The sequence below is a fragment of the Bacteroides sp. AF39-11AC genome (assembly GCF_003474285.1).
Lineage (GTDB): Bacteria > Bacteroidota > Bacteroidia > Bacteroidales > Bacteroidaceae > Bacteroides.
This window is the reverse complement of sequence record NZ_QROH01000012.1, coordinates 115,344-173,014: the sequence shown is the minus strand read 5'-3', so window position 1 is coordinate 173,014 and position 57,671 is coordinate 115,344. Positions and strand designations below refer to the sequence as shown.

Below are 57,671 nucleotides of genomic sequence, written 5' to 3'. Positions count from 1 at the left end.
TTGAATTGCCGGAAGTTGCCAAATTCCTTCCTACCGAAACCGGAGAGCCACCGTTGGGACATGCTACCAAATGGGCTTGGGACACTGTAAACAAATGTGTGGTAGAGAATGAAAAGATAGATAACGTCACCGTATTCCCTCTTGAACTGAATACCATGCCGGGCTTTGCAGGTTCCAGCGCTTACTATCTGCGCTATATGGACCCGCATAACAACAAAGCATTGGTTGATAAGAAAATAGATGAATACTGGAGAAGCGTCGACCTCTATGTGGGTGGTACGGAACATGCTACGGGACACTTGATTTATTCACGTTTCTGGAACAAATTCCTGTACGATGTAGGAGTATCTATCGTGGAAGAACCGTTCCAGAAGTTGGTTAATCAAGGTATGATACAGGGACGGAGTAACTTCGTATACCGTATCAAAGATAGCAATAAATTCGTTTCTCTGAATCTGAAGAATCAGTACGACACTACCCCACTCCACGTGGATGTAAATATCGTATCCAATGATATTCTGGATCTTGAAGCTTTCAAAGCATGGCGTCCTGAATTTGCCAACGCTGAGTTTATCCTGGAAGATGGTAAATACATCTGCGGCTGGGCTGTGGAGAAGATGAGTAAATCCATGTTCAACGTCGTTAATCCCGATATGATTGTTGAGAAATACGGTGCGGATACATTGCGTATGTATGAGATGTTCCTCGGTCCGGTAGAGCAATCCAAGCCTTGGGATACGAACGGTATCGACGGTGTATACCGCTTCATCAAGAAGTTCTGGTCACTGTTCTACGACCGTAACGGCAATTATATGGTGACGGATGAACCTGCAACCAAGGAAGAACTGAAATCTTTGCATAAACTGATTAAGAAAGTAACGGGTGATATTGAACAGTTCTCTTACAATACTTCCGTCAGTGCTTTCATGATCTGCGTAAACGAGTTATTCAGTCTGAAATGCAGCAAGAAAGAAATATTGAATCAACTGGTTATCGTATTAGCTCCTTTCGCTCCGCACGTATGTGAAGAGTTGTGGGATACACTGGGCCATGCAGACTCAGTTTGCGATGCCGAGTGGCCTGCTTACAACGAAGAATACCTGGTGGAAGATACAATCAACTACACCATATCTTTCAATGGCAAGGCACGCTTCAATATGGAATTCCCTGCTGACGAAACTTCAGAAACCATTCAAAGCACCGTATTGGCAGATGAACGTTCGGCTAAATGGATGGAAGGCAAATCAGTAGTGAAGGTGATTGTCGTCCCGAAGAAAATCGTAAACATTGTTATTAAATAAATTAGTTACGAGCTACGGGCTACAAGAGACAAGTCAGCCTGTCTTCATTTACCTACACTTGTAGCTCGTAGCTCGTAGCTTGTAACTGATTAATATGCAAATCACAAAACCAACCAAAGCCGAAATGATGAGAGAGTTGCGAGACTATATCTTCATCACTGTCGGTCTTATCAGCTATGCCTTGGGATGGGCATTGTTTCTGATTCCTTATCAGATAACGACGGGAGGAACTACGGGTATCGGTGCAATTATTTATTACGCCACGGGGTTTCCCATCCAATGGTCATACTTCATCATCAATGCTGTCTTAATGACATTTGCCATCAAAATACTGGGTCCTAAATTCAGTATTAAAACCACGTTCGCCATCTTCGGACTGACATTCTTTTTATGGTTTTTCCAGGTACTCGTAAATGGTCCCGACAATACGCCACCGCTTATACTGGGACCGGGACAGGACTTCATGGCTTGCATGATAGGTGCCGTCATGTGCGGTGCAGGCCTTGGGGTCGTATTCAATTGCAACGGAAGCACGGGAGGAACGGATATTATCGCCGCTATCATACATAAGTATAAAGACGTCACACTGGGACGTATGGTAATGCTTTGCGATGTGATTATCATCAGTTCCTGTTACTTCGTATTCCATGACTGGAGACGCGTGATATTTGGTTTTGTAACTTTGTTTGTTATCGGTTTCGTATTAGACTATATTGTGAACAGTGCCCGCCAGTCCGTGCAATTCTTCATCTTCTCCAAAGAGTATGAAAAGATTGCCGACCGCATCACGAAGGAGACACACCGCGGCGTAACCGTGCTGGACGGTATAGGATGGTACAGTAAACACAATGTAAAAGTACTTGTTGTATTAGCTTATAAGCGCCAGTCAATCGACATTTTCCGTTTGGTGAAAGACATTGACCCGAACGCATTTATCTCTCAAAGTTCCGTTATCGGAGTATATGGAGAAGGTTTTGACCGGTTGAAAGTGAAATAAGCCCTTATTTGAATATGCTTTGTTCTTCATCCAAATAAGCAGATGTAATGGAAGAAGCATCCAAAATGCTGTGAAACATGAAGCTCGTAGTGACATGTTTCACAGCATTTCTTTTCATAGCTTCTATCTTCTGAGGAAATAATTTCTCATACTTAACCGAGTACCATACAAAAGCTGCCGGATAATGAAGCGGTTCATTATCTTCTGCATGAAGATACTTTTCATTTTCTCCCAAAGATTCTCCATGGTCGGAAAGATAAATAAGAATGGCCGCTTTATCTCTCAACTCTTCGATCAGCTGATGCAAAAAACAATCTGTATATAAGACAGTGTTATCATAAGAATTTATAATAGCCTCCCGGGTACTTGAAGAAATATTTTTTGAACGTAGAACAGGAGAGAAAACTTCTTTTTCAAAATGAGAATTATACCACCAATGTGAACCTATCGTATGAAGAACAATCAACTTCCGTGGGTTTGAATATTCTAATTCTTTCAGATAAAAAGTCAGTAAAGCTCCATCCAGCCATTTATCAAACATATACACATTCTTTCCCTCATTAGCATATATCAATGTATCGGCTTCATACATAAAATCCGAATAGGTATTTACAGGTTCCTGACTGGCAAGCCAAGATGTACGAAAACCGGCCTTTTTAAAAAGAGAAATAAAAGATCGTTCTGTTTGTGCCCTCTTATCATCAATACTGTCTGCTCTTGTTAAAATAACCGGCAGACTGGTATGCGTAAAAACCTCTTTGGTATAAACATTCGGAAAGGAACAGATCCGTACATCAGATGCAAGTAAAGGAGTAGTGTTTCTTCTATATCCATTCAGTTGCAAATGGTCGGCACGCAATGATTCCCCCAATACCACAATTACGGTCAAGGTATCTACATCACAACGCATATCTCCCTTGAAGTCGATTCGTGTACCCTGTGCCTGTCGTTGCAACATATAATCTTTTAATACATAAAAGAAAGAAGCCGGCATACGCCGTGATACGGAACCGGACAATTTTCCCACCCCATGAAACACAAACAACAGACATAAGGAAGATACTACAAAAAGTTCCCATCTATTTACTTGTATTTTACTGAAACGCCAATACACGGCAACCAAAGAATACAATAAGGCAGCCAGAATAAACAGAAACAACTTCAAAGTAATAAAGCCCGTTCCGAAACCTGCATCATTTACTGCAATCAGATCGATCAGCATCGGAGTTAGCGTAATATGAAGCGAACAACGAAAATAGGCAAAAACACCGCTAAGTAACACAATAACCGGAAAAGAAACAGAGAAAACATATCTGTTGATTCCCAACAGAAGAAATAAGGGAAAAGAAGCTAAGGTAATGATTCCCCATTGCAATACAAGTATCAGAAAATCAGTAAAACCGGAGCAAGGAATATCCCGAAATTCCCATATAACGAAGAGAAGTCCATAACCTATAGTTAAAGACAATATGAACAAAGCATATTTTATGTCCTTATTAAGAAATATTCCCTTCATCTTTTGTACTTTTGCACAAATATACAACGATAAATAATACCAATTATTATGAAAAGGAAATTTGTATTTGCCACAAACAATGCACACAAATTGGAAGAGGTAACTGCCATTTTAGGCAATAGGATAGAACTCCTTAGCCTGAAAGACATTCACTGCTATGTAGACATTCCCGAAACAGCAGATACTTTGGAAGGAAATGCCTTGCTGAAAGCTCAATACATTTTTGAAAACTACCAGATGGACTGCTTTGCCGATGACACCGGACTGGAGGTAGAAGCGCTGAACGGAGAACCTGGAGTTTACTCTGCCCGCTATGCCGGAGACGGACACAATGCAAAAGCAAATATGCTGAAACTCCTGCGCAGTATGGAAGGAATAGAAAACCGGAAAGCGCAATTCCGCACTGTATTTGCCCTGATTATTAACGGAAAAGAGCACTTGTTTGAGGGTACTATCAAAGGAGAAATTATCAAAGGCAGACGAGGGAATTCAGGTTTCGGCTACGATCCGATATTTGTCCCCGAAGGTTATTCGCAAACCTTTGCAGAGATGGGTAATGAATTGAAAAATAAAATAAGCCATCGTGCCATAGCCACAAACAAACTCTGCAAATTCCTCAATAGTATACAATAAACTCATAAATATAGAGTTATTAGTTTGTAAGTGTGTTGCTTACAAACTAATACAGCTCTGACCTTTTTATGAGATTTTTATATATACTTTTATTCAGCTTATGTATTCTACTGCCCGTTAATGCACAAAATGCAATAGGAGAGTGGCAAACGTACCTTTCTTATCATAATCCTACCCGCAGTGAAGTCATAGGAAGCAAACTCTTTGTTCTTGCCAACGGAGATTTATATGCTTATGACAAAGAGGATAACAGTATACGCACATATTCCAAATCACTCCCGCTAAGCGACACAGAAATATCCTATATAGCTTATCAGGCCACTCATAAAACATTAGTCATTGTTTATTCTAATGCAAACATTGATCTACTGGTAAATGAAGAGGATGTTTATAATCTGCCTGATTATAAAAACAAAAATATGACGCAGGATAAATCTGTCAACCATGCTTGTTTCCATAAAGAATCTGCTTATTTATCTACAGCATCAGGTATTCTGTGCATCAATCTGAAAAAACGGGAAATCAGTAATTACTATCCGCTGAACAAAAATGTCCTGGCATGTAACGTTTCAGATAATCAGCTCTATGCGGCTACTTCCGAAGGATTGTTTGCAGGATTATTAACCGAAAATCTATTAGACATTAACAACTGGAAAAAAGTTACGGATGATACATCTGAATTTCTGTCCGAATATCGGGATATTCCCTTTAAAGAAGAGATACCGGAAAATATAACACCAAACAGTCCTGTACGAAACTATCCGTATTATATGAATTTTGCCAGAGAGCGATTATTAATAACCGGAGGCGGGCATATAGCAAACAGACTGAATCGTCCCGGTACTATCATGACATTTGAAAATAATACCTGGAACAGTTTTCAGGAAGAAGGTATCAGTGAACAGACCCATCAACGGTATGATGACATAAATTGCATAGTTCAAGATCCTCAGGATAATACTCATCATTTTGTGGCATCGGCAGGAGAGGGTATATATGAATTTAGGGATGGGAAGTTCATTAATTGGTATAGTATGCACAATAGTCCGCTGGAAAGTGCATTGCCAAACAATGATTCAAAACATAATTATGTACGCGTAAACGGACTTATCTATGATAAAGAAAATAATCTTTGGATGGTAAGTTGCGGTGTTGCTAAAAATCCGGTACAGGTATTGAGAAAAGATGGAAGCTGGGTAAGTCTTCATTATCCGGAAGCCATGGAAAGAAGTAATTTCGGACGTACTATCTTTGATAAAAGAGGTTGGTTGTGGGCCACTTCTTCACGCACAGAGTCAGGAGGAGTATTTTGTCTGAACTACAATAGCACTATAGAAGACACTTCGGACGATCAACACAAATTTATAAGCCAATTTACCAATCAGGATGGAACTATTTTGGAACAGTCGGCAGTTTATTGTATTGTCGAAGATAAAGAGGGGGCTATCTGGATAGGTACCGGTAAAGGTCCTTTGGTACTAAATAATCCTTCCCGTTATTTCAATGATAACTTCTATTGCACACAGATTAAAGTTCCGCGCAATGATGGCAGCGGGTTGGCTGATTTCTTATTGGTGAACGAAGCGATTAATGCCATTGCAGTGGATGGAGCCAACCGTAAGTGGATAGGTACGGCATCCAACGGAATTTACCTGATAAGTGCGGATGGAATGGAAACGATTCATCACTTTACGGAAGAAAACAGTCCGCTGCTTTCCAATAGCATCGTATCTATTGCCATACATCCCCGTACCGGCGAAGTCTTCATCGGAACAAGCAAGGGTCTCGTTTCTTATCAAAGTGACGCTACTGAGGCTGAAAACAGCTTTAAAGAGAGTAATGTACGCGCTTATCCTAATCCGGTACGTCCGGACTACAACGGAGTGATTACTGTTACGGGAATGGTTTACGACAGTGACGTGAAGATTGTAGATACTGCGGGACATCTTATTTACCAAGGTACTTCCCTGGGAGGACAATTCACCTGGGACGGAAGAAACAAGCAAGGTAGGAGAGTAGCCACGGGAATATATATGGTACTTGCCGCAGACAGTGAAGGAAAAGAGGGGATTGTTACGAAAATTGCATTTATAAGAGGAGAATAAGGGTAGTAAAGTGATAGGGTGACACTACTCTTACCACTTTATCACCTCTATCACCTCTATCACTTTACCACTTTATCAAAGCCCCAGCTTTGCCGAAATCTCCAGCATCCTTTTGATAGGCTTCACTGCTTTCTCAGCAATTTCAGGATCTACTGTTATTTCCGGAGACTCATCTTTCAAGCAATTATAAAGCTTTTCCAGCGTATTTAATCTCATGAAGCTACATTCATTGCAGGCACAGGTACTATCGTTAGGAGGAGCCGGAATAAACGTCGTTTGCGGACATTTCTTCTGCATCTCATGAAGAATGCCCGATTCGGTAGCAACAATATACTCTTTCTCGGGATGATTCACTGCATACTTCAGCAATGCTGCGGTTGAACCTACCACATCAGCCAACTTCAGAACTACACTCTTACATTCGGGATGTGCCAAGACTACTGCATCGGGATGCTGCGCCTTTAATTCAACAATCTTTTCAACCGAGAATTGTTCGTGTACATGGCATGCGCCATCCCATAATAACATATTGCGTCCCGTAATAGAGTTAATATAATTCCCCAGGTTTCTGTCAGGACCAAAGATTATTTTCTCATCTTTGGGGAAACTTTCCACGATCTGCTTCGCATTGGTAGAAGTTACCACAACATCCGTCACTGCTTTTACGGCAGCTGTCGTATTCACGTAAGATATCACCGTATATCCGGGATGCTCTTTGACAAACTGACTGAACTTGTCCGCCGGACAACTGTCCGCCAACGAACAACCGGCTGCCATATCAGGAACCAGCACTTTCTTATTCGGACAAAGCACCTTGGCCGTTTCACCCATAAAGTGAACACCGCACATCACAATGATATCCGCTTCCGTTTTGGCTGCCCATTGAGCCAGTGCCAGACTATCGCCGACGTAATCGGCTATATCCTGTATTTCCCCCTTCTGGTAATAGTGCCCCAGAATAATCGCGTTCTTCTCCTTTTTAAGTTGCTTGATAGCTTCTATGAGATCATTCATAATTATATTTTTTATTTCTCTTTCTAATTTAAAAATCCTTTGATGGTGATGATAGGCTGTTAATAGTGTCGACAAGTAAATACGATTTTTCTTGTCTATGAAGTTATTAGTATGAGATAAAACTTTATCCGTACGTTATCAACGGGCAAATAAAAGGTATATCTCTTGATAATAAGCCATCTATAAAACTCTTTCAACACCTTGTTGATAAAGTGCAAAGTTAATAACTTTATGGTTATAAACCGGTGTAATAGGGCTGAAAAATGTGTTTATATAACCTCGGAAAGTTTCTCTTAACTTTTTTGGAATGTTCATTCTGTCGGATGCATATACGTTGTTTTGAATATTGCAAGAATTATTTTTGAATTTCTTTCCCTACTCTTTTGACAGCTTTTCAACGGTTATTAACAGGGATGTGAACGGAAAGAAGTATCTTTGCAACAGGAATAAAAAGATAGCGTATAAGTACGCTGTTTGTTCTACACTTGTGTGGCTTGTCTGTAATGCTTGTGTTGTATAAATGAAACACTTGTGTGGTGCAAATGAAACACTTGTGTTAAACAAGTCTTTGTAAATCAATCTATTAATAAAAGCCATTTAAATAGTATAATTGTCATGCGTAAACTGAAAATAACAGAACTGAATCGTATTAGTATAGAGGAGTTTAAGGAAGCTGAGAAGCTGCCCCTGGTGGTGGTATTGGATAATATCCGCAGTGTTCATAACATTGGTTCTGTATTTCGTACTTCGGATGCTTTCCGGGTAGAATGTATCTACCTGTGTGGCATTACAGCTACTCCGCCCCATCCTGAGATGCATAAAACAGCTTTAGGTGCTGAATTCACTGTTGACTGGAAGTATGTTGATAACTGTGTTGAAGTTGTTGATAACCTTAAAAAGGAAGGATATACTGTTTATTCCGTAGAGCAGGCGGAAGGCAGTATCATGCTGGATGAGGTGTCTATAGACCGTACTAAGAAGTATGCAATAGTTATGGGCAATGAGGTGAAAGGAGTTCAGCAGGAGGTTATTGACCATTCCGACGGATGTATTGAGATACCTCAATATGGCACGAAACACTCACTGAACGTATCTGTTACGGCAGGTATCGTTATCTGGGATTTATTCAAGAAACTGTAATAACAAGGTGTTGATAAGTTGTTTGAACCCTGTTCAAACAGTGGTTATCATGTCTTTATCAATAGAGATATGAACAATGGTTCATAGAAGTTTTCAACATAGGTAAGTGTTTGAAATACATGGCTTTCTATAATGACTGTTTTTCATTACCAACAATGTTCTTAACATCATATCAACAGGAGGGTTCAAACTATGAAAAAGGAAATTATTCCTTAATTTAAGGAGTAGAATATTTCTATTTTAAAGCTGTCCGCTTTCTACTAACAGAATAACCCGTTCGGTAAGCGCATCATCTCCTGTGGGATCATATTGTTTTTTCAGACTGGCACCGAACAGTGCGGCGAAAGTCTGATAGAAACCTGCTTTAAAAGGTCCCATGAAGGCTTTTACCAGTTCGTAACCCGTGGAATTGGTTTGGCGGTCCACTAACTTGATTAATAACTTTCCTTGAGAGAAAGAAAGCTTTTTCATGCGTGGAGTATATTGTTCTTTCAGGCTTTTCTCTACTGCTTTCATGTGTTTCTGACGGCTCTTCTCATCGGGTAAAGTCATCATATATTCGTAAGTTTCGATAACTGCACGGTTGATTTCTTTGGAGATAGGCAATACTTTCTTTACGTTATATACCAGTCGGTTATATTCATTCAACTGTTTCTTGTTCTTGAATTTGAGAGGTTTGAAGATATAAACAGTGGGTATCTTTATATAGGGGATAGTGTCTCCTTCGTAAACGCACATAGGAACCAGGTATCCTTCGGTTTTCGTTTCCTGTGCCTGGCATAGAGGAGTTCCGAACAGAAGGAAGACTGCTATGATTAATATGTTAAGCCGTGCGTTCACGGCCACAAAATTAAGTGTTTATCTTCATATTTGATCTGATTGTCGATGATTTCCTTGCCCTGTTAACTTATTTATGGTAATTTCGTGCCAATTAAACTTATTTACACGAATGAAATTACTCAAGTTGGGAGTTTTTCTGAGTATGCTGCTGATGACTCCTGTACTTGAAGCTCAAAATAAAAGTGTGTCTTTGTGGGAAGAAAATATAGAGCAACTCTCTATGGATGAAGAAGAAAAGAACTGGGAAGATGAACTTGAAGAGCTGTCCAATCGCCTGCAGGAACCTGTTAATATCAATGTCGCTACTAAACGCGAATTAGAGCAATTTCCTTTTCTTTCGGATATTCAGATTGAAAATATCTTGGCTTATGTGTATATACACGGGCAGATGCAAACCATTTATGAACTGCAATTGGTGGAAGAGATGGATAAGCATACCATCGACCTGCTTCTTCCTTTTGTTTGTGTACATCCTATTCCTGAGAAGATAGGTTTTCCCCGGTTGAAAAGTCTGTTGAAATATGGTAAACAGGAGGTATTAACCCGGCTGGATGTGCCTTTCTATACCCGTAAAGGTTATCAGAAGAATTATCTGGGACCTGCAATGTACCACTCTCTAAGATATGGGTATCGCTACGGAGACTATCTTCAAATGGGAATAACAGCGGAAAAGGATGCGGGAGAACCTCTTTTTGCCCTGCATAATGAAAAAGGATATGATTACTATTCTATCTACTTTCTGCTTCGTAATCTGGGTAAGTTGAAAACATTGGCACTGGGCAATTATCGGTTAAGTTTCGGACAAGGATTGGTAGTCAGCACTGATTTCCGTTTAGGGAAAACTTATTCTCTTTCGACGGTAGATAACCGTAGTGGTGGCATCCGGAAGCATAGTTCAACGGATGAATATAATTATTTCAGGGGTGCTGCGGCAACGGTAGAAGTGATTCCTGCACTTCAGTTATCCGGTTTTTATTCACATCGTTCTATGGATGGAGTAGTAGAGGGGAATGAAATTACCTCTATTTATAAGACCGGATTGCATCGTACGGAGAAGGAAGCGGAGAAAGTAAATGCTTTCACTTTACAGTTGATGGGTGGAAATATTACCTATGAAAAGAACAATCTAAAAGTAGGAATGACAGGCATTTACTACTTTTTCAACCGTAGTTATCAACCGGTGTTAAGAACCTATGCCAAGTATAATTTGCAAGGGAATTACTTCTATAATGTGGGTGTAGATTATAAATATCGCTGGAATCGATTTACTCTGACAGGTGAAGCAGCTATGGGCAAACAAGGTTATTCACTGTTGAACCAATTGAAATATAATATATTAACCGGTTATCAACTACTGATTGTTCATAGATATTATAGTCATGATTACTGGGCAATGTTTGCACGTTCGTTTGGTGAAAGTAGTGCACCGCAAAATGAAAATGGCTGGTATCTGGCTGCCGAAGCATCGCCTTTGGCAAATTGGAAATTCTTCGCTTCTCTGGATTTGTTTTCTTTTCCCTGGTGGAAATACCGCATCAGTAAACCGTCGCAAGGTGTGGATGGTATGTTCCAGTCAATCTATTCTCCTAAGCGAAATTTATCTATGTATGTTAACTATCGCTATAAGCGAAAAGAGAGAGATGTAGCGGGGACTGATGGAAAAGTTATCCTTCCTACTTATCAGCACCGCCTTCGTTACCGACTGACTTATTCACCGGATCATCTACAGTTACGAACAACGGTGGATTATAATCATTTTCATTCCCAAGGGCAGGAGGGAAGCCAGGGATATCAGTTTACACAATCTTGTTCGTATGCTTTTTCTTTTCCCATAAAGATATCTGTGCAGGGTACTTATTTCCATACGGATGATTACGACTCCCGTATTTATGCTTCCGAAAAAGGTCTGCTTTACACCTTCTATACACCTTCGTTTTATGGACAAGGATTTCGCTTTTCTGCCTGTGCCCGGTATGATGTGAACAAAGTTTTTATGTTCCTTGTTAAATTCGGGCAGACTATCTACGAAGACCGTGAGAATATTGGTTCGGGTAACGACCTGATACAAGGAAACAAAAAAGCCGACTTACAAATGCAGCTTCGTATAAAGATTTAGTTAACTTTGCCGTTATAAACGCTGAAAATACTGTATCTGGTCTTTACAGTAATTCAGTAATTTGAATCGTCAATTGTCAAATCGTAAATAAAATGACTGTAATTTATCCGTCTCCCATTTTCGGTCCTGTTCATTCCCGCCGTTTGGGAGTATCTTTAGGGATTAACTTATTGCCGGAAGATGGTAAGGTGTGTTCATTCGACTGCATTTATTGTGAATGCGGTTTCAATGCAGACCATCGTCCCAAGAAAGCATTGCCTACCCGCGAAGAGGTCCGCAATGCCCTTGAAGCCAGATTGCAGGATATGCAACAGAATGGACCTCAACCGGATGTATTGACCTTTGCCGGAAACGGTGAACCTACAGCTCATCCGCATTTCCCTGAAATCATAGAAGATACGTTGATGCTTCGTGATAAGTATTTCCCGAATGCCAAAGTCAGTGTATTGAGTAATTCCACCTTTATTCACCGCCCTGCAGTGTTTGATGCGCTGAATAAGATAGATAACAACATCTTGAAACTCGATACGGTAGACGAGGATTATATTCATACTGTGGATCGTCCTACAGGGCATTATTCTGTGGGCGAAATCACAGAGCGTATGAAAGCTTTTCAAGGTAACTGTATTATTCAGACCATGTTCATGAAAGGCAGTTATCAAGGGAAAGACGTGGATAATACTTCGGATAAGTACGTTCTTCCATGGCTGGAGGTTGTGAAAAAGATAAAACCCCGGCAGGTGATGATTTATACTATTGATCGTGAAACGCCTGACCATGATTTGTGTAAGGCTACTCATGAGGAACTGGACCGAATTGCTGCCTTAATTAAAGATGCAGGCATTCCGGTTAGTGTCTCTTATTAAGCGGTTTACAGGATCTATATATCCAATGTGTCCCATCTATATATCCAGCGCGTCCCATCTATATATCCAATACGTTGGGTATATAGATCCTACAAACGGGAAATAATGAAGTGATAAGAGCATAGTAAAGCAACTGAGTAGTTTCGATTATATATGAATTTTCTAATAAAAGTATATGAATTTTCGATTGTAATCGAAACTATTGGCTTTCAAGAGAAGGTGTACGTCACGTACAAGCATGGAATTTATCAGAAATATTAAAGTGATTAATTATATAATATGTATACAATGAAACCTATTGCAATTAAAGACCTTTCAGAGAACTTCTTTGAAGTTATCGGTAAAGAATGGATGCTGGTGACGGCAGGTAATAAAGATCATTTCAATACGATGACTGCCAGTTGGGGCGGTATAGGCTTCCTATGGAACAAACCGGTGGTCTATGTCTTTATCCGTCCGGAACGTTACACGTTTGAGTTTATTGAGAAGAGTGAATACTTCACACTCTCTTTCCTGGGAGAAGAGAATAGAGCTATCCATAAGATATGTGGAAGCAAGTCGGGTAGGGAAGTAGACAAGGTAAAAGAGACGGGACTGAAACCGGTCATTACAGAAAAAGGAAATATTCTTTTTGAACAAGGACGTCTCAGTCTGGAATGCCGCAAGCTTTATACGGATGTAATGAAAGAAGATTGTTTCATCGATCCAAGTGTTTGTAAGCAATGGTATGGTGGCGCTCATGGCGGTTTGCATCATATTTATGTGGCAGAGATTACCGGAGCATGGGTAAAGGAATAATTATCTTTTGATAAAATAAAGGAGGGAATGATTTTTTCATTCCCTCCTTTATTTTATTACTCTGTTTTACTCATTCAGTAATTCTTTTGATCTTTCCAATGCCACATTGATATTCGGGCAGATATTCCTTTCACCCAGAAGCTCATAGAAACCGGATTTTTGCAACGCTTTATGCACCTTTTCGTTCACACCGGAAAGTACGATTGTCGTCTTTTCCCGTTGTGCCATCTGGCAGAGACTGGTCAGGTTGTGAATACCTGTTGAATCAATGAAAGGTACTTTCCTCATACGTATAATGCGCACTTTGGGACGGTCTCCAAGCCTGGACATGATTTCCTCAAACTTAGTGGCGATACCGAAGAAGTACGGACCGTTTATCTCATACACTTCCACACCTTTAGGGATAGACAGGTTTTCTTCATCTTCTTTACTGTTAGATTCTTCATTCAGATTAATCTCATCTTTGATAACAGAAATTTCAGTGGTTTCCATGACACGATGCATGAAAAGTACACAAGCTATGACAAGACCCACTTCAATAGCAATGGTTAAGTCGAAAATAACTGTCAGGAAGAAGGTAATCAGCAATACGGTGACGTCTGATTTCGGATTCTTCAGTAGTGCCTTGAATGTGCGCCAGCCACTCATGTTATAGGAAACAATCACCAGCACACCTGCCAGACAAGCCATCGGAATATATTGTGCCAAAGGCATAAGGAACAGAAGGATAAGCAAAAGCACCACTGCATGTACCATACCTGCAACAGGGGTTTTACCGCCATTATTTATATTAGCCATTGTACGTGCAATGGCACCGGTGGCGGGAATACCACCAAACAGAGGTGTTATCAGGTTGGCAGCTCCTTGTGCTATCAATTCCGTATTGGAATCATGCTTGTCACCGATAACACCATCCGCTACCGTAGCAGAAAGCAGTGATTCGATGGCCCCTAATACTGCAATGGTAATGGCTACAGGAAATAAGTCTTGGATAGCTTCCCAGTTCAGTGAAGGCATTACTGCATCCGGTAGTTCTGCTTTGATGCTGAAACGGTCGCCAATGGTATCTATACAGTTGATTCCGGCATAAGTCTTCATCAGATATACCGCTACTGTTACTACAATAATGGCAATCAGCGACCCCGGTATTTTCTTTGAGAATTTCGGGGTTATGGCGATAATTGCAATACTTACAATACTGACAATCGTGTTCCACCAGTTGATGGTATCGAAATGCTGGAAATAGATCATCCATTTCCCGATAAAATCTCCGGGAACTTTTTCACCGCCGAAATTAAGCCCGAAGATATCGGCTATCTGCGTGGTGAAGATAGTGACGGCAATACCACTGGTGAATCCCACAATGATAGGATAGGGGATAAACTTGATTACAGCACCCAGCTTGAATATCCCTAACAGGATAAGAATGACTCCCGCCATCAGCGTGGCAACAATCAGTCCCGCTTCTCCGTATTGCTGGATGATGCCATAGATAATGACGATAAAAGCTCCCGTAGGACCACCGATCTGTACTTTACTACCTCCCAGCATGGAGATAATGAATCCGGCAATGATTGCCGTGATAATACCTTTTTCGGGTGATACACCGGATGCAATACCAAACGCAATGGCAAGTGGCAGGGCAACGATACCTACTATGATACCGGCCATCAGGTCTGCCATGAATAATTCTTTCGAGTAGTTTTTCAAAGCCGTGAATAGCTTTGGTCTGAATTCGAACGCTTTCATAGATAATCTGTACTTTTTGTGAAACGAGGTGCAAAATTAGACAAAATAATGCATATATTGGTCAATTGCTTTCAAATATATTATATTTGCAGGAGCTAACAGTAATATTATGAAATCACGGCTGCTTATATTCTTTCTTTTTCTTTCTATTTTTAATGTATATGCTTCGGATGTGAAGTTTTATAATATTAATGCGATGTATGGAATTTCCATGCGGGAGATGGCTTCTGTCTGCAAAGATGAGAATGGCTTTATCTGGGCTTCATCCAAAACGGGTATATTGAGAATTACGGAAAGTGATTATCGCATTTATCAGCTCCCTTATAAAACAGCCAATATCATAAATGTCAAACTGGTCTATAATGATTCGTTTTTAATAGCGTATACGAATAATGGGCAATTTTTTCATTATAATGAACTGTATGACCGGTTTGATTTATTTCTGGATCTTAGAATATCTTTCAATAATACTTTTTTAAGTGTAGGTAAAGTTGTTATTGATGATGAACAGGCTCTCTGGATTCCTACGTCCGGGGGATTGTGCAAATATAAAAATGGAATATTTACCCAAATAGGTGAGGCGCCAATTCGAACACAGTGCATAACGTCTTATGATCAGACACATCTGCTTGTAGCCAGTCAAGACAGTATTAGATTATTAAATACAAATACGTTGGAACAAAAAAGTATATGTGGAATAGAAGATATGTTTCAGATAAATACTCTTTTTTATGATCATAAAAGAGAGGTTGTATGGATAGGAACTTCCACTGATGGTCTTTTCTATCTGGACATGAAAAAGAAAACGTTATTGCCATTTTCTAATTTCCCAAAGCAACCTATCGCAGTGATAACGGAAAGTTCCGATTCAACACTGTTAGTCGGAATCGACGGGCAGGGAGTATGGGAATTGGATAAGGATAAAAAAAAGGTTCTGAACATTCTGAAAGAAGATATTGATAATCCTTTCTCTCTCCGTGGGGATGGAGTTTATGACATCTTTTGCGACGGTCAGCAGAGAGTGTGGGTCACTACCTATACTGGTGGGCTTTCTTTCTTCGACTGGAAATCTCCCTTGATTAATCAAATCACCCATCAGGTTAATAATCCGAATTCTTTAGGGAATGATAATGTAAACAAGATACTGGAAGATAGTAAAGGAGATATCTGGTTCGCTACGAATAATGGGATAAGCAGGTGGAGGGTAGCCACTAATGAATGGAATACTTATTATCAGAATAAACAGGAACAGGCACAGGTCTTTCTGGCTTTATGTGAAGATGATGAAGGAAACATTTGGGCAGGTTCGTTCTCATCCGGATTTTATGTTTTAGATCGGAATACCGGGAAAGAATTGGTTCATTATCCGCGGAATACATCGGATTTGAAATCTGACGGTAAATTAATAATGAATATATATAAGGATAGCGAGGGGGATATCTGGATTGGAGGTATACAGGACGTAATATGTTATTTAACGAAAGAAAAACGCTTTCATACGTATGGTGCACAGCCCATGCGTACGTTTATGGAATTTTTACCGGGAAAAATGCTGTTAGCCTGTACCTATTCTGTGCTTTTATTAGATAAAAAAACAGGGAAAATCACTTTTCTGCCGGAATGCCTTGCACAGGATCTTTTGGTAATGGAGGATGATATCTGGGTGGCTACTTCCGGAGACGGATTGCTGCATCATAACTACACAACTCGTGAAACTCATAAAATAACAGTGGAATCCGGATTGCCATCTAACTATGTGAATAGTGTCATGTATGATAATGGATATTTATGGTTAGGAACGGAAAATGGATTGTGCCGCTATAATCCTGCCGACAGCACGGTGCATGCTTATTATTCCACTTTAGCTCTTTCAAGTGCTTCGTTCAATGTGAATGCCAGCTGTAAATTACGCAATGGTGAATTGATGTGGGGTACAAATAATGGGGCGGTAATGTTTAACCCCAATAAATTATATCATACCCAGCTCAACGGGGAGATTTATTTCCAGAATATCACTATTTCCGGCAGTTCTATCAGAGAAAATCAGGATTTGTTGCGTGGAATTCCGGTAAATAAACAAACAGATATTTCATTCAAATATGATCAGAATACTTTGACGCTTGAGGTATTGCCTATTGGCGTTTCTTCCAAAGAAATAAAATTTTCATGGAAAATGGAAGGGCTTGATACAGAATGGTCACATCCTTCCAATCAGCAGATAATCACTTATACCAATATTCCTAATGGGAATTTCCGGCTTAAAGTAAGAATGTACAATAATTCACTTTCTCAGATAGTTGATGAACGTACATTGGACATACACGTTATTCCGCTTTACTGGCAGACGTGGTGGTTCCGTCTGGTGGTATTCATTATTATAATGAGCATTACATTCTTTGTGCTTAAATTCTATATAAACCGTTTGAAACAGCGTCATGCTGAAGATAAAATCCGTTTTTTCACAAATACGGCTCATGATCTTCGTACATCGATAACGTTGATAAACGCGCCTATTCAGGAATTGAATAAAGAGAAAGAATTATCAGACAAAGGGCATTATTATCTGAATCTGGCTACGGAACAGTCTGAACGTTTATCTAATGTTGCAACCCAACTCCTGGATTTTCAGAAAGTGGATATGGGGAAAGGACAACTGTTTCTGGTAATGGTTGATATCGTTAACTTGGTGTACAGGCGGAAAACTATGTTCAAGTCTACGGCGGGGAAAAAGAATGTTATATTGGAGTTTGTCTCTAACAGGGAATCTTATATGTCAGCTGTCGATGAATTGAAAATAGAGAAAGTCGTTGATAACTTGATATCTAATGCTATAAAGTATTCTCATACGGATGGTAGGGTAGAACTTACATTGAATTGTAATGAGTACTATTGGAGCTTGGAGGTAAGAGATTATGGATTGGGTATCTCGGATAATGCTCAGAAGAAGCTGTTCAAAGAGTTTTATAGAGGAGATAATAAGGTTAATTCACGCATGGTAGGTTCTGGGATAGGCCTGTTGTTGGTGAAGAATTACGTTTTAATGCATGAAGGGAAAGTCTCTCTTGAAAGTAAGGAGAATGAAGGTTCTTTATTCAAAATAAACATCCCTTATAAAGAAGTGGTTGAGGTTGCACCTGCTGAACATGAAGAACTGGGAAATATAACATCTGCTGATGGCTTGTCTGATCAATCGGAATATAAAAGGGAAGATGATAAATCCGAAAAGAAGAAATCTATATTAATCGTAGATGATAATAAAGATTTGCGGAACTTCCTGAAGTGTTCTTTTGAAAACCAATATAACATCTTAGAGGCTGGCAATGGCAATGAAGCATGGGAATTACTTCAAAAGGAATCTCCAGAATTGATTATTTCGGATGTGATGATGCCTGATATGGATGGCTTTGAGTTATGTAAATTGATCAAATCTACTTTTGAAACTTCGCATATTCCGGTGATCCTGCTAACTTCACTTTGTGATAAAAGTGACCAGTTGGAAGGTTTAGGTTTGGGAGCGGAGGACTATATCACGAAACCTTTCGATATATCACTTTTGGAGCAACGAATAAAGTCCCTTATGCGGAACCGGGAGATCGTCAGAGAGAAAGCTTTGAAATTGATAAAGTCGGATAATGATAATCAACAGGTTATTTTGAACAATGAGCTTAACGATCATTTTGTGAAAAAAGCAGTGGAAGTGATCCATAATAATATGCAAAATCTAGATTTTGATAAGGAAAGCTTTGCTATGGAAATGCATGTGAGCGGTTCACTGTTATATAAAAAAATAAAAGCATTGACAGGCCAATCACCTATTGAGTTTATTAAATCCATTCGTTTAAACCGGGCTTTGGAATTACTCCAATCTCATAAATACACCATCACGGAAGTTAGCGAACTTTGCGGTTATTCCAGTATCAGTTACTTTAGTACGGTATTTAAGAAATATTTTGGAAAGTCTCCTACAGAGGTGTGATTTACTTCTTTTTTCCTCTTTTTTATTATTTATTAGTTAGAATATCTAATATCTAAAATTATATATCTAATATCTAAAAGTGTATTGGGTACACTTCTGTAGCTTTGTGCATCGATGTACAGAATGTATATCGATGGAATTATTGTTATGTTAAATCTAATCAAGTTAATCTTATGAAATGTATGTATGATGATGACGGTTAAGTCAGCTATTTATGTAAAGACTGTAAAATCAGAGATGGCCGTAGCGATACACATCACTTTCGGTGATCTGCAATGAGTTTTACGTAGCTTTGACATTTAAAGGGGGGGCTGATGCCAATGGCTACTATTATTAATGAAAAACATAGAACCCCATTACTTATATATTATGAAAAACAAAAAGCTTTATTTTCTTTTTCTTTTCTTAAGTATCTTATTCGCTGGTTGTAATGGCGAAGCAGAGATTGAGAAGTGGCCTGAAATAGGTAATTACTATGACTCAAGCAAACCTATTGCTTTTGAAGCAATGGCACCTGACTGGGGAAGAATCAACGATTCTTTTATTATCAAAGGAAACTTTCCGGTTGACACGACCGGAAAAGTCAAAGTTTTCTTTGCCGACAAGGAAGCTGTTATCGTAAACAACAACGGAAATGAACTGTATGGGCTTATCCCTAAGCAATTACCTGGTTATAATGAAGTAACATTGGAAGTTGATGGTAAGAAGTACACATCTCCCGATGTACACTTCAAGTATTATCAGACACAATCGGTGACGACTATATTGGGAGCTTTCACCGATGAGGACTGGACCGATGGCGGAGGAAGCATTAAGCTGGATGAGTTTCGACTGACACAGGGCACGGGAATCGCAACTGTGGCTGGACAGAAAGGTGATAACTTCATTTTCCTTGGAGGAGGATGGGGTGACAGAACCTATTTCGTATCGTTGGATGATCGCATGGTCGTTAAATTGACAGGTATCGGCTTTATGGGCTCTGTCGCAGTGGACAATACAAGAGAAAAAGCTACCATCATGCCCCGTGAGGGAGGTGCGGTATATACAGCTGCCCGCGAAGACGGATGGACGCTAAATTCACTCGGAATCAAGGTGCCCGCCCAAAATTACAGTGGTAACAACCAAGGTGCGTTGGCTTATGCCGAAGATAATCGCTACGTCTATTGTAGAGGAGGTGAAGCGTTCTATAGGATTGACTTGGAGGAAAAAAGCTACGAAACCATGTTTAACTACTCCGAGTTTCCGGAAGAATTTGCCGGATTGAATACCAAGCAGTGGCGTAGTGACATCACTTACAGCAAGTTCCATAAATGTTTCTTTTTTTCCTTTGCAGAAAATAACGGTATATTGAAGGTTTGGCAAGATGGCTCTGGCAAGTGGAATGTGGAGCGTTATGCCGGTTTCAGATCGGGAGGTAAAACTGTATTGGGAGACCGATTGAATGATGCCGTGTTGAGAGAGCCTATGGGCATGGCTGTAAACAGCAGTGGTGAACTGTATGTCTGCTGTGGTGCAGGCCATTGCATTTTGAAGATTGATGGACGCCTTGTTTCCTTGGTGGCAGGAAATCCTGATAAATCAGGAAAAGTAAATGGATTCCCTACTGATGCATATTTTGATCGCCCGCTATGTATTGCTCTTGATTCGGAAGAGAACTTCTTCATTGGTGAAGAAAATTCAAGAGCAATCAGAAAAATGACAATAGAGTGAACATAGAACCAATATAAAATGAGTCAATATGAAGATAAAATATATATTACTGTTTCTCGTGGCATGGATGACTTCTATGAGTTCAGCCTATGCGCAGCAGACTGTGACGGCCTCCGGTTTGGTAATGGATGAAAAGGGTGAGGCCTTAATTGGTGTGTCAGTATCTGTCAAGGAAGTCCCTTCTATGGGTGCCATCACAGATTTGGACGGACGTTTCCGCATGACAGGCATCAAAACCGGCAATACCTTGCTCATATCCTATATTGGATATGATACGCAGGAAATCAAAATGACCAAGAATGACGAACGTATGCGTGTAGTGCTGAAAGAGAGTGCCAACTTGATGGACGAAGTGGTGATAACGGCATCGGGTAAGGTACAGAAAAAAATTAACGTGACGGGTGCTGTTACGGGTGTGGAAGTAGCTACGCTGAAGACGCCTGCTTCGTCTGTAACCAATATGCTGGGTGGACGCGTACCGGGTATCATCTCCGTTACACGTAGTGGAGAGCCGGGTAAGGACTTCTCTGAATTCTGGGTGCGCGGTATCAGTACCTTTGGTGCCGGACAGGGAGCTTTGGTGTTGATTGATGGTATTGAAGGAGACTTGAATACGCTGGACCCCGAAGATATTGAGAGTTTCTCTATTTTGAAAGACGCTTCCTCTACGGCTGTATATGGTGTGCGTGGTGCCAATGGTGTAGTATTGGTAAGTACCAAGAAAGGAAAAGCGGGAAAGTTAAGTTTACAGGTGAAAGCCAATGCCGGTATTTCTTATTCTGCACGTATGCCTGAATTTGTAAATGCAGCAGATTATGCGGCTCTGGCTAATGAAGCTGCCGTGACACGTGGTCGTATTCCTGTCTATTCCGATGTGGATGTGGATTTGTTTAGAAATCACATGGATCCTGATTTGCATCCTGATGTGAATTGGCGAGATGTAATTCTGAAAGATTATACTTGGAATCAGCAATATTTCCTGAGTGCATCAGGTGGTGGTGAAGTGGCTCGCTATTACATCAGTGCCGGTTTTACCACGAAAGATGCTATCTTCAAGCAAGATAAAGACGTAAACAGATATAATACGAACGTAAACTATAATAAGTTTAACTTCCGTGCCAATGTGGATGTGAATGTAACACCTACAACTACCCTTTCGTTGAACGAGGAAACAGTGATTGTGAGTCAAAACTATCCGGGATATGGAAACGACACTAAGGCATTGTGGGAAGCACAGACCAATTTGACTCCGGTTACCGTGCCGTTGATGTACACTACAGGAGAGGCTCCGGGTTACGGCAGTGGGAATTCTCAAATCAGTCCGTATGTATTGTTGAACATGACAGGATATCAGAAACTGTATTCTAACAACAATAAAATCACAATGCAACTTAATCAAGATTTGAAGATGATTACTCCTGGACTTTCTATCTTGGGTTTGGTCAATATCGACTCTTATAGTGCATTGACACAAATGCGTCAAAAAATGCCGGCTATTTATTATGCCTATGGCCGTAATCGTGACGGTACGCTCAATTTGGAAAAGATGTCTGAATCTAAGGATCCTTCATACGGAAATTACCAAGATTCCAGTCGTAAGTTCTATTGGGAATTCCAACTGAATTACAACCGTTTGTTCAATAAGCTACACCGTGTAGGTGCTTTGATTAAAGCTGATTGGAGCGATTATGAAGCATCGAGGTATAATCAATTGTTGACTGCTATCCCTAAGCGTTATAACAGTTACTCAAGCCGTTTTTCTTATTCGTATGATGATACTTATATGGCTGAGTTTAATGTGGGTTACACTGGTTCGGAGGCTTTTGAAAAAGGTAAGAAATTTGGTTGGTTCCCCGCTGTTTCTGTGGGTTGGGCACCTACGCAGTACAGATTCTTTCGTGACAGGGATAATTTTATTAACTATTTCAAAATCAGGGCTTCGTATGGTATCGTAGGTAATGACCGTCTCACTTGGGATGACTCGGTGCGTTTCCCCTATTTGACCTTGATTGGCAGTACGGGTTCCGGTATCTGGAATAACGGTTCCGGTTTGACGGAAACACAAGTAGGTTCCAGTAACCTGCGTTGGGAGAAGGCTAAGAAAGCTAATATCGGTATTGATATGCGTTTCCTCCACGAACGTTTTGATATGACAGTCGATTTCTTCCAAGATAAACGTTCCGGTATTTATCAGCAACGCCAGAGTGTACCCGAGGAGATGGGCCTTGTAACATTGCCTTGGGCCAATGTGGGTGAAATGAAGAGCTGGGGTATGGATGGTACCATCTCGTACAGGCAGCCTTTGGGTGACAATGACAAATATTTGATTGTACGTGCCAACTACACGCAATCCATGAACGAGATTACCAACTATGAGGAAGATCTCAAGAAATATCCTTATCAATCAGCTGTAGGTTATCAAAGCGGTATCAATCGAGGACTGATAGCTTTGGGGTTGTTTAAAGACCAGGCGGAAATAGATAACAGTCCACGTCAGACATTTGGCGATTATTTGCCGGGTGATATCAAGTATAAGGATGTTAATGGTGATGGTCTTATCAATTCGGATGATGAGGTACCCCTGAAGTATTCTTATGTACCTCAGATTCAGTATGGATTTGCTACGGAGTTTAACTGGAAAAATTTCAATGTGAGTGTCCTGTTTGAGGGAGTAAGCCGCGTTACCTATTTCAAGGGAGGTAATATGTATCGCCCGTTTGCACAAAGTGCTGTCGGTAACGTGATTACGGATTTCGCCAACCCGGCTAATCGCTGGATTTCCCGTGAAATATCAGGAAACCCAGCTACTGAGAATCCGAATGCTAAGTATCCTCGTCTTTATTATGGAGGTAGTGCCAACAACGATAGAAATTCTACATTTTGGTTGTCGGATGGCGGTTACTTGCGTTTAAAGAACATACAGGTGTCTTATACAGCTAGGGGAGCGTTCCTGAAAAAACTGGGTCTTCAGAAGGCGGTCTTCAGTCTGATTGGTGATAATCTGGCTGTGTGGTCTAAGGAAAAAATGTTAGACCCGGCACAGGCGGGGGACAATGGTAATGCTTATCCTATCCAACGTGTGTACACTTTGCAATTAAATCTTTCATTCTAATGAAACCTGACAATTATGATAAAATTTGGAAATTATAAAAGAATATTTGGACTTCTTGGCAAAATTGCCATTATAGCCATTGTGTTTGGTTCGAGTTTTATTTTCGGCTCATGCGAAAAATACTTGGACATTGAAAAATATGTATATGACCAGACCACGCTCGACTCCATATTTCTTTCCCGTTCCCGAACGGAAGAGTATATCAATGGAGCAGCTGCCCTGCTTCCTGATGAATCTAAACTGACCGGAAATGACTGGGGAGAAGTTGCAACTTTACCTAGCGGATTGGGGTCGGATGAGGGTATTGTTCCAAACGTGTGGGCCAGCAATGCGATACTCTATGATGAAGTAACAGAGACGAATTCACGGTATAATCCGTGGCCGAATTGTTATAAAGGAATACGTAAGGCTAACATTATTTTGGAGAATATTTCCAAGAACAAGGAACTTACTGAAATGGAAATGCGTGATTTTATGGGAAGAGCCTATTACCTGCGTGCTTATTTCTATTTCTATATGGTAAGATTATACGGGCCGGTGGTGATACTTCCTGACCGTGCTTTCGAAACAGACGAAGATGTGGCTAATGCCTCCTTTGAGCGTTCCACGTATGACGAATGTGTGGAAAAGATTTGTGCAGATTTTGAGACGGCTGCCAATTTGTTACCGGGCGATAGAATCGAATCTTTGCAATATTTACCCACCAAAGGTGCTGCCCTGGCCTTCAAAGCGCGTTTGCAACTTTATGCCGCCAGTCCTCTTTTCAACGGAAACACCTATTATGCAGACTGGAAAGATTCACAGGGCAGGAACTTCATTGCTCAAACGGAAGATAAATCCAAGTGGGGAAAAGCGGCTGCCACGTTCAAGCGAATTATTGATTTGAATAAGTATGCTATTCATACGGTAACCAAGTTAGATAATGGAAAAGGTACCGGTACATGGCCTCTTCCTGAAACGGTATCTGATGCCAACTTTCCCGATGGGGCCGGAAATATAGACCCTTATAAGTCGTATAAGACTCTGTTTGATGGTACTTATCAGGCTAATATTGTGAAAGAATATATTTCTTATATACCAAGCGTGATGGGAAGTGGAGCAGGATATGGAGATTATCGTATTGTTACGCCCAGCAAAGTCTTTGGAAATGCTATGTATAGTGTTACGTTGGATTTGATTGACGAGTATCGTATGGCAGATGGTAGAGCGTTTAGCGAGGCTACTCCTGAAGAAAAGTCCGGGAATGCAGTAGGGCAGGATGCTACATTCTCGGGGGATTACCGTCTTTCCGGTTTGAGAGCTCATCGGGACAATGGTCGTGAACCGCGTTTTTACGCCACTATTGGTTTTAATGCCTGTGTATGGCCTTGTACTTCCTATCGTGGAGGTGATTCTGGTGTCAGAAATTATGTAACAGACTATTATTCTGGAGGTAGTGCCTCAAACTTGAATGACAATAACCATCGAAACAGAACCGGATATACCAATCGTAAATATGTGAATCAAGATGACTGTATCGTTTGGGAAGGTACGTGCAAAGCCAAAACTTATCCATTGTTCCGTTATGCCGAAGTATTGTTGGGTTATGTAGAGGCTATGAATGAGATGGAAGGCTCATATACGGATGAGGAAGCACAGGTGACGGTTACCCGCGATGTGGATCAGATGGTAAGCTACTTCAATCAGATTCGCTATCGTGCCGGTCAGCCGGGTATCACAGCAGCCGATGCTTCTGATCAGGCCAAGATGAGAGATTTGATTAAGCACGAAAGGCAGATTGAATTTGCTTTTGAAGGTCAGCGCTTTTGGGATTTGCGCCGTTGGAAAGATGCTTACGAAGCGTACAATAGACCTGTTAGAGGGTTGGATGTAAGCGCCTCACAATCACAGCGTGAGCAATTTTATACAGAAAGAGTATGGAATACGGAAAAGACCATGAAGCGCGTCTTCTCTAATAAAATGTACTTGTGGCCTCTCGACAGAAATGTGCTGAGAAAGAATGGTAAATTAGTACAAAATCCAGGTTGGTAATCATTGACCCCTGTTGTCTGGTAACTCTGGACAACAGGATTGGAAATCTATTTAAAAACTTAGTAACTTAAAATGATATGAGAAAAATAGCATTTTTATCGCTCGGCTTATTGGCTTTTAGTTTGGTGGGTTGCGATAATAAAATACCTATGGAGGAGAATTTGTATCCCGAATCGGTCTATTTGGTAGGTGCCAAAGATAGAATAATAGACAGAAACCTGAATATTGGCTATGCAAAGGACACGGTATATGCCTCTGTGGCTATCAGTGGTTCGCTACTGACGAAGACGGATGTGACTGTCAAGGTGCGGGAATATCCTTCTGGCATTGAAGATTACAATGCAAAAGAACGTGTGGCCGATGATATTATGTATCGCACGTTGGTCGATGGCATTTATAGTATTCCGCAGGAGGATGTAGTGGTAAAGGCGGGAGAAGTATGTGGTACTTATCCCATTTACATCGATCCCTCTACTTTGCATATTGATTCGCTCTATATGCTTGCGTTCAAATTGGAAGAGACTTCTCATTTTGAACTGGCCAAGGAGGATACGGTGTTGCTCGTCCGTTTGAATCTGATGAATGATTATTCCGGCCTTTACTATATAGACGGTACCATCGCTTTGAAGGATGCTCCCGATGATGCTATTGTATACAAGTCGCCTCGTACGCTACAGGCGGTAGTTGATGGCAATACGGTGCGTATGTATCATCAAAAGAACGAATGGACGAAAGGTTCCCCGGACTACCGACCGGACTATTGCATTAACATCACCGTGAATTCCGACAATTCTTTGAAATTGACACCCTGGGATAAGTTTGAACTTATTGACGGTGGTGGCCAATACTATCCTGACATGAAAGTATACGACTTGTGGTACACATTTAGGGATAAAGAGGATGGCTTGCTGAAAGAAACGAGAGGGTTTGTTTATAAAGAACGTAAGAATGATGATGAAGTGCGTGAGATAAATGACTGGATGGAAGAACATAGAAAACAAGATTATTAAGAGACTATATTTAAGGTAAAATCAGATTGCATTTTTTATTACCATTAGTTTAAGAAAGTGGTGCTTCGTGAGAAGCGCCATTTTCTGTAAAATATATAAAAATTATACCATGAGAATATGTTTCATTTCTTTATTATTGCTGCTGTGCATACAAGATGTATTTACCCAAGATTTATTGGTTGTAAAAACGGACTCTATGAACATAGAAAACCTCTTTTCTCAGCAACTGTCACATTTCCCTCAGGAAAAGATTCACCTTCAGACAGACCGTGGCATTTACATGTCCGGTGAAACCCTTTGGTTTAGGGCACATTTAGTAGACGCTCTTATGCTAAAGCAAGCTAATGCTAGCCGATATGTATATGTAGAGCTAGTTAATCCGTTGGGCAATTTGGTGGGAAGAGTGAAAATAAGACCGGACTCTTTGGGGTGTTTTTACGGACATATTCCATTGGGTGAGGACCTGCCGGAAGGCAACTATTCTCTCAGAGCCTACACTTGGTTCATGCAGAATATAGGTGAAGAGTACTTTCCCCATAAACTGATTTATATATCCGATCCTGTATCCGAAGCGATATCTCCGGAAATCAGTTATTCTACTGAAAACAACGACGTTCATGCGGAAATACATTTTCTCAGTAAACCGGACAACCGATCCGTCACTCCCACACAAGCCATTCTTTTCTCCGATGGAGACAGGGACAAAAAAGGAAAAGTCTTATCATTGGAAAGAGAAAATACCCATTACACTTTCAAAGAGAAAGAAATTCCCGCTTCGCGTACATTTTTATTGCAGACAGTGTATGACGGAAAAATTTCCAATCGCTATTTCAGAATCCCCGAATTGAGTAAAACCTTTGATGTGGCTTTCTTCCCCGAAGGAGGTCATGCAGCTCAATCCACCACAATCAAAATGGCATTTAAGGCCATCGATGCAGATGGTTTGTCTACAGAGATAGAAGGTCAGGTGCTTGACGAAGAAGGTCAGGTATGTGCCGATTTCAAAAGCCAGCATTTGGGTATGGGGAGTTTTCGGATGTATTATGTTCCCGGAAAAAAGTATCATACCGTTTGTAGTGACGGAACAGGCGTTTCCAAACGTTTTGATTTGCCCGAACCTTCTCCGGATGCTATCTCCCTGAATACACTTTGGTCTAAAGATTATTTGCGGGTAAGTCTTTCCAAATCACCCGATACCTCATTGGGCACTTCGCTGACACTGGTGGCGCATTTGCGGGGCATCGTTCTGTATGCACAGCCTTGGGATGATAAACAAAATTATGTTGATTTTGAAAAAGACTTTTTTCCGGCGGGCATCGTTCACTTTCTGCTGGTTGATGAAGGGAGAAATATTCTGAGCGAACGTTTAGTTTTTTCTCTGCAAAAAAGTGCACTGGCGCAGACTGAAGTCCGGCTTGACCGCGAAAACTACTTGGCAAGAGAGAAGGTAGATATGGATATACAGATTAAAGATATAAATGGAAACCCCATGTCAGGCAACTTCGCACTTGCAGTTGTTGACAGAACAGACGTGAAGCCGGATACCGTTTCCAACATTGTTTCCACCTTATTGCTCACTTCCGATCTTAAAGGACACATTGAGTCACCGTTGAGTTACCTGCAAGACAACCGCAGTTCTTCTTATGCCCTGGATTTGCTGATGATGACACAAGGCTGGCGGAAATACAACATACCGGAGGTATTGAAAGGCAACGTAACCAGCGCATTGCCCTATAATTTGGAACTGGGTGATGAAGTTTCCGGTAAAGTAGAGGGCTTGTTTTCTGCATTGAAAGAGGGAAATATCTCTTTGCTCGCCCTTAAAGATTCACTCATCGGGACAGAACTGACGAAGCCTGACCGGAATGGGCGGTTTGTATTCGATAAACTGGAATATCCCAGTGGTACTCACTATATTGTCCAGGCGCTCAGCAAGAAAGGTTCTTCAAAAGTCTTTATTGAACTGGACCCCTATAAATCATTTCCTGCCCCTAAAATCGGATTTATTCCCCGCATTGAAAAACCACATATAGAAGAAAACTATATGGCAAAGATGGATCAGAAGTATACGATAGAAAATGGAATGAGAGTCTATAATCTGGCGGAAGTGATAGTGACAGCTAGAAGAGAGAGAGCTGTAAAAACGGAATCTCCCTTTTATTCGGTGGGAGTTTCGAAGGTGCTGACGGAAGAGGATGTAAAAAAAGGACATTTTATTTCTACATACGACCTCTTGCGACGTTTGCCGGGTATTACTGTCACGAATAGTGAGGTGCGTTATCGATTTGCTCCGGTCATGGTGTTACTGGACAATGTTCCCGAAGAAAACTTTGATTTTGACCTATTGGACGTGGATGACATCAAAGATGTTTTTTACTCCCCTGCCACTTCTGTCGGTCCTCTTTACGGGTCGGCTGCGGGAAATGGTGCCATAGTAGTCACTACGAAGAATGGGTTTGTACAGAAAAATAAAATGAACAGCAACATGCAGACTATTACGACTTTAGGTTATCAGCAAACTGTAGAATTCTACTCACCGGCGTATGACACGGAAGCAAAGAAAAAATCCGTCAAGCCAGACTTACGTTCTACGATATACTGGAATCCGAACGTGCAGGTTGATGAATCGGGAACTGTTCACGTCAGCTTTTATACAGCCGATTCTGCTGCCGATTATGGGGTAGTGATAGAAGGTGTTTGTACATCGGGTAATCTCATTTATTCAGGTGAAAAAGTAATATCGCGGCATAGCGATTCTTATTAATTTTTTGTTGAAGTAATTTAAATATATAGCTTATGAAAAACATTACAAACGTATTTTACGAATTTCTTATAGCTTTATGCTGTTTGATGTCTTCTTCCGCACTTTGGGCATGGGAAGATATGTCAATGCCTCGACTGCATGTTGAAGGCCGTTATCTGGTAGACCCGCATGGGAATAAAGTGAACCTGCATGGGTTTGCACAGACCTATAGTCCGTGGTTCAATGAGATGGGGCAGAAGTGGGACAATTATGATGTGGAGAAATGCTTGAAATACAATCAGGGGTTGATTGACGACATTATGGCTGCCGGTTGGAAAATGAATTTTCTTCGATTACATATGGACCCGTATTGGTCAAATTCTCCGGGAATTCATGTAGAAGGAGAGAATGACATTTCAGCATTCGATTTCAATCGGTTTAAAAACTATCTTGATAGGGTATTTATTCCGATGGCGGAATATGCTGTCTCGAAAGGACTTTATGTAGTAATGCGTCCTCCCGGAGTATGTCCGGAAAAAATAGCTGTGGGAGATGAGTATAATCAGTATCTTATTAAAGTATGGACACACGTAGCCCAGCATCCGAAATTGAAGAATCATCCGAATATTATGTTTGAACTGGCCAACGAACCGATTAATATACTTGGTCCCGATGGTACTTACGGAGCCGGTTCGCAGGGACACTTCGATAAACTGAAAGAGTATTTTCAGTCGGTGGTAGATGCGATGCGTGCACAAGGTTGCGGTAACATTCTTTGGATACCTGGTCTGGGTTATCAAGGGTTGTATAAAGGGTTTGCCGTCAATCCTATCGAAGGAGATAACATCGGTTATGCGGTACATCTCTATCCGGGCTGGATGGGAAGTGATGGAGAAAATGGGGATGGTGGTTCCAGTACGGGAGGCTATGAACCTTTCCAGAAAGGATGGGATGATTCCGTAGCTCCGGTAGCATCATTCGCACCTATCATGATAACAGAAATGGATTGGGCACCGTCAAAATATAACGCTTCGTGGGGGAAGGCTCATACCGGTACATTCGGCGGTCCCGGTTTTGGAGCAAATATGAAACATATTGTAGATAATTCGGGTAATGTGAGCTGGCTTATTTTTACGGGTGCTGATTTGTTGGCAAAATTTAAGGATACTCCACCTGCTGAGGGAGAAGCGTACACCTTCCTGACCGATCCCGAAGCCTGTCCGTGGCCTGCCTATCACTGGTATCAGGAGTATGCAAAGGAAAATTATCCACGTCCTGATTTTGCTTATCAGTCACATAGTGATAATGGGGATGGCACATACACTAATCCTGTTATATTCGGTGACTTCCCTGATCCGGATGTAATCCGTGTGGGTGATGTCTATTATATGGTATCCACCACCATGTACATTTTCCCCGGAGCCACCATTCTGAAATCTTATGATTTGGTGAACTGGGAGTATTGCTGTAATCCGTTGGAGCGCATAGAGGCATCCGATGGTTATAATCTTGAAAATGGTCAGAACCGTTACAGCCGTGGCCAGTGGGCAACAGCTCTTCAATATCACAACGGCAAGTTCTATCTCCTGTTTACTACACTGGATGAAGGTGGATACCTATTGACCACTACCGACATTGAAGGTGAGTGGGAAAAGAAGAAGTTAAATGATGGTTTTTATGATTGCGGATTGCTTTTTGATAATGATAAAATATACGTAGTTTACGGTATCAACCAGCTTCGTATAGCCGAATTGGATGAAGATTTCAATAAAATTCCCGGCAGTGATAAGGATGTGGTTAAATGGTCTTTCCGCGAAGGGCTTGAAGGGAGCCGTTTGTATAAGATAGGTGAGTATTATTACATTTACTCTACGTATGGAGGATGGCCTGCTTTTCAAACTGTTTTCCGCTCCAAGGATATTTATGGACCTTATGAGGAAAAGAAGCTGATAGACGATGACAACATTCATCAGGGAGCTTTGGTAGAAACGCAGACCGGAGAGTGGTGGACTATGCTTTTCTATGATAAAGGTGCTTATGGACGATTCCCTAACCTGCAACCCGTAAAATGGGTGGATGGCTGGCCTGAAATAGGTGAGAACGGAAAAGGAGTCACTACCTATCGTAAGCCCGATGTTGGCAGGGAATACCCCATAAAGTCATTGCCTACCAATGATAATTTCAGGCATTATAAATTAGGACTGCAATGGGGATGGAATCATAATGCGGACAGATCAAAATGGTCGTTGACTGAACATGCCGGTTATTTGCGGTTGTATACGGCAAATGTTACCGACAGCTTACATAAAGCCAAGAACACATTGACTCAGAGAATTCTGGGGTATCCTCAGGACTTGGAACATTCCTATGGCACGGTCAGGATGGAGATAGGCGAGATGCAGGAAGGCGATGTGGCAGGATTGGCAGTATTTCAGGACCCTTATGCGTTTATTGGCGTTAAAGTCATAGATGGGCAGAAGCGGTTGGTTTATACCACTGCCCCTGTTGTATCGTTGGCTGCAAAATCGGAGCAGATAGGAGAAGTGATCACCGAACAGGTAATCTATCTGCGTGCTATTGCCAATTACAACACAAGTAGGGCAAGCTTCTATTACAGTTTGGATAACAAGACCTATACAAAATTTGGGGATGACCTGAATATGAAGTATGATCTGACGGTATTCACGGGCAATAAGTTCGCCATCTTTAATTATGCAACTGTCCAGACAGGAGGCTATGTGGATGTAGACTGGTTCTCTACCGAACCGGAGTTTGATGAAGCATTCTATTTTGACGACTCTTTTGAGGGGTATAGTGAAGAATCATTGACCTTAACCGAATTGACCATCAATGGAAAAGAAGAGTTCACTTTGCTTACCGGAAGTTCTTCTACAATTACAGTGAAAGGAATATATGCCGATGGTCATACGGAAGATATTACCATGGCGGCCGATTATGAAAATCAGAATCCGGATGTCATACGTGTAACTAATGGACGTATAATGGCTTTGCAAGATGGAGAGAGTGATATAATTATCAGTTATAAAGGCCCTTTAGGTGACCGTCAGTCTTTAAAGATTCATGTAACTTCTTCTACTTTTCCGCTAACCGCAGAACTGTTTAATCCCAATATTTGGGAGACCGGTTCTTTTGATGAGAATACACATACATTGGTGACCGGACAGTATGGTTTCGGTGGCTGGTGGTACGATAACGGCATTGATTTGTCGGAATACAAATACGTTGTGGCAAAAATAGGCAATGATAACTCAAACAACGGTGCTTCATTTCGTTTATTTGATGAGAATAGCTATTGGTCGGGAGCTGCTGAATATGAAGTTAAGAACAGTAAGCAAGTGGTTGTTGATTTGAATAATATGTATAAGAGTAATTCTAAAGTGAAACTTGATCCGAGCCACATTTATGGTGTAGGTTTTTGGTCGTTCGGCGGCAGCCCTATTATTATCGATAAAGTCTATCTGACTAATTCCGATGATTATGAAGATCCTACGGGCATCGAGGATGTGACCGTGGATAAAGATCCTCTGGTAGATGTCTATACCATTACGGGAATCAAGCTTCGCACTCAGGTGCGCAGAAGTGAGGTGATCCGGGAACTGCCTGCAGGAATTTATATTGTAGGCAGAGAGAAGATTGCCATATTGGAGTAATATGATGATAGAATCTGATTAGTTTACATGAACAAACAATCGGCTTTTTAAAAAACATATTTATAAGGATGATATAATCCGGCCTACAGGTGTTTGTAGCCGTGTGTTGAAAGGGCTACACCTTTTTGTCCGGATGGCTACACCCTTTTACTCTCATGGCTACACCTTTCCATATAAAGGGTGTAGCTATTCCAAAAGGATACTTTACTCTTAAATATCAGTTATTGAAAAATATTTATTTAAAATAAAAAGTCTTTCCTTTTTATTGCTTATATTTGTCAGAGTGAGCAACCTTTAAATTTTAGTAGAAATTAATCATATACAACTATACCATGAGAAAACTTATTTTCCTTTTCCTGCTTTGCATCACTTGTATGCTTCAGGCACAAAATGTAATTGATAATCCTAAGTTTAAATTCCGTTCGGGCAGCATCTATAATATTACCCGCATTGAACGTACTCCGGATGCAACGAGGTTGCATATCCATGTTATTTTCCGTCCGCATTGGTGGGTGATGCTAGGTAAGAGTACTTATCTGGAGGATGCGGATACCGGTAAGAAATATTATCTTACGGGGAGCGAAGGTTTTGAACTGGATAAAGAAGTATATACACCGGATTCGGGAACTTTGGATTTTGTGCTTCTTTTTCCACCGCTTCCTGAAACAACAAAAGAGATTCATTTCCTTGATGACGATGAAGGTGATGAGTCGCATACATTCTATATATCTTTGGAGAAAAAAGATGCCAAAGCCTCACTCTTTGATGAAGTCTCCGGCAACTGGATGGGAATGGATGACTATTATGAATGGGCTTTTGGCATATATGATTCTCTTGTTGTCATGGACAATTGTTTCTATCAGTACGAAACGATCCGTCAGAAAGGCAAAAGTATGCTGTTGACTTTGAAAGATGACCGGGGCGATAAAGTGGAGCTGGAACTGACCCCGCAAAAGAATGGTTTGTGCCGGATAAGGAAAGATAAAGAACCTGCCCGGTTTTATTCGCGGGATACGGGAAACATGAAGGCGATGCAGGTTGAAGAGAATGAGAGTCCGGTATTCCGTCGTGATAGTGTTTGCCTGCAAGGATACATTGCCGGCTATGATCAGAAATTGGGCTTTACCAATGGTCTGATTTATGTTTCTAATGATTTGACAAGAGAAGATTATCCGATGGTGGTAACTCTGCAGCCTAATGGAAGGTTTGAATGTAAATTTGAGATCAACTATCCTATGGTGAGTTCGGTTGTGTTCAATAATGATTGGATACCCTTTTATATAGAGCCGGGACAGACCGTAACCATGTATGTAGATTGGGAAGCGATAATGGCCCGTAGTCGTGCCCGTGATCATTATTATCCTCTTCATAATGTCCATTACATGGGATCTACCGCATATATAGGAAAGGCATTGAAATATGTGGATGATTTATTCGTATTTCGTTATGAAGATTTCTCGAAAATGCAGAAAGAACTGACTCCCGCGCAATTTGCCGAACGTTGCGAACCCATGTTTCGTCGTTGGTCAGAGCAGGCTGATTCGCTTGTAGCTGCCAATCGGTATGTGGGAAAGGCGGCGCGTTTGGTGAGAAATGCGGCAAAGATTTCTCAAGGCTATAAGATGTTGGACTTTGTAATGGATAGGAATTATCTGGCGCGAGAGAATAAGGATAACGAGGTTCTGAAGGTTAAGGAAGATTCAACTTATTACCACTTCTTACGTCAGATGCCGCTTAACGATAGTCTTATCGTAGTGGACAGGCATTTCAGCACGTTTATCAATCGTCTTGAGTATATGGATTTTGCAAGAGCCATGGGTGACACCGCTGTTACGAAAATGGATGTGGTGACATACACATATCCTGAAAAATCTATTCTTACCTATCTGAAAAAGCATGGCGCCGAGTTTACTCCCGAACAGGAAGAGCTACGGAAACAACATGAAGAAAAGGCGGGAACAACATTGGAAAGGCCCGTTGAAGAGCTGATTGCTGAAACAAAAATCTGGAAAGAGCTTATGGAAAAGTATAAGGATTTATTCGAAGCATACAAAGCGGAACATGAAGTAGCGAATGATACTGAAGCAGAAGATAAAAAGCCTGATAATGAATTGTATGCCAACGGTTTCTTTGAAGATCAAAGTATGAAAGTCGGGCAATTGGATACAATAGTGGGATATAGGCCATTTGTTTCTCAGGTAATTCCTTTGCGTAGCCTGCCTTATAATTTGAAATCCCTTGATGAAAAGTATGCCCGCTATCTGCTGGATAAAGAAAAGGAATTTATCGTTCATCCATTTTTATTTGCCGAGGCGGAACGTTTGTATGCCAAGGCGTTTCCGCTACAAAATGATAGCACGTATGTTTTGCCTGAAGGACCTGCTACTGAAATTTTCCGTAATATCATTAAAGCCCATACAGGTAAAGCTTTGTTTATCGATTTCTGGGCAACGTTTTGCGGTCCCTGTCGTGGAGGCATTGAACATACCGCCGGTTTGCGTCAACAGTATAAAGATCACCCGGGTTTTCAGTTTATATACATAACCAGTGATCGTGAAAGTCCCGAAAAGACTTATAATGAATATGTAGAGAAGAATCTGAAGGGTGAGGCTTGTTATCGTATCCCCCAGGCAGATTACAACTATCTCCGCCAGTTATTTCACTTTAATGGTATTCCTCATTATGAATGGATAGAAAAAGATGGTACCGTATTGCGAAATTCTCCGGGAACTTATAATCTGGAGGAATTTTTGAAGAAGCGTTTCGGGAATAAAGATTGATATTTTCCATTATTAAGTATTATTTTAGCTCTTGTTTATTGACCGGAAGGTTTTTCTTACGTATCATATAATAAACGAAGATATTATTATGATGGACCAGAAAAAAATACAAGAGCTTATAAGTAGGAGCCAGCAGGAGGATGCAGTAGCATTCTCTCTGCTGGTTTCTACGTTTCAGCCACTTGTATTCCGGCTTGCTTTCCGATTGCTGTGCGACGAAGATGAAGCTAAAGATATGGTACAGGAAACCTTTGTAAAGGTGTGGCTGGCGCTGGGTAAATATAATGGTGAGTGTCGCTTCTCTACCTGGCTTTATAAAATCACTTGCAATACCTGTTATGACCGTCTGCGCTCCCTGCACCATTCACCACTCGATAATGAAGCAGATTATTCCGTTTCCGCGAATATCTCGTCAGATGATAATGTAGAATTGGCAGTGGTGAACAAGCAACTGTGTGAACTAATCCTGAGATATACCGATGAGCTGTCTCCCCGGCAAAGGTTGATTTTTACATTACGGGATATTGAGGAACTGGATGTGCCGGAGGTGCAAATTATCACCGGACTTTCTGCCGGAATCATTAAAACCACCCTTTACCTGGCCCGGAAGAATATACGAAACAAAATGAATCAAATAGATGCTGGCTTATGAAACAAGATGATAAACTTTACAATGAATGGCTTGATGAGGTGAGAAATGTACAGCCTATATTGAGCAATCCGGATGAACTGACTACCGCCATTTTGCAGCAAGTGAGCAGGATAGTTCCCCGAAAGAAGAAAAGGAAAAGCCTGCTGATTGGCAGTTGGGTATCCGGGATAGCCGCAGGATTTTTGTTGTGCTTGTTGGTGAGTGAGACTCTTCTTAGTCCGGTTCCCGATGGTGTCAGAGTAGAAGAGGAGTATCGTTTCCAAGAAAACAGTGCTTATTCCCTGCCGGAAGGCTGGGAGAAGATGAGGCTTTCTGAAAAGAGCGATTACCTGTCCGGACAGTATGTGCAGTATAAGAAGCTCAGACAAAAGAGAGTAATGGAACTTACAAAGAAAACTTATTAAATTATATCATTATGAGAACGTATAAATGGATGGCAGCCATTGTTTTGCTGCTCGGTATGACTTCTTGCGGTACCTATTACCGAATGGTTTCTCAGGTAAATAGTGATGGTAGCATGCACAGAGAGGTATATGCTTATGGCGACTCTGCTTTCCTTGCAGGAGACAGGGATCATAATCCGTTTTTATTCCGAATAGATTCGGGATGGGAAGTGAGCAATCTGGACTCTGTTGTTAAATTCAACTGCTGGGGAGATGAAGACAAACTGAATGTGAAAGTTTGCCGGACTTATCCAACGGTAGGTTCCGATAGCTTCAGTACTTTGGATGGAAAGGAATACAGTCTTCCTTTGGTAGTCCCGGTTGAAAAACTCCGGAAAAGCTTCCGCTGGTTCTATACATATTATCAGTATACGGCTACCTACGGTGAATTACCCGATAAAGGTCCGGTACCTCTCGAAAATTATATGAGTAAAGAGGAGCAGCGGATATGGTTCCGGGGAGATCAGGAGGCTTTGATCGGATTAAATGGTATTGAACAGAATAATAGGTTGGATGACATTGAAGCCAAATTCTGGAAATGGTATAACCGTAGTCAGTATGAACTGAGTTGTGAAGTAATTCTTCATTTCATTACGATAAAAGGAGATACGGCCTTTGTACATCAGTTGGCAGATCTGAAGGAACCGGTTTATGGGAAGTACTTTTCCGGAAAAGATACCGGTGATGACGGATCACCTGAAGAGGTATGCAATTATCTGGATGAATTGAGTCAAACGAAATATTTCTCAAACTTATATGCGGACAATAAAAAGCCAATGGATGATCTGTTTGAGGAAAAAGGGCGGATTGCAGAATTGTTTGGTTATGCTGTGCTGTTTGAGTTATCCATGCCGGGCAGGGTGGTTTCTACCAATGCAGCCATGCAAAAAGATGAGTCACTCATTTGGAAAGTAGATGCTTTTCGTCTTTTGGACAGTGATTATATGCTTGTTGCCGAATCCCGTGTAGTTAATTATTGGGCTTTTGGCATTACATTATTACTGATATTGCTTATTGGTGGATACTGTTGGCGACTGTATAGAAAACTTTCATAACTCTGTAGAATTCATATATATCATATTAATGCTGGGAGTGCTACTCATCACTTGATAGTAGCATTTCCCGTTCTTTCTTTGTCAGGCTTTTGACAACAATGTCATAAGACTTGCTTACGAGTTCTTTAATTTTCTCGTTAGGTACATCCTGATTAAAGTAAACACTGATCCAGTATTTTTTATTCATGTGCCATCCGGGCTTTATTCCTATATATGTGGTTTGTAATTCTCCTGATTCTTCTGGATTGCATTTGATACAGCAAAAGTCAAAGATTTCGATATTTACAAAGCAGAACCATTTATCCGCTACATAAAAGCATAGAACATCACGACTGTATTTATCGGGGACATTGGGAAACGGTATTTTCTCACGAACACCTTTTAATGACAGACAATATTCTCTAAATTCTTCGATATTCATTTTGATGGTTTTTAAAACGGTATACAGAGGCAAATATAGCACTTTTAAAGCGAATTCTGGCTGAATACTTAATTATCTGTTGCAGTCATGCTTTTTCATTATCTGTATCTATTGGTGAGTTATCTTAGTTAGGAATCTGAGATATATCTAATTTTAAAAATCATATATTTAATTTTGAAAGTCTGTGGGCAGGTTAAGCTCTACATTTGTATCCTATAGGATAATTTCAAATAATAATGATATGAAAAAGAGACTATTCAGCCTATTTGCGTTGGCTATTGGATTGCAAACGGTTGCTTTATCCCAAAAGAATGAGTGGAGAGATCCGGAGATAAATGCTGTGAATCGTGCTCCGATGCACACTAATTATTTTGCTTATGAATCATACGATGCTGCCCGTACTGGTGTTAAGGAAGAATCTGATAATTTTCTGTCTCTGAATGGGATGTGGAAATTTAATTGGGTAAGGAATGTTGACCAGCGTCCGGATGATTTTTATCAGTTGGGTTATAATGATAGTGCGTGGGATGAACTGAAAGTACCTGCTGTATGGGAGTTAAATGGTTATGGTGATCCTATTTATGTCAATGTAGGATACCCATGGAAGAACCAATTCAGAACTGATCCTCCGAAAATACCTGTAGCCAACAATCATGTAGGATCTTATCGAAAAGAGATTGCCATACCGGCGGAATGGAAGAATAAGCAGATCTTTGTGCATTTTGGTTCTGTCACTTCTAATATCTATTTGTGGGTAAATGGTAAGTATGTTGGGTATAGTGAAGACAGTAAACTGGAAGCGGAGTTTGATTTGTCGGGTTATCTCAAACCGGGAAAAAATCTGATTGCATTTCAGGTGTTCCGTTGGTGCGACGGGTCATATCTTGAAGATCAGGATTTCTTCCGCTTTTCGGGTGTGGGACGTGATTGCTATTTATATGCTCGCAACAAGACTTGTATACAGGACATAAGAGTTACTCCCGATTTGGATCAGCAATACACCAACGGATCACTGGACATTGCTCTCCAGATGAAAGGACGGGGTACTGTAGAGTTGGAACTGTCGGATGCGAAAGGCAATGTAGTCGCAAACACCCGGGTGAATGGTTCGGGCAGTCTTTCGACTGTTATGGAGGTTAAGAATCCTCTTAAATGGAGTGCGGAAATGCCCAATCTTTATTGCCTGACCGCTACTTTAAAGAATGGCAATGATATTTTAGAAGTTATTCCGGTAAAAGTGGGTTTCCGTAAAGTGGAGATTAAGGATGCCCAGCTGCTTGTGAACGGACAGCCTGTACTGATTAAAGGTGCCAACCGCCATGAAATGGATCCCGATTATGGATATGTTGTTTCACGGGAGCGTATGTTGCAGGACATTCGGATTATGAAACAATTCAATATCAATGCCGTGCGTACGTGTCATTATCCTGACGATAATCTTTGGTATGAATTGTGCGATGAGTATGGTTTGTATGTCGTAGCTGAGGCTAATGTAGAGGCGCATGGAATGTTATATACTAATAATCAGCTTTCTAAACATGCTTCCTTTGCCAAAGCACATCTGGAACGTAACCAGCGTAATGTGCAGCGCAGTTACAATCATCCTTCGGTCATTATTTGGTCATTGGGCAATGAAACCGGTCCCGGCCCTAACTTTGAAGCTTGCTACCGTTGGATAAAAGCGGAAGATGAGACACGCCCCGTGCAGTATGAACAGGCCGGTCATGATTATTATACCGATATTTTCTGCCCGATGTATTTGTGGTACAGTGCGTGTGAGGATTATGCCAAGAGTAATGCTACTAAGCCGCTTATACAGTGTGAATATGCGCATGCTATGGGTAATTCTATGGGTGGATTCAAAGAATATTGGGACCTGATACGTAAATATCCGAAATTCCAGGGTGGGTTTATTTGGGACTTTGTTGACCAGTCTGTGCGTTGGAAAAATAAAGACGGTATTGAAATATATGCGTATGGCGGAGATTTTAATAAGTACGATGGTTCTGACAATAATTTCTGTGATAACGGTCTGATAAGCCCTGACAGGGTACCGAATCCGCACATGTACGAAGTGGGTTACTTTTACCAGTCCATTTGGACACATCCCGTCAGCCTGCAAAATGGAGAAATAGAAATCTTTAATGAGAATTTCTTCCGTGATCTTTCCGCTTATTATCTGGATTGGCAGTTATTGGCAGATGGTGAATTGGTAGAAGCCGGCACTGTTGGCAATCTTAATGTTGCTCCTCAACAAAAGGCGAAACTAAAACTGGACATCTCCGATGTAAATTCGTATAAAGACAAAGAACTATTACTGAATGTGTCTTATAAACTTAAAAAGGCTGAAACCTTATTATCTCCCGGATTTACTGTTGCAAAAGCTCAAATGCCCGTCATTCCCTATAAAGCACCCGATATGGCATTAGTGAATGTGAAGAAAACGAATATAGAATCGGTTGCTCCTTCCGTGAATAATGATGATGGCAATTATCTGATCATTGAAGGTGAGGATTTCATTATCGAGTTTGCGAAGAACAATGGTTTCCTGAGCAGATATAAGGTTGCAGGCAAAGAATTAATGAATGATGGCGGACAACTCGTGCCTAATTTCTGGCGTGCGCCTACTGACAACGATTATGGTGCCAGGTTGCAGCATAAATACAGGGTATGGCTGAATCCAAAACTGAAAAGAACTTCATTTACCAATAAGCAGGAAAATGGGACGATTGTAGTTGAGGCCGGATATGAAATGCCTGATGTATCTGCTAAATTATATCTGACTTATGTGATAAATAATACAGGTGAGATAAAAGTTACCCAGAAAATGGTTGCCGGTGAAGCAGAGAAAGTGCCCGATATGTTCCGCTTCGGCATGCAGATGCAGATGCCTGACGAGTTCTATAGAATCAACTATTATGGCAGAGGTCCTGTGGAAAACTATTCGGACCGTAATCATGCAACAGATTTGGGGATTTATCGCCAGACGGTGGCTGAACAATTCTATCCATATATCCGTCCGCAGGAAACGGGTACTAAGACTGATATACGTTGGTGGAGACAACTGAATGAAGCGGGTTCCGGATTGCAATTTGTTGCGGAAGCCCCGTTCTCGGCATCGGCTCTGAATTATACGATTGAATCTTTGGACGACGGATTGAATAAAGATCAGTGTCATTCGCCGGAAGTAATCCCGGTGGATTATACGAATATTTGCATAGACAAGGCTCAATTGGGGCTGGCTTGTGAAAATAGTTGGGGAGCTATCGCTTATCCGCAATACCGCTTGCCGTACGGTAATTATGAATTCAGTTTTATAATGAAGCCGGTATTTAATAAAGTTTATTGATGTGATAAAATCGGATTATGAGAAAATTGTGTTTGTTGTTCTTATTGATAGGAACCTATTGTTATGCCGGTGAAAAAAAATATACGGTTGATTCGCCTGACGGAAAGATACAGTTAGCGATTATTCAAACGGATGCCGGTGAGCTGACTTATCAATTATCCGTGAAGCGTAAACAAGTGATTGATGCTTCTGCATTGGGGTTTAAAACGGAAGATGGGCTGACTTTTCCTTTCCGGGGATGGAAAATGGGAAAGGTTACTCGTAACAAAGTGAATTCTGTTTGGAAGCCTCTGTGGGGAAAGCGTGCCGTGGTACCCGATAAATACAATGAGATGAAGCTGTCTTTTGTGAATGAAGCGAAATCATCGGATGCTTTGGAGGTAGTGGCACGGGCTTATAATGAAGGTGTGGCTTTTCGCTATGTGTCGCCTCAAGGTACAGGTTCTGCATTGGAACTTACTACTTTTAATTTTGCAGGCGATTATACTGCATGGTTTTATAATGGTGAAAGGCATAATATCGGTCCGGAACGATTGACGGAAACTGATGGTGAGCGCTTGCCTGTGATGACGGTGAAGGCTGCGGATGATTTATATCTGGCTGTCCATGAAGCTTGTCTGGATGAAGGGGAACCTTTGAAACTAAAGTCGGAAAAAGGGCAATGTTTGTTTTCTGTGTCTGTAAAGCCGCATTTGCTTCATGCGGGGTATCAATCGGCATGGCGTGTGGTTCTTTGCGGCAATCGTCCGGGCGATCTGGTGGATTCTCATCTCTTGGAATTATTGAATCCGGAACCTTCCGGAGATTATGATTTTTCATGGGTAAAGCCGGGAGTTGCATTGTGGGACTGGCGTATCAATGGTGCTCAATGGGAAGGATTTCATTATACAATGTCTTATCCTTCCTGGGAAAGGATGGTTGATTTTGCCGCAGAACAGGGTTTTGCCTATCTGGTTCTTGATGCCAACTGGTATGGACCTGAGTTTGAGCAAGGTTCAGATCCTGTTAAGGGAGATAAGGCCAGGGATGTACGAAAGTTGATTCAATATGGAAAACAGAAAGGAGTAGGCATTTGGCTGTATCTGAATGATGTAGGAGGACGTAATTATCCGTTGGAGGAAACTTTGAAGCAATATGGCGCATGGGAAGCTGCCGGGGTGAAGTATGGTTTTATGGCTGGAGATGCTGAAGAGAAGAATACCAGAACGAGGAGTATAACGGAAATGTGTGCACGGTATAAATTATTGGTAGATTTTCATGATTATCCGGTGCATCCCTATGGACAGATGCGGACGTGGCCCAATGCTGTGACGCGTGAATATTGCAAGGCTCAATTGGACGGGCATGAGATTTTCTATCCCAAGACCTTTGTTACTTCGGTGTTTGTAAATATGATAGCCGGCCCGATTGATATGAATAATGGTATGTTTGACTTGCGACAAGGAAAAACGACGCGTTCGGATAATAACCAGGAGGTGCCTTCAACGGTGGTATCGGAAGCTGCACGAACATTGATCACTTTCTCCGGCGCAACGATTATTCCGGATATTCCTGAATATTATCGTAAATATCCTGCTTTACTCCGCTTTTTGTCTGCACAGAAGATGCCTTGGCTGGAAAGTAAGACTTTGGATGGCAAAATAGGGGAATATATCGTAATGATGCGTCAAGCGGAAGATGGAGCATTCTTGGTAGGAGCTGCAACTAACGAAGAAAGTAGAACTTTACGTGTGCCGCTGTCTTTCTTAGGTAAAGGAGACTATGAAGCGGAAATTGTGGAGGATGGGGAGAATGCCCATTATTTGAGTAACAGAGAAACGATTAAGGTTTCGAAAAAGAAAGTAACGCGGAATGAAGTTCTGAATATAAAGTTAGCGCCGGGTGGCGGAGCTTGTATCCGTATTGGAAGATTAATAAAACAGTAGCTATCCAGCTACTGTTTTATTAATCTTACTTCATATATTTCACCTATTTGCTTGTTGGGTTTTGCCACAAACTTGACACGCACTTGTTTCTTATCCTGCAAAAGAGTAGCCGGAATGTCATAGGTTTCTGCTTTGAACTCTGATATGCGATATTTGCCGGTGTTGTTGATGGAACGGAGAAATACATCATCAATATAGATATCGAATTCATGGCTTTTCCATTCGCCCACTCCCCAATACTTGAGTCGCAGCTTGAGGTTAGTCAGACCATCGGTTTGCATGAGGTAGCTAAAATAATGTCCGTTGCGGGCATCGCGATAGAAGACATTATTTGTGTTACCGGTGTATGACTCGTCGGTCTCCATCTGGTGGTCGGTCTCCGGTTGCTGTTCGCCTGGCTGCACTTTGTCGACAGTGCTTGCTTCGAGTGCCTGACGCTCCTGTTCCTGCTTGGCAATGTTATCGATATACTGCTTGTAGCTACCTTCGGTGAGGGCAAGCCAATATATCATGTAACGAGAGTCATGAATCTCGAAGAATGGTTGCAACTCCCCTTCAATCTTGTTCTCCATGCGGGTGCTGAGTGTGAAGTGCAGTGGTTTACCAGGCACAGGAGTGAGCTGTGACGGGATACTGGCAATGTCATTGTTGATGAGGATTGGAGCTTTATCAATAGGCTGCTTTGGACCGCCTGCATACTGCCCGAAGCGACTATCATCCGCTATAAGTGACGCCATCGACTCTGTACCGGTTTTCATTCCGAGCAGGATAGGCCCATGCATGAGAGCAACGTACTGCGGTTCGTTGGGTAGATAGCGCAGGGATGAGTGCATTGGGAAATTGATGTTTACTACATCGCCTTTTTTCCATTTGCGATTGATGCTGACGTAGGATGACGGGCCTGTAATGATGTCGGCAGGCTTTCCGTTTACACTGACCTTGAATTCGCCCGGATGTACCCATCCCGGATAACGCACCATGAGATTGAATGTGCCTTTGCCTTCCGCAATAGTAATAGTACTGTTTTCAGAATAAGGGAAAGCCGTCTCCTGACGTAACGTGATGCCGCGTTCCTTCCAGTCGAGCTGTGAAGCCGCATATAGATTCACAAAAAGGGCATCACCTGCATGGGTGTAGATGAACTGTCCGTACTTGCCATGGTTCTCCATACCGGTGCCGACACAACACCACATTGCTTCATTAGGAGCGGAGTAGTTGCGATAGTGGCGGGGACGGGCAGGCGTGAAATAGACGTAGCCTCCATGTTCCGGGTGCTGGGTGGAGAGTATGTGGTTGAATGTGGCAAGCTCGTAATAGTCGGCATACCGCGCTTCCGGATTACGACGGTGGAGGTCTTCTGTAAGTTTCAACATATTGTTGGTGTTGCAGTTCTCAGGACCGTCGATGTCGTTGATGAAATCCATACAAGCATCCTTGGCCGGGAAATGCTCACGACGGCTGTTTCCGCCAAATGCAAGGCTGCGCTCGCCCGTTACGATATCCCAGAAGAATGAACTTGCCACATGATAATCCTCATTTCCCGACAGCTCTGATATACGCTCAAAGCCGATAACTTTGGGTACTTGCGTATTGGCGTGCATATTGTCGAGGCAGTCTTGCCGCTGCGACATAGGAGTAAATAACCGTTTGTGAGAGAAACGCTTTGCACAGTCAAGGTACTTCTGCTCATGAGTAATGGCATACGCGTCAGCAAGCACTTCGTTCATGCCACCATGCTCGTTGCCAAGCATCCGTTCCATCTGTTCGTCCGACAATCCTGATGTGATGTGGATTGCCCAATTGCAGAACTGCAGAAAAAGAGTCTTTGCCTGTTCGTTGCTGCAATATAGCCATGCGTCGCGTAAGCCGGCATACATCTTATGCAAATTGTAGAACGGTGCCCATGAGCCACTGTATACGCGGAAGTCTCCGTCTTTAAAGCCATTCCAAATATTCTGGCTGTTAGGCATTCCGCCCATGTAACCAACACCCCATTGGGGATGATTCTTGCAATTGGCTTCGGCACATTCGGCAATTTCACTGATAATGTACTCCATACGCTTGCGACATTCTTCATTGCCGGTGGCTGCATTGATGGCCATAGCTGTGAGGTAATGTCCTCCGACGTGTCCGTCTAATCCGTCCCAGTTGGGATAACATTTAGCTTTGGGTGTCAGCCCTGCCTCTTTTCGATAGGGAGCCATCAAACGGTCACAGTCGTACTTGAGCAATGTCTCGATATTCAAGTCCCGGGCATGTTTCAACGGCCCTTCGAGGAGTGTTATTTGTGAGAGCGGAAACTCGTTGGGATACAATTTATCTTGTGCATTTATCCCTGTGGCTGCACATATAATTAATAGAATAGTAAATGTTTTTTTCATGGTTACATTCTGATATTCTTATGCAAGAGGAGTAAACACAACCTTATATGTTTTAACTACCCCTTTATAATCGAATTTCACAATAGCAGTTCCGGAAACCGATGTTGCCTGGATAATCTCTACTTTCACATTCTTATCAGTCGCTGATGCCGATACAGTAGGGGTTCCGGTAGTTCCGGCCGGAAGTTTGTAAACAGCTTCATAGATGTCATAGCCGGTAATACCATTGCTTTCAGTAGAACGTACAGGAGTTGCCGGTACTTCGATTGCTTTTCCATTGACCTCTATATTTACTTTGGGGACAATAGGGCGAGCGATCTTCTTTTTGTTTGAACTGAATCCCAAGCCGGCTAAATCGAAAAGATTGTCCGTTTCTTCGCTTTCAGCAACGAGATAGATTGCATGTTTCTTGTCCAGGTGGTCAACAAACTTCGATACGTCAATTGTAAACTGTTCCGTTTTCTGCGCCGAGTTGGCAGGAACAACAATTTCGCCTATCTTCGTCCCTTTCCAGGTTTCGTTATCCCACGGACCATCTAACCAAACGTTCACTTTAAACGTTTTTGATGTTTTGGGTGTAAGGAAGAGGTTGAAGGCTGTTTGGTTTCCCTTTTTGGTTCCTTCGAAAGCTTTCAAACCCAGTTTGTCTTTATTCAATCCGCCGAAGCCGAAGTATTTATATCCTATTATATTGCCGTTTTTCACGTTTGTGATGGGGGCATGATTATCCCAGATGTCCCATGAATCCTGCTGGATACGTCCGTCGGAGAGATAACATGCAAATCCTGCGGAATAATACTGATAAGGATCAAGACCAAAGATGTGGAATCCTTCCGAGGTTACTTCTGCTCCTTTGTATTCATTCCCTTGACTGTCTTTGGCTGTCCAGATATTATCTTTTGCATAGGGATCGTAGGCTCTGATGGAAACTTTACCACCTTCCGATACTGACTTCTTATCCCATTCCACATGGATTGGGGCTACCATTGACTGGCGTGCGTTGCCGAATCCCCGTGGCGGACGGTGATAGAATACATACCATTGTCCGTTGATAAGTTCTATACTTCCGTGTGTATTGTGTCCTGCATTAGTTGTTTGCAGGCGTGAACCATCCTGATTTAACACCGGGGCACGCGAATCGACCAGAACGCCGCCACTTTTCCATGGACCCAGTGGAGAATCACCATAAGCGTAACGCAAAGTGGAGTTGGAACTGCCCAATCCATAGTCGGGACCTGAATGTCCGCTATAGATGGTCACGTATTTGTTTCCGATCTTACGTATGGATGAAGCTTCAAAGAAGTTGAATGCTTCGAGGTCCTCTCCGGGAAAGATATGCGGATATGAAATATTCTTCGGACCGCGATTGTTACCTCTGCGAACGCCTGCCGGCATGAAATAAGGAATAACCTCTGTCCCCGGACGTACGGAATACATGGTGTTCTGATCCAGTTGGGCGGCTAATGAACGTTGGAATCCCCAGTATCCATAAGCTCTGAATCCGATTTCATAATCCGGATCGTTCGGATCTGTGATATATTCGATATATACAGACGGGTCGAATCCCAGAATACTTCCGGGCAGAGTTTTTGTACCATCGGCAGTCAGGTTAATAGGGGTAAAAGGCCCGTCGGGGCGGCTTCCTTTGGCAACCATCGCTTCTCTGTCTCTACCGCGGCTATGCGGGTACAGATAATATTCTTTTGTGCCGTCCTTCCTTTTCACTTCAACAAGGTCGGGAGCGTACATCACATCCCATTGTCCTTCTACCTGATAGGTAAAGATAGCCCCTTCGTCACGCCAACTTGATAAATCTTCTACGGGTGCCGACCACATTCTGATGTCCGGTCCGCAATAGCTGCCGAAGCGGACATCGTGCGAACCGATGATGTAAGCGCGAAATTTTCCCGGATTGTCGGGATCTTCAAAAACACGGGGTTCTCCGTCCGGCAAATGTTCCCATAACGGTAGATACGGATTACCGGCTCCGTGATAAACAAACTTGGATGTTTTGGGCTGATTATTAGTACCGGCTATTGCTTTTGTTATTGCAAACATAGGGACAATGGCAAATAATAATAATACGACTTGAATTCTTTTCATAACCAATCTAATCTTTTTTATGCGTAAATATTTATGTTATTATTTGTTCAATAAGATACTATGCGACAAAAGTAAGCCATCGAGGGATGAATGGCTTTTGATATTAGATATTTGAATTTCAAAATCAGATATATTTGTGATAATCCTTGTTGAGTATTGAATTAGAAATAATGTGTCTTTTGTTATTCATTGAATAACAGCTGTGCAAAATTATACAGGTTGTTTCTCCATACCGGCCAAGTGTGTCCACCCGGATATTCGGAATATGTATACTTCAGTTTTAGTGCATCAAACTCTTTAAGCATATTCTGACAGTTCTGATAGGCTATATCTTCTTTACCTCCCATGGTAATCCAGAGTAATCTGAGTTGAGAGTCTATTGCCGCTTTATTCTTGCTGATAAACTCGTATTGCTCATCTGCAACTTTCTGATAGAAGGGCAGCCATCCGGAACTGAATACACCAAGATGAGCGAACATGTCCGTATGGTATAGTCCGGCATAAAGCGTCTGTATACCTCCCATAGAGAGGCCGGCAAGTGCGCGACTGTCTGGTTCTTTTCTGACGCGATAGTTCTTTTCTACAAATGGGATGACAGCTTGAGTCAGTTCGGCTTCGAAAGCTTTGAGCGCACCGCTGTTAAATCCGGCTGAAGGCATATTACCATCAAGCATTACTACTAACATAGGTTTGGCTTTTCCTGCTGCAATCAGATTGTCCATAATCAGGTCGGTCTTTCCTTGTGTGCCCCAGCCGCGTTCGTCTTCTCCACCACCGTGCAGAAGGTATAGAACGGGATATTTCTCGTCTGTACGGGTATCATATCCTGCCGGAGTATATACGAAAAAGCGTCTCCACGAACGGCTTATTTCCGAATAATAACGCTTCATGCGGATATCGCCATGCGGCACGTCTTTCAGTGCGTAGTATTCTCCGCCCTCAAAAGGCACTTCGATGCCACTTGCCATGCGTCCCATGCCATAGAAGGTCTCACTGCCGGGGTCGGCTACTGCCACACCGTCTATCAGGAGCGAATAGTAGTGGAAACCTTCTCCCAAAGAGTCTGTAACCGTTTGCCAGATGCCGTTTTCCTGTCTGGTCATATCATATTTCCGTCCCAGATCCAACTGGACCTTTTGTGCTTCCGGTGCTTGTATGCGGAATATGACACGGTGGTCTGCCGTCAGTTGCGGATACTTGGAGTTTCGTACATTGGTTTCCGCACGCATACCATGAATGCCGTATTGGTCGAAGCTTGATGTGTTTACCGGTTTGAAAAGTAGCTGGGAGAATAGATAGAGGTCATTCTTCCATACATTGAAGTCGTGTCCGCCCGGTTCTACATAAAAGATGTGAGGTACCTTGTGCTGTTGCAAGTAGAGGTGGGTACGTTCGCTGAAAGACATCAGACCATCGTTGTCACCACATGATATCCACAACAGCTTTAGTTGCTGCTTAGCCGTTTCGGGGTTCGGTACAAGTGCTTCGGGTGTCTTGGTGTTGGGGGCAGATGAGAAACCTCCTACCCAGGCAAATTTATCCGGATTTCCCAGTCCGAAGTTCAGGGACTGCCCGCCGCCCATTGACAAGCCTGCAATGGCACGGCTTTCACGATTCTTGATTACGGGGTATTTTCTTTCGATGAAAGGAATCAGGTCGTTCAGCAAGTCCTTTTCGAAGATGGCGAATCCTTCTACTTTGTCGGGTGCCATGATATTGCCGGTGGCGCGGTCGTCCTTTATGGCTCTGCCGTTGGGAAGTACCACAATCATAGGTTCCAACTTACCTTCGGCGTACAGATTATCCAGAATGACTTGGGGCTTACCGTTCTTCAACCATTCCAGTTCGTCGCCGCCGATACCGTGCAACAAGTAAAGAACAGGATATTTTGTCTTCTTGGAGAATCCGGGCGGTGTATAAACCAGTGCCTTCCGTTTTACACCTACAGTTTTCGAGTCATAACTCACTGTATCTACTTTCCCTTTGGTTATTCCTGCCTTTTCGATATCAAAGCCGGCCTGAGAGTGGGGAATGGGGCTTTGCGCCCATGTTCCTAAAGAGTATGCTAACATGCATACCAAAAGAAGTGTGAAATGTTTCATGATATTAATTTTTGCATCACAAAGATACCCCGAATTCCTGCTATTCGCCCAATAGCTATGTTACATGTTTGTTTCCTGTTGTTACACTGTTGCTTAAAAGTTGTTACATTATCGTGTCCCATCCATATTTGAGGCGGTGCAAATACGTTTTGGGTAAGGAGTGGGTATCTTTATGGAAATCAAATAAACGCTACGCAAGAAGTCAGGAGTTATGTGTTATTCTGAATAAAAAGTTATCGGAATGAACCTTTTGCCGACAGGAGTTCTCTAAAAAACACTCGAAATAGAATCCGGACGTATAATCTATGGAATATAAATGCATGATTCCTGCATAAATCGGGCGGTATATACAATACTTATGCAAGAAACTATATATCTGAGGCGAACCATCTATGGATGTAACGCAAAGAATCTATGGATGTAACGCAAAGGATCTATAGATGTAACACAAACCATCTATAGATGGGAAACAAACGGTCTATATATCTGAGACGAACCATCTGTTTTTACTGTACAGACTATCTGTTTTTCTTTTTTTAGGATTGTATGTATTTATGTATCATGCTGTCAATCAACAAAATCTTGATTTTCGTTTGTTTCTTTTCATTCTTCACTGCACCGGGACGGAAATATCGCATTCTCGTTATGCATTAAAAGCAAAGTGTCAGAGCTGTGCAGATATGAATTCATCTCAATATCAGTTCTTATTTATCTGAAATTGTAAATGGATTATCTAAAATTGCAAATCTATTGGAGTATATTCGCCTATCTTTGCTTTATATAATATCTGATAATAAAAGAGAGAAACTATGAATATACGAAGAAAAACATGGATGATGCTGGTTGCTGTTGTGATTAGTTCGTGCCATACAGAAACATTTGACATTGCTTCTCCTGACGGAGACCTGAAAGTCACAGTAGAACTTGCAGAGGAAAATGCCTATGGTGAGATTCTTTTTTCAGTGGATTATGAAGGTAAGCGTATTCTTTCTCAATCAAAGTTGGGGCTGGAAACAGATGCACAGAAGTTAGCCGGAAACCTGAAATTGAAATCCGTTTCGGCTGTAAAGCGTGTAACCGATGACTACAGAATGATAACGGGAAAGCGCAGTCATTGCGTGAACGGGGCTTCGGAGCGAATCTATTCCTTTGAAAATGAAGCGAGACAGACATTGGAAGTTACATTCAGGGTCTATAATGACGGCATCGCCTTTAAATACGGAATAAATACCGTTGCCGATGAAGAAAACGTTGTCCATGAACATACCACGTATGCCGTTCCGAAAGGTACCAGAAGATGGGTGCAGGAGTATGATCCGGGGTACGAAAAGTTCTTTCCGTTATCGACAGATGGGAAACTCACCAATCGTCCGGAAGTTGATCTCTGGGGGTATCCCGCACTCGTAGAACCACAGGATTCAGTGTTCATGCTGATAACGGAAGCAAATATCAGGCGCGGGCATTGCGGTTCTCTTTTGTATAATGGAGACCAACTTGATAGCTATCAGGTTCGACTGGCCGATAAACAGCCGGTTGGTAATGGAGCATGGGAATCTCCTTGGCGATTGCTTATTGTGGGAAATTTATCTGATGTGGTGGAGTCTACATTGGTGACCGATGTCTCCGACCCCTCCAAAGTGGAGGATACGGAATGGATAACCCCCGGTATGGTATCATGGATTTACTGGGCGCACAATCACGGTTCCAAGGATTATCAGAGAGTGAAAGAATACATCGACCTGGCTGTCCGTATGAAGTGGCCCTACGACCTGATTGACTGGGAATGGGATGAAATGGAGAATGGAGGCAACCTGCAAGACGCAGTGAAGTATGCTTTGGAACAGGGCGTTAAACCATTGCTGTGGTATAATTCGAGTACAAGTTGGCTCGGTCCCGGTCCCTTGTACCGGCTGAATAAAAAAGAAGATCGGGAGAAAGAATATAAATGGCTGAGTGACATGGGAGTTGCAGGTATCAAGGTAGACTTTTTCACGGGCGATAGCGTTGCCACCATGAACTATTATATGGATTTGCTTGAGGATGCGGTGAAGTATAAGCTGATGCTTAACTTTCATGGTGCCACCATCCCTCGCGGCTGGCAGCGTACCTACCCACACATGATGTCGGTAGAGGGAGTATATGGAGCCGAGTGGTATAATAATAATTCGATACTGACCAACCGGGCTGCCGAACATAATGCCACGCTGCCTTTCACAAGAAACGTTGTAGGCCCGATGGACTATACTCCGGGAACTTTTTCCGATTCACAGCATCCGCATATCACATCGCACGGGCATGAGCTGGCGTTACCCGTGATTTTTGAATCGGCTTTGCAGCACATGCCCGACAGACCTTCGGCTTATGAAAGCTTGCCGGAAGCGGTAAAGCATCTTTTGTCTGAGTTGCCCACTGCCTGGGATGATACGAAACTTCTGGCCGGCTATCCCGGGGTAGAAGTTGTCATGGCACGACGTAAAGGCGATGTATGGTATATCGCCGGTATCAACGGTACCGATGAACCGAGAACGCTTCATGCATCTTTGGAAAAGTTTCCTGTAAGTGGCAAGAAAATCTCTTTGTTCAAAGACGGCACTGATGACAGAAGTTTTGCTATTGAAGAAAACATTCCTCTATCGGACGAAGAAACCGGTTTAGAGATAAAGTGTTTGCCCCGTGGTGGTTTTGTGGCTGTAGTAAAGTGATTCTGATGGATAGCCATCAATTTATCTAATATTGAAAGTCAAATATCTAATATTGAAAAAGGTGTATAGTGATATGCAGCTATTTTTGTATCGTGCAAAGTTATGGCATGCGAGTTTTAATCATTAAATGTAATAAATACCATGAAACCAATTAGAAGCGTATTAATATCAATGGCGCTGTGTTGTTGTATCCCGCTTTCAGGGCAAGATTATCAGCAAATTCCTGAGGGAATTAAGGCGACCGTTAATTCTGTAGATGTAGAATTGCAATTCTATACTCCGTCAATTGTAAGAATACTAAAATCTCCTGATGGGTGGAAGTATACAAAGGAGAGCCTTTCTGTAATAGAAACTCCTCAGAAGGTGAAGACTGCCGTTACTCAGGAAGGCAATATTGTAAGACTGGAAAGTAGTGAAATGGCGGTTGCTCTTAACTTGGAGTCCGGTGTTGTGTCTTTCTTTAATGCGAAAGGAGAGCCGTTGCTCAGTGAAAAAGGAAAGCCGGAGTTTACCGATTTTAATGATGCGGGAACCAAAACGTTCGCTGTTAAGCAGGCGTTTCTTTTAGATAAGGATGAGCCTCTTTATGGGTTGGGCATTCTCCAGAATGGAAAAATGTCACAGCGTAACCAAACCAAACACCTTGTACAGGGCAATGTGGAGGATGGGGTTCCATTCGTGCAATCCGTGAAAGGATACGGCCTTTTCTGGGATAACTATTCACCAACCAATTTTGCCGATACAGCGGAAGGGACATCTTTCCAGTCCGAAGTAGGAGATTGCATCGACTATTATTTCATGTATGGCGGAGATGCCGATGGCGTAGTTGCACAGATGCGTACACTGACCGGACAGGTTCCTATGTTTCCCCTTTGGACTTACGGTTATTTCCAGAGCAAGGAACGTTATAAGAGTCAAGAAGAAACGGTGGGAGTGGTACGGAAATACCGTGAATTAGGTGTGCCTCTCGATGGAATTATTCAGGATTGGCAATACTGGGGACACAACTATTTGTGGAATGCTATGGATTTTAAAAACCCTTCGTTCAGCGATCCTAAAAAGATGATTGATGATGTGCATGGCATGAATGCGCGTATGTTGATTTCTATCTGGTCTTCGTTTGGACCGATGACCAAACCTTATAGAGAACTGGATAAGAAAGGTATGTTGTTTAACTTCTCCACATGGCCCCAATCGGGACTCGATACTTGGCCGCCCGATATGGAATATCCTTCCGGAGTACGCGTATACGATGCCTATAATCCGAAAGCCCGTGATATCTACTGGAAATACCTGAATGAAGGTATCTTCAAGTTGGGCATGGACGGCTGGTGGATGGATTCTACGGAACCCGACCATTTCGATTGGAAACCGGAGGACTTTGATACGAAGACCTATCTGGGTTCGTTCCGCAAGGTGCGTAATGCTTATCCGTTGTTGACGGTGGGTGGGGTTTATGATAATCAGCGTGCCGTAACTTCCGATAAACGCGTCTTTATTCTTACACGTTCCGTTTTTGCCGGACAGCAACGTTACGGAGCCAATGTATGGTCGGGAGATATCGGATCTTCCTGGGAGTCACTGCGCAATCAGATTCCGGCAGGCTTAAACTTCACTCTTACCGGAAATCCTAATTTCAATACTGATATAGGTGGTTTCTTTGCCGGAAGCTATAATAAGAGTTGGAATGACGGAAGTGCACCCAAGAATCCAATGTTTCAGGAATTATATGTACGCTGGCTACAATTCGGCACGTTTACTCCGATGATGCGTTCGCATGGAGCTGATACGCCGAGAGAAATTTATCAATTTGGGAAAAAAGGCGAACCTGTATATGATGCCATTGAAAAGATGATTCATCTGCGTTATTCTTTGTTGCCTTATATATATTCCACTTCTTGGGAAGTGACCGAACGGCAGTCGAGCTTTATGCGTGCGTTGGTAATGGACTTTGCCGGTGATAAGCGTGTATGGGATATGAAAGACCAGTATATGTTCGGTAAATCCATTTTGGTGGCACCGATAGTTAATGCGCAATATACTCAGGAGAAGCTGGTAAAACTAAAAGAAAATGATGGCTGGGATAAGAATAACGTTCAGAAGTTTGAGGATAAAGCTCCGGTAGACTTTATGCAGGCTAAGTCCGCAAAGGTATATTTGCCGGCGGGTGCTATCTGGTATGATTTCTGGACGAATGAAAAGCATGACGGTGGACAGGAAATAGAAAAGGAAACGACTATCGATGTCATTCCTTTGTATGTCAAGGCAGGCAGTATTATTCCAATGGGTCCTAAAGTGCAGTATGCAACGGAAAAACCGTGGGATAACCTTGAATTGAGAGTATATGCCGGTGCCGATGGTTCCTTTGTTCTTTATGAGGATGAATTTGATAACTATAATTATGAACTGGGAGCATATACAGAGATTCCTGTCGTATGGAATAATACATCACGCCAGTTGACCATAGGGGCTCGAAAAGGTGCATATAAGGGAATGTTGAATAATAGAAAGTTTACAATCGTACTTCAAGACGGAACTCAGAAAGTAGTTAACTACAACGGAAAAAGAGTGAGTGTGAAATTCTAATGCTATTGGGAAATATAGATTTTAAATACCAGAAATAATGAAGAAACTTATTTTATCCGGATTGACGGTAGCTATACTGTTTATAGCTTCTCCTCTGGGACATCTGAATGCTCAGACCCCTATTATACAGACAAAATTCACTGCCGACCCTGCCCCCATGGTACATAAGGGCATGGTATACCTTTATACTACCCATGACGAGGATTCTGCTCCCGAAGGAATGGCAGGTTTCCGCATGAAAGAATGGTTGCTGTACACCAGTACCGATATGGTGAACTGGACTGATCATGGAACCATAGCCGATTTATATAATTTCAAGTGGGCAGATCCTGCCGTATCAGGTTGGGGAGGATTTGAGAATGGTGCCTGGGCTCCTCAATGTATCGAGCGTAATGGAAAGTTCTATTTATATTGCCCGGTACAGGGACGAGGAATCGGAGTGTTGGTTGCAGATAGTCCTTTGGGCCCTTTTACTGATCCTCTCGGAAAACCCTTGATTGGTGCTGAGTATGACAGTATTGACCCGAGTGTATTGATAGATGATGATGGACAGGCATATTTATATTGGGGAAATCCTAATCTCTGGTATGTGAAACTGAATGAAGATATGATTTCCTGTGCGGGAGAAATTACGAAGGATAAACAGATCCGGAAGATAGAAAATCAGAAAGATCCTTATCATTTTCAGGAGGGTCCCTGGGCATACAAGAAGAACGGGCACTATTATATGGCTTATGCAAGTACATGCTGTCCGGAAGGAATTGGGTATGCGATGGGCCCCGGTCCTGTAGGTCCTTGGGAGTTTAAGGGATATATAATGAAACCTAATGGGAAATCTTCCGGAAACCATCCGGGAATCATTGATTATAAAGGTAAATCTTATGTGTTCGGATTTAATTATAGATTGAATTTCATGATAACCGACAAACATCATGAACGCCGTTCTATATGTGTGGCTGAAATGGAATATAATCCTGACGGCACAATCAAAGAACTGCCCTGGTGGGACGACGGTGTCGGAGTTGCGCCTGTCGGCACATTGAACCCTTATAAGCGGACTGAGGCGGAAACAATGGCATGGAGCCAGGGACTCAAGACCGCCAAGGACGATGAAAGCGGGATGTATGTTACTTCTATTCATAACAGGGATTTCCTTCAGGTGAAAGCGGTTGATTTCGGCAAGGGGGCAAAAACATTTGAAGTTCGTGCAGCTACAATAACCAAAGGAAAGATTGAAATCCGTTTGGATGGTCTTGATGGTACGTTGCTGGGCGTATGTAATATAAATAATACCGGTGGCTGGAATACGTGGAAAACCTTTACTGCTGATGTAGAGAAGGTGGGTGGAGTTCACGATCTGTACCTTGTTTTTAGGGGAGGCGATGGAGAGATGTTCAACATGGACTATTGGAGATTCAAGTAAGATGACCAGGAAACTGTGTCAGAAATAAATAGCAAATAAATATATATCTGTATCATGAAAAAGATGATGTTGGTATGGCTGACTGTTACTTCATTACTGATGGGGTGTTCCGGTTCGGAAATGTCGGTGAAGGGGACGTATCGTAATCCTGTAATTTATGCTGATGTACCGGATATGTCCGTTACGCGTGCAGGAGAGTATTATTATATGATAAGTACCACCATGCACCTGATGCCAGGTGGACCTGTTATGAGATCAAAAGACTTGGTGAATTGGGAAACAGTGAGCTATGTCTTCGATAAGCTGACTGATAACTCAAAGTATGATTTGATTGGTGGAACTGTTTATGGACGCGGACAATGGGCATCTTCCATACGCTATCATAATGGGAAATTTTATGTATTGTTCTCGCCAAATGATG

General features: G+C 42.0%; 33 protein-coding genes (2 of these 33 cut by a window edge). 25 read left to right on the top strand and 8 right to left on the bottom strand.

Features of this window, described 5'->3' with window-relative positions; translation table 11 throughout:
- Positions 1–1,301 carry the end of a leucine--tRNA ligase gene (gene leuS / locus DW036_RS22900; protein WP_118466343.1) on the top strand. 1,537 nt of this gene lie to the left of the window's left edge, so the window shows 1,301 of its 2,838 coding nt (coding positions 1,538–2,838); its start codon lies off the left edge, out of view; it ends in the stop codon at positions 1,299–1,301.
- Positions 1,302–1,395: 94 nt separating this feature from the next.
- Positions 1,396–2,298, top strand: a complete 903-nt coding sequence (locus DW036_RS22895; protein ID WP_187374670.1) for a YitT family protein — start codon at positions 1,396–1,398, stop codon at positions 2,296–2,298.
- 4 nt (positions 2,299–2,302) lie between these two features.
- On the opposite strand, the gene DW036_RS22890 is transcribed toward DW036_RS22895, so the two are convergent.
- Complete coding sequence (locus tag DW036_RS22890) at positions 2,303–3,814, bottom strand: phosphoethanolamine transferase (RefSeq protein WP_118466342.1); 1,512 nt, start codon at positions 3,812–3,814, stop codon at positions 2,303–2,305.
- A gap of 48 nt (positions 3,815–3,862) precedes the next feature.
- Between DW036_RS22890 and DW036_RS22885 the strand changes: the two genes are divergently transcribed.
- On the top strand, positions 3,863–4,447 hold the full coding sequence (locus DW036_RS22885; protein WP_118466341.1) for a non-canonical purine NTP diphosphatase: 585 nt from the start codon (positions 3,863–3,865) through the stop codon (positions 4,445–4,447).
- 68 nt (positions 4,448–4,515) lie between these two features.
- Positions 4,516–6,552 (top strand): two-component regulator propeller domain-containing protein, encoded by a 2,037-nt coding sequence (locus DW036_RS22880; protein ID WP_118466340.1) that lies wholly within the window; start codon positions 4,516–4,518, stop codon positions 6,550–6,552.
- A gap of 75 nt (positions 6,553–6,627) precedes the next feature.
- On the opposite strand, the gene nadA is transcribed toward DW036_RS22880, so the two are convergent.
- Positions 6,628–7,665, bottom strand: coding sequence for a quinolinate synthase NadA (gene nadA / locus DW036_RS22875; protein ID WP_255421326.1), 1,038 nt, complete (start codon positions 7,663–7,665; stop codon positions 6,628–6,630).
- Between the two features lie 516 nt (positions 7,666–8,181).
- On the opposite strand from nadA, the gene DW036_RS22870 reads away from it, so the two are divergent.
- The gene (locus DW036_RS22870; RefSeq protein ID WP_118466339.1) at positions 8,182–8,706 is read left to right on the top strand and encodes an RNA methyltransferase; all 525 of its coding nucleotides are present in this window, start codon (positions 8,182–8,184) and stop codon (positions 8,704–8,706) included.
- A gap of 240 nt (positions 8,707–8,946) precedes the next feature.
- Here DW036_RS22870 and DW036_RS22865 read toward each other — a convergent pair whose 3' ends face one another.
- Complete coding sequence (locus tag DW036_RS22865; protein ID WP_118466357.1) at positions 8,947–9,546, bottom strand: DUF4294 domain-containing protein; 600 nt, start codon at positions 9,544–9,546, stop codon at positions 8,947–8,949.
- A gap of 109 nt (positions 9,547–9,655) precedes the next feature.
- Between DW036_RS22865 and DW036_RS22860 the strand changes: the two genes are divergently transcribed.
- From DW036_RS22860 to DW036_RS22850, 3 genes are all read left to right on the top strand, one after another.
- Positions 9,656–11,662 carry a helix-hairpin-helix domain-containing protein gene (locus tag DW036_RS22860; protein WP_118466338.1) on the top strand — a complete coding sequence of 669 codons (2,007 nt, stop codon included), beginning with the start codon at positions 9,656–9,658 and terminating at the stop codon, positions 11,660–11,662.
- 92 nt (positions 11,663–11,754) lie between these two features.
- A complete protein-coding gene (locus tag DW036_RS22855; protein WP_118466337.1) occupies positions 11,755–12,528 on the top strand; it encodes a radical SAM protein in 774 nt (257 codons plus the stop codon).
- A gap of 288 nt (positions 12,529–12,816) precedes the next feature.
- Complete coding sequence (locus DW036_RS22850) at positions 12,817–13,326, top strand: flavin reductase family protein (RefSeq protein ID WP_118466336.1); 510 nt, start codon at positions 12,817–12,819, stop codon at positions 13,324–13,326.
- Positions 13,327–13,392: 66 nt separating this feature from the next.
- On the opposite strand, the gene DW036_RS22845 is transcribed toward DW036_RS22850, so the two are convergent.
- A complete protein-coding gene (locus DW036_RS22845) occupies positions 13,393–15,075 on the bottom strand; it encodes a SulP family inorganic anion transporter (protein WP_118466335.1) in 1,683 nt (560 codons plus the stop codon).
- A 109-nt stretch (positions 15,076–15,184) separates the two neighbouring features.
- On the opposite strand from DW036_RS22845, the gene DW036_RS22840 reads away from it, so the two are divergent.
- From DW036_RS22840 to DW036_RS22790, 11 genes are all read left to right on the top strand, one after another.
- A complete protein-coding gene (locus DW036_RS22840; RefSeq protein WP_118466334.1) occupies positions 15,185–19,051 on the top strand; it encodes a response regulator in 3,867 nt (1,288 codons plus the stop codon).
- Between the two features lie 369 nt (positions 19,052–19,420).
- Entirely contained in the window at positions 19,421–20,761 is a 1,341-nt protein-coding gene (locus tag DW036_RS22835; protein WP_233560530.1) for a hypothetical protein, read from the top strand.
- A gap of 28 nt (positions 20,762–20,789) precedes the next feature.
- On the top strand, positions 20,790–23,873 hold the full coding sequence (locus tag DW036_RS22830; protein WP_118466332.1) for a TonB-dependent receptor: 3,084 nt from the start codon (positions 20,790–20,792) through the stop codon (positions 23,871–23,873).
- A 15-nt stretch (positions 23,874–23,888) separates the two neighbouring features.
- Positions 23,889–25,904, top strand: a complete 2,016-nt coding sequence (locus tag DW036_RS22825; protein ID WP_118466331.1) for a RagB/SusD family nutrient uptake outer membrane protein — start codon at positions 23,889–23,891, stop codon at positions 25,902–25,904.
- 77 nt (positions 25,905–25,981) lie between these two features.
- Entirely contained in the window at positions 25,982–26,914 is a 933-nt protein-coding gene (locus DW036_RS22820; RefSeq protein WP_118223737.1) for a BT_3044 domain-containing protein, read from the top strand.
- A gap of 196 nt (positions 26,915–27,110) precedes the next feature.
- Complete coding sequence (locus DW036_RS22815) at positions 27,111–29,678, top strand: MG2 domain-containing protein (RefSeq protein ID WP_233560529.1); 2,568 nt, start codon at positions 27,111–27,113, stop codon at positions 29,676–29,678.
- A gap of 32 nt (positions 29,679–29,710) precedes the next feature.
- Entirely contained in the window at positions 29,711–33,328 is a 3,618-nt protein-coding gene (locus tag DW036_RS22810; protein WP_118466329.1) for a family 43 glycosylhydrolase, read from the top strand.
- A gap of 332 nt (positions 33,329–33,660) precedes the next feature.
- On the top strand, positions 33,661–36,108 hold the full coding sequence (locus DW036_RS22805; protein ID WP_233560528.1) for a thioredoxin family protein: 2,448 nt from the start codon (positions 33,661–33,663) through the stop codon (positions 36,106–36,108).
- An 88-nt stretch (positions 36,109–36,196) separates the two neighbouring features.
- Entirely contained in the window at positions 36,197–36,760 is a 564-nt protein-coding gene (locus DW036_RS22800; RefSeq protein WP_182423733.1) for an RNA polymerase sigma factor, read from the top strand.
- A complete protein-coding gene (locus tag DW036_RS22795) occupies positions 36,757–37,164 on the top strand; it encodes a hypothetical protein (RefSeq protein ID WP_118466327.1) in 408 nt (135 codons plus the stop codon). The genes DW036_RS22800 and DW036_RS22795 overlap by 4 nt, the downstream gene beginning before the upstream one ends.
- Before the next feature lie 11 nt (positions 37,165–37,175).
- Positions 37,176–38,258, top strand: a complete 1,083-nt coding sequence (locus DW036_RS22790) for a hypothetical protein (RefSeq protein ID WP_118466326.1) — start codon at positions 37,176–37,178, stop codon at positions 38,256–38,258.
- 40 nt (positions 38,259–38,298) lie between these two features.
- Here DW036_RS22790 and DW036_RS22785 read toward each other — a convergent pair whose 3' ends face one another.
- The gene (locus tag DW036_RS22785; protein WP_118466325.1) at positions 38,299–38,679 is read right to left on the bottom strand and encodes an MmcQ/YjbR family DNA-binding protein; all 381 of its coding nucleotides are present in this window, start codon (positions 38,677–38,679) and stop codon (positions 38,299–38,301) included.
- 241 nt (positions 38,680–38,920) lie between these two features.
- Here DW036_RS22785 and DW036_RS22780 point away from each other — a divergent pair, with 241 nt between their 5' ends.
- Complete coding sequence (locus DW036_RS22780) at positions 38,921–42,028, top strand: glycoside hydrolase family 2 TIM barrel-domain containing protein (RefSeq protein ID WP_118466324.1); 3,108 nt, start codon at positions 38,921–38,923, stop codon at positions 42,026–42,028.
- A 17-nt stretch (positions 42,029–42,045) separates the two neighbouring features.
- Positions 42,046–43,953 carry a glycoside hydrolase family 97 protein gene (locus DW036_RS22775; RefSeq protein WP_118466323.1) on the top strand — a complete coding sequence of 636 codons (1,908 nt, stop codon included), beginning with the start codon at positions 42,046–42,048 and terminating at the stop codon, positions 43,951–43,953.
- A gap of 8 nt (positions 43,954–43,961) precedes the next feature.
- Here the strand turns inward: DW036_RS22775 and DW036_RS22770 are convergent, their stop codons facing one another.
- From DW036_RS22770 to DW036_RS22760, 3 genes are all read right to left on the bottom strand, one after another.
- Positions 43,962–46,334, bottom strand: coding sequence for a beta-L-arabinofuranosidase domain-containing protein (locus DW036_RS22770; protein ID WP_118466322.1), 2,373 nt, complete (start codon positions 46,332–46,334; stop codon positions 43,962–43,964).
- 18 nt (positions 46,335–46,352) lie between these two features.
- Positions 46,353–48,437: a hypothetical protein gene (locus DW036_RS22765; RefSeq protein ID WP_118466321.1), complete on the bottom strand. Its 2,085-nt coding sequence runs from the start codon at positions 48,435–48,437 to the stop codon at positions 46,353–46,355.
- Positions 48,438–48,619: 182 nt separating this feature from the next.
- Positions 48,620–50,539, bottom strand: coding sequence for an alpha/beta hydrolase-fold protein (locus DW036_RS22760; protein WP_118466320.1), 1,920 nt, complete (start codon positions 50,537–50,539; stop codon positions 48,620–48,622).
- 809 nt (positions 50,540–51,348) lie between these two features.
- Between DW036_RS22760 and DW036_RS22755 the strand changes: the two genes are divergently transcribed.
- From DW036_RS22755 to DW036_RS22740, 4 genes are all read left to right on the top strand, one after another.
- A complete protein-coding gene (locus tag DW036_RS22755; RefSeq protein WP_118466319.1) occupies positions 51,349–53,241 on the top strand; it encodes a glycoside hydrolase family 97 protein in 1,893 nt (630 codons plus the stop codon).
- Positions 53,242–53,382: 141 nt separating this feature from the next.
- Positions 53,383–55,827, top strand: a complete 2,445-nt coding sequence (locus DW036_RS22750; protein ID WP_118466318.1) for a TIM-barrel domain-containing protein — start codon at positions 53,383–53,385, stop codon at positions 55,825–55,827.
- A gap of 37 nt (positions 55,828–55,864) precedes the next feature.
- The gene (locus DW036_RS22745; protein ID WP_118466317.1) at positions 55,865–57,250 is read left to right on the top strand and encodes a glycoside hydrolase family 43 protein; all 1,386 of its coding nucleotides are present in this window, start codon (positions 55,865–55,867) and stop codon (positions 57,248–57,250) included.
- Positions 57,251–57,304: 54 nt separating this feature from the next.
- A protein-coding gene (locus DW036_RS22740) for a glycoside hydrolase 43 family protein (RefSeq protein ID WP_118466316.1) crosses the window boundary here: on the top strand, positions 57,305–57,671 show its 5' portion. 1,259 nt of this gene lie beyond the right edge of the window; 367 of the gene's 1,626 nt are visible here — the first part of the coding sequence; the start codon lies at positions 57,305–57,307; its stop codon lies off the right edge, out of view.

Bases quoted from the DNA above. Each gene is read 5' to 3' on its own strand.
- DW036_RS22760 (WP_118466320.1), bottom strand. From the start codon at position 50,539: ATGAAACATTTCACACTTCTTTTGGTATGCATGTTAGCATACTCTTTA.
- DW036_RS22855 (WP_118466337.1), top strand. From the start codon at position 11,755: ATGACTGTAATTTATCCGTCTCCCATTTTCGGTCCTGTTCATTCCCGC.
- DW036_RS22820 (WP_118223737.1), top strand. From the start codon at position 25,982: ATGAGAAAAATAGCATTTTTATCGCTCGGCTTATTGGCTTTTAGTTTG.
- DW036_RS22750 (WP_118466318.1), top strand. From the start codon at position 53,383: ATGAAACCAATTAGAAGCGTATTAATATCAATGGCGCTGTGTTGTTGT.
- DW036_RS22850 (WP_118466336.1), top strand. From the start codon at position 12,817: ATGAAACCTATTGCAATTAAAGACCTTTCAGAGAACTTCTTTGAAGTT.
- DW036_RS22890 (WP_118466342.1), bottom strand. From the start codon at position 3,814: ATGAAGGGAATATTTCTTAATAAGGACATAAAATATGCTTTGTTCATA.
- DW036_RS22745 (WP_118466317.1), top strand. From the start codon at position 55,865: ATGAAGAAACTTATTTTATCCGGATTGACGGTAGCTATACTGTTTATA.
- DW036_RS22870 (WP_118466339.1), top strand. From the start codon at position 8,182: ATGCGTAAACTGAAAATAACAGAACTGAATCGTATTAGTATAGAGGAG.
- DW036_RS22790 (WP_118466326.1), top strand. From the start codon at position 37,176: ATGAGAACGTATAAATGGATGGCAGCCATTGTTTTGCTGCTCGGTATG.
- DW036_RS22815 (WP_233560529.1), top strand. From the start codon at position 27,111: ATGAACATAGAAAACCTCTTTTCTCAGCAACTGTCACATTTCCCTCAG.
- DW036_RS22880 (WP_118466340.1), top strand. From the start codon at position 4,516: ATGAGATTTTTATATATACTTTTATTCAGCTTATGTATTCTACTGCCC.
- DW036_RS22770 (WP_118466322.1), bottom strand. From the start codon at position 46,334: ATGAAAAAAACATTTACTATTCTATTAATTATATGTGCAGCCACAGGG.
- DW036_RS22775 (WP_118466323.1), top strand. From the start codon at position 42,046: ATGAGAAAATTGTGTTTGTTGTTCTTATTGATAGGAACCTATTGTTAT.
- DW036_RS22795 (WP_118466327.1), top strand. From the start codon at position 36,757: ATGAAACAAGATGATAAACTTTACAATGAATGGCTTGATGAGGTGAGA.
- DW036_RS22810 (WP_118466329.1), top strand. From the start codon at position 29,711: ATGAAAAACATTACAAACGTATTTTACGAATTTCTTATAGCTTTATGC.
- DW036_RS22825 (WP_118466331.1), top strand. From the start codon at position 23,889: ATGATAAAATTTGGAAATTATAAAAGAATATTTGGACTTCTTGGCAAA.
- DW036_RS22785 (WP_118466325.1), bottom strand. From the start codon at position 38,679: ATGAATATCGAAGAATTTAGAGAATATTGTCTGTCATTAAAAGGTGTT.
- DW036_RS22765 (WP_118466321.1), bottom strand. From the start codon at position 48,437: ATGAAAAGAATTCAAGTCGTATTATTATTATTTGCCATTGTCCCTATG.
- DW036_RS22800 (WP_182423733.1), top strand. From the start codon at position 36,197: ATGATGGACCAGAAAAAAATACAAGAGCTTATAAGTAGGAGCCAGCAG.
- DW036_RS22830 (WP_118466332.1), top strand. From the start codon at position 20,790: ATGAAGATAAAATATATATTACTGTTTCTCGTGGCATGGATGACTTCT.
- DW036_RS22860 (WP_118466338.1), top strand. From the start codon at position 9,656: ATGAAATTACTCAAGTTGGGAGTTTTTCTGAGTATGCTGCTGATGACT.
- DW036_RS22780 (WP_118466324.1), top strand. From the start codon at position 38,921: ATGAAAAAGAGACTATTCAGCCTATTTGCGTTGGCTATTGGATTGCAA.
- DW036_RS22840 (WP_118466334.1), top strand. From the start codon at position 15,185: ATGAAATCACGGCTGCTTATATTCTTTCTTTTTCTTTCTATTTTTAAT.
- DW036_RS22805 (WP_233560528.1), top strand. From the start codon at position 33,661: ATGAGAAAACTTATTTTCCTTTTCCTGCTTTGCATCACTTGTATGCTT.
- DW036_RS22895 (WP_187374670.1), top strand. From the start codon at position 1,396: ATGCAAATCACAAAACCAACCAAAGCCGAAATGATGAGAGAGTTGCGA.
- DW036_RS22885 (WP_118466341.1), top strand. From the start codon at position 3,863: ATGAAAAGGAAATTTGTATTTGCCACAAACAATGCACACAAATTGGAA.
- DW036_RS22755 (WP_118466319.1), top strand. From the start codon at position 51,349: ATGAATATACGAAGAAAAACATGGATGATGCTGGTTGCTGTTGTGATT.
- DW036_RS22835 (WP_233560530.1), top strand. From the start codon at position 19,421: ATGAAAAACAAAAAGCTTTATTTTCTTTTTCTTTTCTTAAGTATCTTA.
- DW036_RS22845 (WP_118466335.1), bottom strand. From the start codon at position 15,075: ATGAAAGCGTTCGAATTCAGACCAAAGCTATTCACGGCTTTGAAAAAC.